The sequence below is a fragment of the Variovorax sp. EL159 genome, from assembly GCF_900100965.1.
Taxonomy (GTDB): Bacteria; Pseudomonadota; Gammaproteobacteria; order Burkholderiales; family Burkholderiaceae_C; genus Variovorax.
Window position 1 is genome coordinate 110,729 of the sequence record NZ_FMUJ01000004.1, and the last position, 53,808, is coordinate 164,536.

The window sequence follows — 53,808 nt, forward strand, 5'->3', positions numbered from 1 at the left end:
CGTGTCGCCGCGCCGGCACAGCGCGGCGCCGGCGGCTACCTCGACCTCGCGCATCTCGTCGAGCACGCGCTCGCCCGCGCTCACGTCGAGCAACGGGAACCAGGCCGATCCCCGCAGCAGTTGCGGGATCGTGAGGGGGGCCGCCTGAACGACGGGCTTGGCCGCTGGCATCTTCTTGCTTGCGTGTGTGCTTGCTTGTTTATCTATTTGCTCGTCGACTACTGCACGCCCTTGAGCTGCTGCAGCGCCGACTGGGCCGCGCGCAGTTTTTCTTCGCGGTCGGCGATCTTGTCGGCGCGCCCCTTGCGCTGGGCTTCGCGCAGGTCGCGCTCGCGTTCCACCACCTTGCGCTCCTGGTTGCGGATGCGCCGTTGGTGTTCCGCCGCCAGCTTTGCGTCGCTGCAATTGCGGCGCACCTCGGCCAGCGCGGTTTCGAGGCCGCGCACGCGGTATTCCTGGCCCTGCGCCTTGGCCGCCTCGATGTCGCGGCCGATGGCCTCGCGCTTGGCTTCGCAGGTGGTGGCGGCGCTCGCCGGTTGCGCGAGCGTCCAGGTCGAGGTCAGCGCGGCCGCGACGGCCAACAAAAGGGGCATTGGTTTCATCGGTTTTCCTTCGGATGCGCGACGGCGCACCGCCGACTTTAGCGGCTGGCGCAGCGTAAACCCTGCCCCCAAATGTCGTCGCGATGACTGAGTGCGAACGCCCTTCAAAAAAATAATGGCACGCCCCTACGAAAGACACCAGGAGTCCCCGAGCATGTCGAAGCGCAAAGTGATCGTGACCATCGCCCCCACCGGCGGCATGGCGCACAAGTCGCAGAACCCCCACCTGCCCACGCAGCCCGCCGAAATCGCCGCCGACGTGCTGCGCTGCTGGAACGCCGGCGCCAGCGTGGCGGCGATCCACGCACGCCGCCCCGACGACGGCGCCACCTGCAACGCCGACGTGTACCGCGACATCAACAGCCGCATCCGCGCAGGTGGCAGCGACATCGTCATCAACAACTCCACCGGCGGCGGCGTGCACGGCGACATGGTCAAGCCGCTGGCGGGCGATCGCTGGGAGATCGCGTGGGAAGAGCGCATCAAGGGCATGGACGCCGGCGCCGAGATGTGCACGCTGGACGCGACCACGCTCAACCTGAGCTTCGAAGGCAAGCAGATCCTGATGGACACGCCTCTCACGCGCGGGCGCGAGCTGGCCGCCGGCATGAAGGCGCGCGGCATCAAGCCCGAGTGGGAGGTGTTCAGCCCCACCCACATCCTGCAGGACACCACCACGCTGATCGAAGAAGGGCATGACGACGAGCCCTACTTCATCAACCTCGTGATGAACGTGCACCGCAACTTCCAGAACGCGATGCCCTACTCGCCGCGCAACCTGCAGATGATGGTCGACACGCTGCCCAAGGGGGCCATCTTCGGCGTGAGCGGCATCGGCATGTCGCAGCTCGAAGCCAACGTGGCCGCGTTGCTGCTGGGCGGCCATGCGCGCGTGGGGCTGGAAGACAACCTGTACTTTCGCCACGGCGAGCTGGCCACCAACGTGCAGCTCACCGAGCGCATCGTGCGCGTGATCCGCGAGCTGGACATGGAAGTGGCCACGCCCGCCGAGGCGCGGCAGATGATGGGCCTGCCGCGCGCGGGCTTGCCGCACCCTGAGTTCGCGCTGGGCTGACAGCCGACAAGAACAACGAACGGAGACAAGAGCACATGAACATTTCCCGCACCGCACTGGCCATGGCGCTGGGTGCCGCCTTCACCGCGAGCGCCTCGGCCCAGGTGTCGGACGACGTGATCCGCATCGGCTTGATCAGCGACATGTCGGGCCTGTACCGCGACTACGACGGCCCGGCCGGCGCCGAGGCCATCCGCATGGCCATCGCCGACATGGGCGGTGCCATCGACGGCAAGAAGATCGAGCTGGTCACGGCCGACCACCAGAACAAGCCCGACATCGCGGCCGCCAAGGCGCGCGAATGGTTCGACGTGCAAAAGGTCGACATGCTGATCGGTGGCGTCAACTCGGGCGCGGCCATTGCCATGGCAGGCGTGGCGGCCGACAAGAAGAAGCCGTACTTCGTGGTGGGCTCGGGCGCATCGAGCCTGACCAACGAATACTGCTCGCCCTACACCGTGCACTACGCCTACGACACGGTGGCGATGGCGCGCGGCACCGCGAGCGCGGTGGTCAAGGCCGGTGGCAAGAGCTGGTACTTCGTGGCGGCCGACTACGCCTTCGGCGCCGCGCTGCAGAGCGATGCGGTCAAGGTCATCCAGGCCAACGGCGGCACGGTGGCGGGCTCGATCAAGCATCCGCTGGGCGCGAGCGATTTCTCGTCGTTCATGCTGCAGGCGCAGAACTCGAAGGCGCAGGTGCTGGCGCTCGCGAATGCAGGCGGCGACACGGTGAACGCCATCAAGTCGGCGGCCGAGTTCGGCATCAGCAAGAACATGAAGCTCGCGGGCATGATCATCACGATCAACGACGTGCACGCGCTGGGCCTGAAGGCCTCGCAGGGCATGTACCTCACCGACAGCTGGTACTGGAACCAGAGCCCCGAATCGCGCACCTGGGCGCGCCGCTTCTTCGACAAGCACAAGCGCATGCCCTCGTCCTTCCACGCCGGCGACTACTCGGCCGCGCTGCAGTACCTGCAGGCGGTCAAGGGCGCGGGCAGCGACGATGCCGACAAGGTGATGGCGCAGCTGCGCAAGACGAAGTTCAACGACATGTTCGTCAAGGGCGGCTGGCTGCGCGACGACGGGCTGATGGTGCACGACATGCACCTGATGCAGGTGAAGACGCCGGCCGAATCGAAGGAACCGTGGGACTACTACAAGGTCGTCGAGCCGATCCCCGGCGAGGCCGCGTGGACCACCCGGGCCGAAAGCCGCTGCACACGATGGAAGTCGTCATGAACCCCACCTCCACGCCCATCATCACCACCGAAGTGAAGCGCGTCGCCGTCGTCGGCACCGGCGTGATCGGCGCGAGCTGGGCTGCGTACTTCCTGGCGCATGGGCTCGACGTGAATGCGACCGACCCGTCGCCGGGCGCGGAAGATCGCCTGCGCGAAGCGGTGGCGCAGCATTGGCCGACGCTGGAGCGTTTCGGCCTGGCCGACGGTGCATCGGTCGATCGCCTGCGCTTTCACGACAGCCTGGAAGATGCCGTGTCTGTCGCCGACTTCGTGCAAGAGAACGGCCCCGAGCGCATGGATTTCAAGATCGACCTGTTCCGCCGCATGGATGCGGCCGCGCCACCCGACACCATCCTCGCATCGAGCTCGTCGGGGCTGGCGATCAGCGGCGTGCAGTCGGGCTGCGCGCATCCGCAGCGCGTGGTGCTGGGGCATCCGTTCAATCCGCCGCACCTGATTCCGCTGGTGGAAGTGATCGGCGGAGAGAAGACTTCCACCGAAGCCATCGAACGCACGATGGCGTTCTATGCGGCCATCGGCAAGCGGCCGATCCACGTGAAGCGCGAGGTCAAGGGCCACATCGCGAACCGGCTGCAGGCCGCGTTGTGGCGCGAGGCTTTTCACCTCGTCAACGAGGGCGTGGCAAGCGTGGCCGACATTGACACGGCCATCGCGCACGGTCCGGGTTTGCGATGGGCGGTGATGGGGCCGTTCATGAACCTGCATCTCTCGGGCGGTGCGGGTGGCATCGCGCATGTGCTTGCGCATCTGGGCGGCCCGATCGAGGACTGGTGGAAAGACCTTGGCGCGCCTTCGATGACGGACGAACTCAAGCAGAAGGTGGCACAAGGCGTGGCTGAGGAATTGGGGCAACGCAAGACGGCAGACCTCGAAGCCGCACGCGACACCCTGCTGTTAGACCTGATTCGCGCCAAGGCTGACACGGGCAAGCTTGACTAGATGCAAGCTGGCTCTTCGATTCGTTGCGCTGTCCGTTCAGGGTGTGCTCACGCCGATGGTGTGCTCTGCTCCGCGAATGTCCCCCGGGGCTGCGCCCCTCCTCCTTTATTTCGCTGCGCAGAACACACCATCGACGTGATCGATGGACGTGGCCGTTGATCGGCCCGCACAACCGCAGCGCTCATGTGCGAATGGCATCGGGTGCTCCCCGCAGCGAAATAAAGGAGGAGCGAAGCGGGGGACATTCGCGGAGGGGAGTACCCGGTGTCATTCGCACGCACCCCGAACAAAAGCGTCGCAGGAACAGCAACGCCCCCATGGAACATTGAAATGACCGACTTCCTCCTCGATGAAAACCTGATCGCCCCACCCCGCACGGTGCGCATCGATTTCGACGACGGCTCCTTCGCGCTGCGCTCGCCGATGGCGCTCAAGCCTTATGCACGTTGCATCGGCGAATGGCTGGAACGCTGGGCACGCGAAACCCCCGATGCGCTGGCCTTCGCGGAACGCGACGACAACGGTGAAGGCTGGCGCAAGCTCGACTACCGCGCCCTGCGCCAGGCCGTCGGCGCGGTCGCGCAAGGCCTGCTCGACCTGAATCTGCCAACGGGCAAGCCGGTCGTGATCCTCTCGGACAACGCCATCGACCACGCGGTGCTGATGCTGGCAACGATGCACATCGGCCGCACCGCCTGCTCGCTGTCGAGCGCGTACTCGCGCATGGCCAAGGACCCGTCGCGGCTGCACGGCATGCTGAAGGCGCTCGGGCCTTCGCTGGTCTACGCATCGGACGCGAAGGTCTACGGCGGTGCACTCGCCGGTTGTGGTGTCGAGGCGGTCACGGTGTTCAGCCGCAATGCACAAACGCACCCCGGTGCGATGGCCTTCGAGCAGCTTCTCGCCACGCACGAAACGCCAGCGGTGATGGAAGCCTTCGCCGCCGTCCTGCCCGACACCCACGCCAAGTACCTGCTGACCTCCGGCTCCACCGGCAAGCCCAAGGTCGTCATCAACACGCACCGCATGCTGTGCGCCAACCAGCAGATGATGGCGCAGACCTGGCGCTTCCTGTCGCACGAAAAGCCGGTGCTGGTCGACTGGCTGCCCTGGAGCCACACCTTCGGCGCCAACCACAACCTGCACATGGTGCTGTGCCACGGCGGTGCGCTCTACATCGACGAAGGACGGCCCGCGCCGGGCCTCATCGAGAAGACGGTGCGCAACCTGCGCGAGGTGAAGCCCACGCTGCTGTTCAACGTGCCGCGCGGCTTCGACATGCTGCTGCCTTTTCTCGAAGCCGACGACGCGCTGGCCACCGAGGTGTTCGCGCGGCTGCGGCTGGCCTTCTACGCGGCGGCGGCGCTCGCGCCTTCCACGTGGCAACGGCTCGAAGCGGTGGCGCAGCGCGTGCGGCCCAGGCGGCCGCTGTGGCTCACCACCTCGTGGGGTGCGACCGAGACCTCGCCCGCCATCACCTCCGCGCACTGGAAGCTCGACGGTGCCGGCTGCATCGGTGCGCCGCTGCCGGGGCTCGAACTCAAGTTCGTGCCCAACGGCGAGAAGCTGGAGATGCGCGTGAAGGGCGTCTCGGTGTTCCCCGGCTACCGCGATGCACCACGTGAAACCGCCGAGGCTTTCGACGAGGAAGGCTACTACCGCATCGGCGATGCCGGCTTTCTGGCGAATCCGGCGCAGCCTGCACATGGCGTGATCTTCAACGGCCGCGTGGCGGAAGACTTCAAGCTCTCGACCGGCACCTGGGTGTCGGTGGGTACGCTGCGCGTGAAGCTGGTGTCATTGCTCGCGCCGCATGTGCAAGACGTCGTGCTGACCGGCCACGACCGCGACGAGATCGGCATACTGGTGTTCGCCAGCCCGCAAGGCGCCGCGCTGTCGCCCGAGGCGATGGGCACGCGCATCGCCGAGGTGCTGCGCGCGCTGCAGGACGAAGGCGCGGGCTCGTCGCAATGCCCGGCCTGCGCGCTGGTGCTGGCCGAGCCGCCGAGCCTGGACGCGGGCGAGATCACCGACAAGGGCTACATCAACCAGCGCGCGGTGCTGACCCGGCGCGCGGCCGAGGTGACGCGGCTGCATGCGCGCACGCCCGGCGATGCGCAGGTGGTGCGATTGCGCTGAAGCCGGTTGCCGCGCGCTTCAGGCGGAGGGCTGTGCCAGCCACTGGCGCCACAGCTGCAGCGCCTTGGCCTGGTAGCGCCGCGTCGCCACCAGCAGCGCGGCCCGCGGCTCGGGGGACATGAGTTCGGCCGGCAGCAGCGGATCGCGGATCAGGTGCGCGATGACGGCGCGCCCCAGCAACAGCGATTCGCGCACCGCCACTTCGAGCGGCTGGGTGCGCAGGCGCTTCTCGCTGCGTTCGAGCCCCGTCTGCAGGCGCCGGTAGTTGGTGGCCAGCGTGCGCACGTCCCACAGCTTGCGCGAGGCGGCCTGCGCCGCGTCGTCGAGATCGGCCAGCCGGAACACCAGCGCCTGCGACGACAGGCCCAGCGCCTGCAGATGCACGCGTTCGGCCGCGAGCCCGCCCGCAAGGTTGTCGGGCCGGATGTGCAGGCGCTCGCGCAGCGGGGCAAAGCCGCGCAAGGTGAGCGCCAGGCTGTGGTGGCGCCAGGCCGTCTTTTCGGTGCGCGGCACGCTGGCGTCGTGCACCGCGAGCCAGTCGCCCTGCCATGCGATGGCCTGCGCCTGCTTGTGCTGCCAGTCGTCGACCGCGCGCGACAAGGCCGGCCCCGCGCGGTTGAGGCTGTAGCTGCCGCGCTCGCCGCGCCCGATCTTGCCGTCGCTCGCCAGGCGCGTCAGTCCCACGCGCAGCGTCGTCTCGCCGATGCCCATGAGCGCCCCGGCCCGGCACAGGGCCTGCGAAGTCAGCGTGTCGCCGTGGGCCACCAGCAGGTCGAGAATCAGGTCGGACGCGCTCGGAACATCGACCGGAACATTACATATCTTGTCCATGTTTGCGTAATTTTGAAATATTTCCTACGATGGCCACGAACGATTGAGCATGTAATTTTGCCCCGAAAGGAAACCCTCATGGTCTCCCCTTATGTGAACTACGACGTGAACGGCACGGTCTGCACCATCACGCTGAACCGCCCCGACAAGCGCAATGCGGTCGACGGCACCGTGGCCGCCGGGCTGCGCGAGGCCTTCGAGCGCTTCGAGGCCGATGACGCCTTGCGCGTGGCGGTGCTGACCGGCGCGGGCGGCAACTTCTGCGCGGGCGCCGACCTCACCGCCGTGGGCGACCCCGCACGCCGCAACGAGCTCGATCCCGATGGCGGCGGCAGCGGGCCGATGGGGCCGACGCGCATGGCGCTGTCGAAGCCGCTGATCGCGGCGCTGAACGGCTATGCGGTGGCGGGCGGGCTCGAGCTTGCGCTGCTCGCCGACCTGCGCGTGGCCGACGACGACGCCGTGCTCGGCGTGTTCTGCCGCCGCTGGGGCGTGCCGCTGATCGACGGCGGCACGGTGCGCCTGCCGCGCATCGTGGGCATGGGCCGCGCGCTCGACATGATCCTCACGGGCCGCCCGGTCGGTGCCGCCGAGGCGCTGGCGATGGGCCTGGTCAACCGCGTCACGCCGCCGGGTGGCGCGCTCGCGGCCGCGCAGGAACTGGCGCGCCAGATCGCCGCCTTCCCGCAGCAATGCATGCTGACCGACCGCGACTCCGCCTACGGCCAGTGGGACCTGTCGCTGGCCGAGGCCCTGCGGCGCGAAGGCGCGCAGGGCGTGCCGATCGTCTTTGCCGAAGGCCAGGCCGGTGCCGCGCGCTTCGCCGGCGGCGCCGGGCGCCATGGCGAGTTCAAGCGCTGAGCCGCACCGCCCTCCCCCTCCAAGAAACGACAGGAGACTCCACTTGCATTCCACGCCGTCCGCCACCCCACCCGCCCGTGGCCCGACCTACCTCGACCTGATCCGGCGCGGTGCGCTGCAGCACGGCCCGCGCACGGCCATCGTGTTCGGCGACAAGACGCTGAGCTTCACCGAGGTCGATCGCCTCAGCAGCCAGCTCGCGCATGCACTGCACGCGGCCGGTGCGGCGCCGCACACGCGCGTGGCGCTGCTGCTGAACAACGGCCTGCACAGCGTGCCGCTGGACTTCGCCTGCGTGAAGGCCGGCATCAACCGCGTGCCGCTCAATTCACGGCTGTCGCTGGCAGAGCACGCGCGCATGCTCGCGGAAACAGGCAGCACGCACCTGGTGTTCGGCCCCGACCTCGCCGAGCGCGCGGCCGCCCTGCGCGAGGCCGTGCCCACGCTGGTGTGCATGGGCATGGGCACGGCCCTGCCCGGCGCCACCGACCTGCTCGCGCAGGCTGCGTCGTGCCCTGCTGAAGCGCCCGCCTTCACGCCTTCGCACGACGACGTGGTGCTCACGCTCTTCACCTCGGGCACCACCGGCACGCTGAAAGCGGCGCAGCACACGCAGGCTTCTTACGCCGCGATCTGCCGCAACGTGCTGCTGAACCTGTTGCCGGCCACGCCCGGCGACGCGATGCTGCACGCGGCCTCGCTGATTCACGCCAGCGGCGTGTTCGTGCTGCCCTTCTGGCTGCGCGGCGGGCGCACGGTCATCCTGCCGGGCTTCGAGCCGGGCCTGTTCCTGCGCACGCTGCAGGCCGAGCGCATCACCGCCATCAACCTCGTGCCGACGATGCTGCAGATGCTGTTCGAGCACGCCGACATCGCCACCACCGACGTCGAGGCCCTGCGCTACGTGATCTACGGCGCCTCGCCGATGCCGCGCACGGTAATCCAGCGCGCCATGGCGGCGTGGGGCCGGCACCGCTTCTGGCAGTACTACGGCCAGACCGAAGCGCCGCTGTGCCTGGCGGTGCTGCGGCCCGAAGACCACACCGACGAACTGCTCGACGCCTGCGGCCAGCCGGCGCTCGACATCGAGATGCGGCTGATCGACGAAGCGGGCAACGACGTGCCACCGGGCACACCCGGCGAGATCGCGGTGCGCGCGCCCTCCGCCGTGGCCGGCTACTACAACGCGGCCGCGCTCAATGCCGAGACCTTCGTCGAAGGCGGCTGGGTGCGCACGCGCGATGTGGGCGTGTTCGACGAACGCGGCTTCCTGCACCTGAAGGACCGCACCTCGGACATGATCATCAGCGGTGGCTACAACGTCTATCCGCGCGAGGTCGAGAACGCCCTGATGACGCACCCCGCCGTGCGCGAATGCGCGGTGATCGGCCTGCCGCACGAGAAGTGGGTCGAGATCGTCACCGCCGTGGTGGTGCTGCGCGCGGGGCAACAGGCGAGCGAAGCCGAGCTGATCGCGCATGTGGCCGACCAGCTCGCCTCGTACAAGAAGCCGCAGCGCGTGCTGTTCGCCGACGAGATTCCGAAGACGGCCGTGGGCAAGCTCAATCGCAAGCAGTTGCGCGAGCGCTTCCGGGGTTGATTGGGGTCGATCAGCCGCCGCGCCGCCGCAACGCGGTGCGCAGTGCCTTCGCGAAACGCGGGTCGGCCATGGCGCCCACGTTGAAGCGCGACCAGCGCGACACCTGCGTCGAATCGACACTGAAGATGCGGCCCGGCGCCATGACGATCTTGCGCGGCAGCAGCGCCTTGGCGAAGGCCAGCGAGTCGTCCACGCCGGGCAGCGCGGCCCAGACGTAGAGCGACTGCGGGCTGCGCGCAAAGACTTCGGCATCCACCGCGTCGAACAGCTTGAGCGCATTGCGCGTGGCTTCGCCGAGCCGGTTCTGCAAACGGTTCAGGTGCCGCTGGTAGTGGCCCTCGCGGAGGATCACGTCGACCGTGCGCTCGCTGTACTCCGAGCTGCTCACGTGGATCAGCGCCTTCAGGTCCGCAAGGTCGCTCGCCAGGTCGGCGCCGCAGGCGATGAAGCCCACGCGCAGCGCGGCCGAGAACGACTTCGAGAAGCTGCCGATGTAGATGGTGCGTTCGAGCTGGTCCAGCGCCGAGAGCCGTGGCAAGGCGGTCGGCTTGAAGTCCGCCAGCGGATCGTTCTCGACGATCAGCAGGTCGTACTTCTGCGCCAGCTGCAGCACGCGAAACGCCTTGGCCGGCGAGATGTCGGAGCCCGTGGGGTTGTGCGCCAGCGACTGCGTGAAGAAGAGGCGCGGCCGCTCGGCGATCAGCAGCTGCTCGAGCACATCGAGGTCGGGGCCATCGGCCAGCCGTGGCACGGCGAGCATCTGCGCACCCGCGAGCTTGAGCTTGCCGAACAGCGGGTAGTAGCCGGGGTCGTCCACCAGCACCTTGCCGCCCGGCGGCACGAAGTAGCGGATGACGATGTCCATCGCCTCGTTGGCGCCATGCGTCAGCACGATCTGCCTCGGCTCGGCGCCGATGCCGAAGTCGGCGAGCTTGCGCACGAGGTGATCGCGCAGCGGCCCGTAGCCGAAGCGGCTGCCATAGCGGAACAAGGCGCCGAGCCCGGTGCGCACCACCTTCGGGTGGTACTTGTCCAGGCGCACGTCGGCCAGCCATTCGACCGGCGGAAAACCGTCGCCCACGGCGATGGCGTCGGGCTGCGTCTTCAGCTGCTCGCGCATGAGCCACACGATGTCCATGGCGCGGCCGAGGCTGCCCGCGTCTTCTTCCACCGGCCTGGCCGCCTGCTTCTGCGGCAGCACGAAGTAGCCCGAGCCACGGCGCGGCTCGACCAGCCCGCGCGACACCAGCAGCTCGAAGGCGGCCACGACGGTGTTCTTGGCGTAGCGGTGCAGCTGCGCGAGTTCACGCAGCGAGGGCAGCTTGTCGCCGGCCTTGTAGGCGCCGCTGGCGATCTGGCGCGCGAGGGTGTCGGCGAGCGAATCGGCGATGGAAGTCATGGGCGCCGACTGTGACACAGCGCCCTGCCCTCGCGCACCACTGTCCGCACTGTCCCGCCAAACTGTGCCTTCCGCCGGCGGTACAGCCGCCCTAAATTGCCTGCTCCCGAATTCATCTTCCGAAGAGAAAAGCAACGATGGTCGCCGACTCCCGCATTCCCAACTTCCGCGCACTCACACCCGCGCAGCGCTTCGCCCATATCGCAGAGGCCGCGTCGCTCACCGACGACGAGGTGGCGCTGCTCGCACAACCCGGCGCATTGAGCGTGGACCGCGCCAACGGCATGGTCGAGAACGTGATCGGCACCTTCGAGCTGCCGCTGGGCGTGGCCGGCAACTTCACCATCAATGGGCGCGACTACCTCGTGCCTATGGCGGTGGAAGAACCGTCGGTGGTGGCGGCCGCATCGTTCATGGCCAAGCTGGCGCGCGAAGGCGGCGGCTTCGAGGCCTCGAGCACCGGGCCGCTGATGCGCGCGCAGGTGCAGGTGATCGGCATCACCGACCCGTACGGTGCGCGGCTCGCCTTGCTGCGTGCGCGCGACGAGATCCTGGCCGTGGCGAACAGCCGCGACAAGGTGCTGATCGGCCTGGGCGGCGGTTGCCGCGACATCGAGGTGCACGTGTTCGGCGACACGCCGCGCGGCGCGATGGTGGTGATGCACCTTGTGGTCGACGTGCGCGACGCGATGGGCGCGAACACCGTCAACACGATGGCCGAGGCGGTGTCGCCGCTGGTCGAGAAGCTCACGGGCGGCACGGTGCGCCTGCGCATCCTGTCGAACCTGGCCGACCTGCGGCTGGCGCGTGCGCGCGTGCGGCTTGCGCCGTCCGTGCTGGCCACGCGCGAGCGCAGCGGCGAAGAAGTGGTCGAAGGCGTGATCGACGCGTACACCTTCGCTGCCATCGACCCGTACCGCGCAGCGACGCACAACAAGGGCATCATGAACGGCGTCGATCCGGTGATCGTCGCGACCGGCAACGACTGGCGCGCGGTGGAAGCCGGCGCGCATGCGTACGCCTGCCGCAGCGGGCGCTACACCTCGCTGACCACGTGGGAGAAGGACACGAGCGGCGCGCTGGTCGGCACCATCGAGATGCCGATGCCGGTGGGGCTGGTCGGCGGGGCCACCAAGACGCACCCACTCGCACGGCTCGCGCTGAAGATCCTCGACGTGAAGTCGGCGCAGGAGCTGGGCGAAGTCGCCGTGGCCGTGGGCCTCGCGCAGAACCTGGGCGCGTTGCGCGCGCTCGCCACCGAAGGCATCCAGCGCGGCCACATGGCCCTGCATGCCCGCAACATCGCACTGGTCGCGGGCGCCACGGGCGACGAGATCGACAGCATCGCCAAACAGATGGCGGCCGAGCACGACGTGCGCACCGACCGCGCCGTGGCGCTGCTCGAAGCACTGCGCAAGAAGAAGTAGGCACACCGGAAACCCAGCGGGAGAGCCCCGCGCAACGGACCGCGGCCGATACCGCGGCGGCCGCACACACGGCCGTCGGATAACCACAGACGGAGACATCGAAAAATGAGCGCAGACAGTGCAACGCCCGCCCGCTGGCGGCTGGTGGAGATATGGGGCGACACGGCCGACCTGGGCCATCTCGCGTGGTCGATCGTCATCGGCGTCGTGGTGAGCCTGGCGGGCTATCTCGCGGCGAGCCGCGTGCTCATGAGCACCGTGAGCACGCCCGAGCTGGCGCGCGCCTACGCGATGCTCGCCGGCCTGGGCGGCTGCGTGGTGTCGGGCCTGCTCTGCGCGAAGCTCTTCACGCCGAAGCGCGAGGTGGTCGAAGGCGCCGAGGCCGATCCGCGCTGGCGCGAAGAGGTGCTGGCCGAACTGGCCGGCGAGCACGGCGACCTGGGCTCGGTGGACGACCTGCCGCCGTCGGTGGTGCGCGAGATGAAGGAGCTGGAGATCTACGACCTGTTCGCGTCGTACAAGCCCCGCGCTCGCAATACCGAAGGGGCCGCACCGTGATCGAAGCCGCGCTCCTCAACCAGATCCTCGTCGCCACGGGCATGGGCCTCGTGGGCGCCGTCGTGTTCGCGGCCATCGGCCTCGTCTCGGGCACCGACGAAACCACCACGCTCGCACCGCTCACACTGCTGGTGGTGCTGCTCGGCGTGCCGCCCGAAGGCGTGTTCACCTTCTTCCTGGCGGCCGCCGTGGCCAAGCACATGACGCACGCGGTGCCCACCGCGCTGCTCGGCATTCCGGGCGACACCATGGCCACGCCGCTGCTGCAGGACGCGAACGTACTGCGCAACCTGGGCGTGCCGCACATCGCGCTGCGCAAGATGGTGTCGGGCGCGATCATCGCGGCCTTCATCGCCGTGCCGCTGGCCGTGCTGTTCGCGGTGCTGCTGGCGCCCTACGGCGCGGCCATCACCAAGGCGGCGCCGTGGATCTTCGTGGTGGCGGCCGTGGCCATTGCCTACTTCTCGAGTGGGCGCTGGGCCTCGGTGGCCACGCTGGTGCCGTTCGTGATGGTGATCGTGGCGCTGCAGGCGCTCACCGGCAAGTACGGCGTGAAGCTCAGCATCAGCTACTTTTTGGGCATTGCGATCGGGCCGCTGGTGGCCGACCTGTTCTCGGTGATCTCGCCGGCCGCGCGTGCGCGCATGAAACGCGACAAGGTCCGCACCTTTTCGCTCGCGCCGGACGTGAAGGGCTGGTCGGGCTACTTTCCCAATCCGTTCAAGGTGCTCGACCGGGGCCAGGTGAAGTGGACCTTTGCGACCGCCGCGATCTCCAGCGCCACCTTCGTGTTCAGCCCGGTCGCGATGACGGTGGTGCTCGGCGAACTGGTGGGCTCGCGCATCAAGCATGCGTACCACCGCCTCACGACCACGCTGGCCGCGCGCAACGGCGTGACCGAGGCGACCTACATCGCCGAGGCACTGATCCCGCTGATCGCCATCGGCCTGCCGCTGAGCCCGGTGGCAGCCGGCCCGGCGGCGCCGCTCTTCAATGCGCCGCCGGTGTTCACCATCGACTCGGCCACGGGCCAGACGCACAACCTGCACAACCTGCTGAACCACTGGGAGTTTCTGGGCTACGGCATGCTGGCGGTGGTGCTCGCGGCATTGGTGGCGTATCCGTTCACGATGAACTTCGCGCGCCGCGCGGCGCTGTTCGTCTCGCGCAAAGTGAGCCACGAGGCGATCATCGCGACCTTCGTCGGGTTGATCGTGGTGATCAGCGTGTGGGAAGGCCAGTTGCTCGGCCTCTTGGTGATCTTGACGATGGGCCTGCTCGGCGGGCTGCTGTCGCGTGCCATCGGCTTCAACACCGGCGTGCAGTTCATGGGCTACTACACGGCGGTGCTGACAGTGCCGGCGGTGCTCAAGGCTTTCGGCTAGGTCTGGCCGGCGGTTTGGCAGGTGCCGGCTTGCCGCCGCCGAACAGCTTTTCGACCTGCTGCCCCACGCGCGCGCCGATGGCGGTGCCCACGCCCGGCAGCACCGCGCTGCCGATGGCCGCGCCCGTGAGCGCGGCGCCGGTCAGCGACAGCTCGGGGTCGCTCACCGTGCCGCCGATCTTGAGCGGCACGCCGACCACGCCGTCGACAAGATCGACCGCCACTTCGCCATCGATCTTGCGGTTGAACAGGCGCAGCTTGCCGCTCGCGCTGAGCACGCCCGAGCGCGCCTGGAGGTTGCTGTACTGCATCACCACGCCGTCGTCGGTGGACTGGGTGTCGAGCGTGCCGGTGAGTTCGTCCAGCGCCGTGCGGCCGCCGCGGCTGATGCCGGCGGTGCTCACGGCCTTGGCGATGTCCAGCTTGGTGAGCGTGGCGGGCTGGACCGAAAAGGTGGTGCGGGTGTGCAGGCTGCGCATCAGCGCGCCCAGGTCCTGCGCCTTGTCGGTCTGCGCCTCCAGCGTGGAATGGCCCGAGACCTTGCCCGCCACCGGGGTGCTGCGGCCGAAGGCCTGCACCAGGCTTTCGATGTCGATCTGGTGCGGATCGAGCTCGGCCGACGCGCGCAGCTTGCCGTCGGCCAGCGTCTCGAAGCGCGCGACGCCGTTCCAGGTGCCGCCGCCCGCGTCGATGCGGGTGCGCCAGCGGTCCTGCCCGGCCTCGCGGTCCAGCCGCAGGCGCACCGGCGGCGACACGCCGGCCCGCTCGATGCGGGCCTGGCGCGGACGCCATTCGGGGTCGAAGGCGATCTCGCCGTCGTAGGCCAGCGCGATGTCGCGCCGGTCGATCCAGACCACGTCGCGCCACCGCAGCAGTTCCACGGGGACGGGCGCCAGCGTCCAGGGCGTGGGCAGCGCGACGAGGTCGCCGCCGCCCTCCGCCGGCTTGGGGCCCTTGCCGCGAAAGGCCTGCACGGAGGTGCGCGGCAGCACGAGGCTGTCGATCTCGACGTCGTCGACGGCAATGACGCGGTGCAGCAGCGGCGCGAGCCTCAGCTGCAGCGCGATGCGGCGCAGGGTGATGGGGCGCGGCTGCTCGGTGGCGATGTCGGTCAGCACCAGCACGGGCGCCGGCAGCAGCGACCAGTGGGCACCGCCGACCTTGAGCGCGACGCCGAAGCGCTTTTCGAAGCTGGTGGCAACCTGCGCGGCCACTTCGGCGCCGGTGGGCAACTTGGCGCGCACCACGAGCACCAGCACCCCGACGCCCAGCACCAACACGGCGGCGATGCCGATGAGCCAAGGTCGGGCCGGGTGCTTCATCGGCCCAAGGTAGCACGCAAAGGCGACTGCCGTTGTCAGCCGCCATCGCTATAGTTTCCCGACACCCTGTACCGGAGAGAACCGAATGCGTATCTGGAAAAAAGAAATCACCGTCGAAGAACTGACCCGCAACCATGTCGGCACCGCCGTCGCCACGCTGGGCATGGAGTTCCTGGAGGTGGGCGACGACTTCATCCGCGCCCGCGTGCCGGTCGACGAACGCACCCGCCAGCCCTACGGCATCCTGCACGGCGGCGTGTCGGTGGTGCTGGCCGAAACGCTGGGCTCCTGCGGCGCCCACTACTCGGCCCCGGAAGGCGACCGCGCCGTGGGCCTGGACATCAACGCCAACCACATCCGCTCGGTCACCAGCGGCTGGGTCATCGGCACCGCCCGGCCGGTGCACCGGGGCCGTACCACGCAGGTCTGGCAGATCGACCTGACGAACGAGGCGGGCGAGCTGACCTGCGTGTCGCGCATCACGATGGCGGTGCTGCAGCCGCGTTGAGGCGGCGGCCGCGCTTTCGCTCGCCCGATTTCCGCGCTACTTCCGCGGGCAGCTGTCCAGGCGCTGCGCCTGCCTGACCAGGCGCCCCGTGTCCTCCGCGAGGCAGGCACTCCGTGCAGTGGGCTCCATGGAGCCGCCGCCCCACGCCCTGGCGGCGCGCTTTGCGCATGCCCTGTCGCGGGCAGCCTTCCACCGCTCGACCCTGGCTTCGATCGCCCCTTTGCACGCGGGACGCCCACGCACCTTGCCCGCGACCACGCGATCGAGCGTCAGCTCGGCCGCCACCACATCGCGGTAAGCGCAGAAGTACATGCTCTGCTGGTCGGCCGCGCAATCTGCGGTCAGGCGGCTCAGTTCTTCCTCGGACAGCTGGCTGCGCCGGGACAGTGCGGACAGGACTTCTTGGGCGGAAGGCGTTTCGACGGACTTTGCGGAGGGCTGCGCAAACGCCGACGCGCAAAAGCTCATGGCGATGAGCCACAAGCACGCAGCAAGACGTCCTGTGTTCATCGGGACGGCGCGACGGGTTGGAACGGCGTCACCTCTTCGCGGCGCCGGTTCACGAGCCCTGAGGACCTGACCGCCCGTCCCCTGCGGCCGCTGGCATCTCTGGGATGAATGAAAACGTGATTGGTCATGTTCGCCGCCACGTCCGCGTTGCTGCCGCGATCCGCGGCGTCGAGGGTTCTGCGCGCGCCGGTCGGGCCTGCGTTGAAAGTAAAACTCACCAGTGCGTCGAACTGTTCCTGTGTGAGCGCCTGACGGGTCACGCGGCGGCGCACCGTCTCTTCGGCCGAGGCGACCCTGGAGGCCAGTGCAGCATCCACTTGAGCGACCGTGACGGTGCGTCCCAGTTCTTCGGCGGTGCATCCGCCCAGGTGAGCCAGCGTGCCGGCGCCGAAGGTGCAGTTGTTTGCCACGTCGTTGTAGTACCGCAGAACGGCGCGCTCCCGGCGGCGAAGCTCGGACATGCCCGCGGCACTCATCCTCATGGTTTCGTTGGCCATCTTTCCTCCCGTTGTTGATGTTCTGACGCCGCGAGGCTAGAGACATACGCCGGGACGTCATACCCAATCCGTCACGGTCGGGCCGCAAATTGCCGGTTCACATTCTTCTCGCGCGCACGCCGCCCCTGCTGTGCTCCCGGATGTTCAGCACGAGACGCTTCGACCACAATCACGCCCCGGGAGAGCCAGGGCGCGCTGGGACAAGCGCAGGCGATTCGACGACCACCACCAACCGACACCCCCTCAAGAGGAGCAAAGAAGACATGTTCAACTGGACTGAAAGACCGGCGTCCGCGCTGGCCAACGGCGCGGTCATCGCGCCGGACGAGCGGCTGCCCTGGCTGCAGACCGGCGCGATGGGCGTGCAGCACGTCATCGCGATGTTCGGCGCCACGGTGCTGGCGCCGATCCTGATGGGCTTCAGCCCCAACATCGCGATCCTGATGAGCGGCATCGGCACGCTGATCTTCTACTTCGTGACCGGCGGCAAGGTGCCCAGCTACCTGGGTTCGAGCTTCGCCTTCATCGGCGTGGTGATCGCGGCCAGCGGCTACGCGGGCAAGGGGCCCAACGCCAACATCGCGGTGGCGCTCGGCGGGATCATCGCCTGCGGGGTGGTCTACATCCTGATCGGCGCCCTGGTGCAGGCCATCGGCACGGGGTGGATCGAGCGCTTCATGCCGCCGGTGGTGACGGGCGCGGTGGTGGCGGTGATCGGGCTCAACCTGGCGAGCGTGCCGATCAAGAACATGGCGGCCAGCAATTTCGAGTCGTGGATGCAGGCCGTGACCTTCCTGTGCGTGGGCCTGGTGGCGGTGTTCGCGCGCGGCATGCTGCAGCGCCTGCTGATCCTGGCCGGGTTGATCCTGGCCACGGTGGTCTACGCGGTGCTGACCAATGGTCTGGGCTGGGGCAAGCCGGTGGACCTGAGCGGCATCGCCAACGCGGCCTGGGTCGGCATGCCGACCTTCACCACGCCGGTGTTCACGGCCAATGCGATGCTGCTGATCGCACCCGTGGCGATCATCCTGGTGGCGGAAAACCTCGGCCACCTGAAGGCGGTGACGGCCATGACCGGCCGCAACCTCGACCCCTACATGGGCCGCGCCTTCATCGGCGACGGCATTGCCACGGTGGTGAGCGGCGCCGCGGGCGGCACGGGCGTGACGACCTACGCCGAGAACATCGGCGTGATGGCGGCCACGCGCATCTACTCCACCGCGGTGTTCGTGGTGGCGGCGCTGATCGCGCTGGTGCTGGGCTTCAGCCCCAAGTTCGGCGCGCTGATCCAGGCCATTCCGCTGCCGGTGATGGGCGGCGTGAGCATCGTGGTGTTCGGCCTGATCGCCATTGCCGGCGCCAAGATCTGGGTCGACAACAAGGTCGACTTCTCGCAGAACAAGAACCTGATCGTGGCGGCGATCACGCTGATCATCGGCACCGGCGACTTCACGCTGAAGTTCGGCGACTTCGCGCTGGGTGGCATCGGAACCGCCACTTTCGGGGCGATCCTCCTCTACGCGCTGCTGGGCAAATCGCGCAACGCCTGACCCTTGGGAAAGTGAAACGTCGTGCAAGAAGTGTTGTGCCGGGTACTTGAAAGAGGGGCCGGTCACCGGCCGGAAGCCCGCGCCCGTTAGACTCCAACGCTTTTCGCACCGACGTTTTCCCAATGGCCGATGTCTCCGCCGCGCGCACCAAGGCGGTTTTCGAATTCAAGAGCGCCACGCTGCCGCTGATTGCAGTGATCCTCAAGACGTCCGACCTGGACGTGCTGGCCGAGGCACTCGACGCCCAGCTGGCCGACTCCCCCGACTTCTTCGAGCAGGAGCCGGTGGTGATCGACCTCTCGCTGCTGCAAGGGCAGGACGAGGACGGCGGCGACGCCGACGCCACCGCCGAGATCGACTTCGCCGCCCTGCGCAGCCTGCTGGCGCGCCACCAGACCCAGCCGATCGCGGTGCGCGGCGGCAACGCCGCCCAGAACGCCGCGGCCCGCGCCGCCGGCCTGTCGCTGGCGGCCATGCCCTCGGCGCCCGCACCCCGCCCCCCTGCCCCGCCCGCCGAGGCCCCGGCCGCGTCGGAAGCCCCGCAGATCGTGCGCGAAGTGCCGGTGCCGGCCAACGGCACGCTGCTGATCGACAAACCGCTGCGCTCGGGCCAGCAGGTCTACGCCCGTGGCGGCGACGTGGTGGTGACGGCAGTGGTGAGCTTCGGCGCCGAGGTCATTGCCGACGGCAACGTGCATGTGTATGCACCGCTGCGCGGCAAGGCGATTGCCGGCGCGCGCGGCAACACCGAGGCGCGGATCTTCTCGACCTGCATGGAAGCGCAGCTGGTGGCCATCGCCGGGATCTACCGGACGAATGAGGTGCCGCTGCCCGACACGGTGCTGGGCAAGTCGGCCCAGGTGCGCCTGGACGGCAAGAAAATCGCGATCGACGCGATTCCATGACCCGGATCACCGGCTCACGGAACGCGACGACCCTGACAACCAACAACTGAATCGAAACAAGAAGGAATGGCCATGGCCAAAATTGTGGTGGTGACTTCGGGCAAGGGCGGCGTCGGCAAGACGACCACGAGCGCCAGCTTTGCATCGGGCCTGGCGCTCGCGGGCAAGAAGACGGCCGTGATCGACTTCGACGTGGGCCTGCGCAACCTCGACCTGATCATGGGATGCGAACGCCGCGTGGTGTACGACCTGATCAACGTCATCCAGGGCGAAGCCAACCTGAGCCAGGCGCTCATCAAGGACAAGCAGTGCGAGAACCTCTTCGTGCTGGCTGCCTCGCAGACGCGCGACAAGGAAGCCCTGACGCAGGAAGGCGTCGAGAAGATCCTGGCCGACCTGGCCGCGATGGACTTCGAATACATCGTCTGCGACTCGCCCGCCGGCATCGAGACGGGCGCCATGATGGCGATGTACTTCGCCGATGAGGCGCTGATCGTGACCAACCCCGAAGTCTCTTCGGTGCGCGACTCGGACCGCATCCTGGGCATGCTCAGCAGCAAGACCAAGCGCGCCAAGGACGGCGGCGACCCCATCAAGGAGCACCTGCTGATCACCCGCTACAACCCGAACCGGGTGGCGGGCGGACAGATGCTCTCGCTGGAAGACATCCAGGACATCCTGCGCATCAAGCTGATCGGCGTGATCCCCGAGTCGGAAAGCGTGCTGCATGCCTCCAACCAGGGCGTGCCGGCGATCCACGACAAGGACACCGACGTGGCGCAGGCCTACAGCGACGTGGTGGCGCGCTTTCTCGGCGAAGAGAAACCGATGCGCTTCGTCGACGCCGAGAAGCCGGGCTTCTTCAAGCGGATTTTCGGGAGTAAGTAGGCATGTCGTTTCTCTCGTTCCTGCTCGGCGAGAAGAAGAAGACTGCAAGCGTCGCGAAAGAGCGCCTGCAGATCATCCTCGCGCACGAGCGCTCCAGCCTCAGCGGCAAGAAGCGCCCCGACTATCTGCCCGAACTCCAGCGCGAGCTGGTGGCGGTGATTTCCAAGTACGTGTCGATCAACGCGGACGACATCAAGGTGCACCTGGAAACCCAGGACAACCTCGAAGTGCTCGACATCAAGATCGAGCTGCCCGATCCGACGCCTGCGCCTGCGCGCTGAGCGGCGGCCAGGGAAAGAAGCGAAAGCGCACCGACGGGTCTTGCACGACCCGCTCGGACAGCGCGCGCTCCCACGCCAGGTAGTCGGCCCAGGCCGCATCGCGGCGCGGACCGAACACACGCATCACCGAGCCCCAGTCGTCGTCGAACGGGGTCAGGAGCTGGGCCGGCACGAAAGCGGTCGTCAGCGGCCGCCCTGAGGCCTTCCAGCCCTGCGTTCCGCCCTGGAGCCAGGTGAACACCGCCCCCGAACCCGGCCAGCGCCGGTGCGCATCGCGCGCCACGCGGGCCGCCACCGCGCCATCGGGCGAGGTGAAGACCAGCGTGCGGCCAGGCGCGGCATGCGCAGCCAGGGGCGCGAGCGAGGCCGGCAGCATGTAGAGCGCGCCGGGCAGGTGGCCGCGTTCGAAGTCCAGGCTGGGGCCGACATCGATCACCGTGACCGCGCCGTTCCTGCGCAGCTGGGCAAGGCCGGCATGGTCGAGTGCCTGGGGTGCTTCCTTGACGGTGACCGAGGCTGCGGGCGGGGCCTGTTCCGGCAGGAACGCATCGCCGCCGTAGATGTGCACCTCGGCCTGGTTGAGCTGCGTGAGCCAGAAGCTGGTGACGGCCGCGCGCAGGCGATGGGCCGGGTCGTCGAGCAGCACGATGCGCGCGCCGCGGGTGCCGATGAGGTTCTCGAAATGCATCAACAGCTGGCCACCTGGCACGTGCTGCACGGCCGTGCCCGCCAGGGCTGGATCGGCGGCGGGCCGCACGTCGAAGATGTAGAGCGTGCGCGAGTCGTCGGTGCGCCAGCGCGCGAGCTCTTCCGCGTCGGCCAGAGGCAGGGCGAGGCGTTCGATGAGTTCGTCGGCGATGCGGCGCAGCACCTGGGGCAACTCGGGCGGAAGCTCGTCCTCGGGCGCGGCGTTCTGGACGGTCGGCGCGCCCTGCAGGCCCCAGGCCATGACGCCGTCTTCGACGAACACCGCGTCGGGCGCATGGCCGAGCAGCCGCAGCGTGGTCGCGCCGATGATGCCGCGCGTACGGCTGAAGCAGTTGATGGCCCACACGTGAGCCGTGTCGTGCGCCTCGAAGTGGCGCAGTGCCAGTTCGGTGCCGACATGGTTGCGTGCACCGGGCAGCGACAGGAACTCGAACTCCGCACGCGGGCGGGCGTCGATCAGCGTGGTCGGCAGGCCGTCGCGCTGGCGTGCCCGCAGCGCCTCGGTGGACAGGGCCGGCGTGCTGTAGTGCAGGCGGGCGCGATCACCGAAGGCCTTGACCAGCGTGCCGTAGCCGTCGATGGCGGGCAGGCCTTCGGTCACCCAGCGTTGCAGGCCGCCGTCTAGCGTGCGCACGTCGGTGTAGCCGATGCGCGTGAGCAGTGCTTCTGCTGCGTGCGCGGCGCCGTCGGGCGCGTTGTAGTCGTCGTAGAGAACCACGGGTGTGGTGCGACGCGGCACCAATGTGCCGATCTGCAGTTCGAGGCCGCTGAATGGCGCATTGCGGGCGAGGTTGGGGTGGCGCTGCACGAACCATCGGGTTTCGCGCACGTCGAGCAGGGCCAGTTCTTCTGCGGGCTCGGCCAGCAGCAAGGTCTGCAGTTCGGCGGGGGTGATGGCCTTCTTCGGGGTCCAGCTCATTTCGGTTTTCTACTACGTTGGCACTTGGTGTGTTTTTCGATCTTGTGTCGGGCTTTCGGGGTGGGTGCACAGGACACCGGGTACTCCCCTCCGCGAATGTCCCCCGGGGCTTCGCCCCTCCTCCTTTATTTCGCTGCGGGGAGCACCCGATGCCCTGTGCACGATGAACGGTGTGCTTGTGCAGGCGGATCAACAGTCGCTCTGACCGGACGACGAACAGCTAGCAAGATCTCATCCAGGCATCAGTTGGGCTGGATGCCCGCCTGCTTCACAACGGCGGTCCACTTGACCGTCTCGGTCTGGATGAAGCGACCGAACTCCTCGGGCGTGTTGCCCACGGTGAACGCACCGATGTCGTCGTAGCGCTTCCTGAAATCGGCCGACTGCACGATGTCACGCAGCTCGCGCGACAGGCGCTGCACCAGCGGCGCCGGCGTGCCGCTGCGCACCACCACGCCGTACCACGAGGTGACTTCGAAACCGGGCAGGCCGGCTTCGGCGGTCGTGGGAACGTCGGGCAGCCACGGCGCGCGGGTCTTGTAGGCCACGGCCAGCGGCTTGAGCGTGCCGGCCTTTACGAAGGGAATGGCGGTGATCACCTCGTTGAAGATGAACTGCGTCTGGCCGCCCAGCAGGTCGTTGATGGCCGGTGCGCTGCCCTGGTACGGGATGGCGGTGAAGTTGGCACCGGTCTGCGTCTTCAGCAGCTCGCCCGCCAAGTGCGAGTACGCGCCGACGCTGATGCCGTAGTTGACCTTGCCGGGGTGCTTCTTCGAATAGTCGATCAGCTCGCGCGGCGTGCCGACGGGCAGCTTCGGGTTGACCAGCAGCACCTGCGGCGTCTGCACCAGCAGCGAGACGGGTGTGAAGTCGCGCGCCAGGTCGTAGCTCAGTTGCTTGAAAAGCGCGGGCTGCACGGTGAGGTTGGACGCGGGCGCGAGCAGCAAGGTGTAGCCGTCGGCCGGCTGGCGCGCCACGTAGTCGAAGCCGATGTTGCCGGCCGCGCCGCTGCGGTTTTCGACCACCACCGTCTGCTTGAGCCGCTGCTGCAGCTGTTCGGCGACCTCGCGCGCGAGCTTGTCGGCGATGCCGCCCGCAGGATAGGGAACGACGACGCGGATGGTCTTGGTCGGGTAGTCGTCCACGGTGGCGGCGTGGGCCGGCGCGAGAACCAAGAGCGCGGACGACAACGCGCCCAGCAGGGCGGCAAGACGGAACAGGGTGGGTTTCATGGGGCGAACGCGATGACGGGCGAAAGCGGCGGCAAGAGCGCGGCAAAGCCATGAAGCCTAGGTCGCGAGGCCCTCTGGCAGGAACGAAGTTTCACGATCTTGTTTATGCGAAATGCGCGCATGCAAGCGGGTTCTTCTTACCTAGGATCGCAGTCCTTCGCACCATGACCTCGACCGCCGAACCGTCACCCGCGCCCGTGCGCGCACCTGTCACCAATGCCACCGCCGCGCGCCAGCATTGGTGGTGGCGCTACGAAGTGCCCACGCTGCTGCTGGCGGCCGCGCTGTACGCCGCATGGGCCGCATTGCTGTGGTGGCACAGGGCGCTGCCGGGCTGGGCGCTGTTCGTGCTCGGCGGTTTTCTCGCACAGCTGCACTTCTCGCTGCAGCACGAGAGCATCCATGCGATGCGCCATCTGCCGACCTGGCTGCGCCACGCCGTGGTGTGGCCGCCGCTCAACCTGTGGCTGCCCTACCCGTTCTACAACCGCGGCCACAGCTCGCACCACGTCAACTTCCACCTGACGCATCCCGAACGCGACACCGAGAGCGCCTACCACTCAGCCCCCGCGTGGGCCGGCTACGGACCGGTGTGGCGATGGATCTACATGGCGAACCAGACGATCGCGTTCCGCGTGGTGCTGGGGCCGTTCCTGCGCCTGTGGAAGCTGGTGCGCTTCGAAGTCGGGCAGGTGCTCTCGGGCAACTTCTCGCGCCTGCCGACCTGGGGCTGGCATGCGCTGAGCGTGGCGCCGGTGCTGTACTACGCGATCGGTGTCTGCGGTATGAGCCTGGGCGAGTACCTGCTGTACTTCGTCTACCCCGGGATGATGCTGGGCTCGCTGCGCACCTTCACCGAGCACCGCTGGGCCGACACGCCGCACGAGCGGGTGGCTATCGTCGAATCGAACGTCGTCTTCGGCCTGCTCTATCTCTTCAACAACCTGCACCACGTGCATCACCGTGCACCGACGATGCCCTGGTACGAGATCCCGGTGTACTTCCGGCGCCACCGCGCGGCGGTGCTGGAAGCGAACGGCCATTTCTACTACCGGGGGTACGGGCAGATCGTGTGGCGGCACCTGTTCAAGCCGGTGTTCACGCCGGTGCATCCGACGTGGTAGCCGCCGGCGGGCTCGAAGTTGCCTACGCCAGCGTCATGAGGAAGCGCGTCACTTCGTCGAGCACATCCGCCTCCTTGAGGATGCGGCGATGGCCCCAGCCCCGCGTGGCCACGAGCCGTGCGCTGGCGATGGCATCGCGGTAGGCCTCGGCATCGGCGAAACGGTTCACGCGGTCATCGCGGTCGTGCACGATCAGCGTGGGCTGCGCGATGCGCGGCCCGGCGAATGCGGGTTCGAACTGCGGCATGAGCACGCCTTCGCGCGCCTCGAACATCCGCTGCATCGCGGCCCGCGTGGATTCGCTGAGGCCGAACGCGTGCGCGAAGTAGCGTGTGTATTCGCGCGGCGACGCGGGCGGCGCGAGCAGCACGATGCGCTCGGCGGGCAGCCCGCGCCCGGCGGCATAGGCCAGTGCGTTGGCGCCGAGCGAATGCGCCACCACCGCGCGTAGCGCGTGGCCGTCGTTCGCGAGCCGCGCGGTCACGTAGTCGATGGCGCGCGCGAACTGCGCGCCGTTGGTGGCTGTGCCCGCGCTGCGGCCGTGGGCCGGCAGTTCGAGCAACACGGGCCGAAGGCCTGCAGCAGCCAATGCGTGGGCCAGCGGCAGCATCTGGCCGGCGTGGCCGCCCCAGCCGTGCACCAGCAGCACGATGGGTGCCGATTCCGCGGCCGAGTCCTGTGCGGCGAGGTGGTAGATGCCCACGCTCGCGTCCTCGAAGGACCAGGCCTCGTGCCGCCAGTCGGCGCCGGGATGCTGGCCGCGATAGAGCCACTTGGGTGGCAGCGGCGTGCCGAACACGCGGTAGGCGGCGCGCACACCCAGCGCAGGCCAGAGGCGTTGCGAGGCGCCCAGGCCGAAGCGCATGGCGCGCATCAGCCGGCTGGCGCCGTAGTAGTTGACGGGTGCGGTCTTCGAGGCTGCGGAAGTGCTTGTCATGAGGTGGTCCCCGGGGGTCGATTCAACGGATGTGTGTTGTTCGTGCACGAGGCATTGCGCGCCCTGAACAACAAGGCTTGCCTAGTACCAGACCCAGTCGCGATTGCTGCGAGGCAGGCTGCGCAGGGTGTCGCACATCGTCCGGACGCCGAGGACGGCCGCGTAGGCGGCGAGAAAAAGGGCAATGATCAGCATGGTGCTTCTCCTATTTATCGCACGACTGTGCGAAATATTGGCAAATGGAAACGCGGGGAATCAGCCTGCTTCTTCCCGAGTCAGGCGAGGTAGCTGGAAAGAAGCCGCTGCCAGGTCTGCGTGGCGCGGTCGGCGGCCTGCGGATCGCGCAGGAAGCGCGCGTCGTGCAGCTGGGTCATCATCACGCCGTTCATTTCGCTGACGACTTGCGCGGGGTCGGTATCGGCCTTGAGCTCGCCGGTTTCCACCGCGAGCATCACCGTGCGGCGCAGCGCCGCGCGCCAGCGCGTGATCTCGTCGAACAGCACGTCGCGCAGCTCGCCTTCACGGTCGTCGAACTCGAAGGCACCGGCCATATAGAGGCACCCGGTGTGCATCTCGACATCGCGCGTGCGGGCGATCCAGCGCGCCACGATGTCGTTGAGGCGGGGCAGGCCCTTGGGCTTTTGCATGGCGGGCACGAACACGTCGGCCAGGAAGCCACGGCCGTACTCCTCGATGACGGCCTTCTGCAGCGCCTCGCGCGAACCCACGCGCGAGAACACGCCGCTCTTGGACAGCCCGAGCCGGCTCGCGACGGCCTGCAGCGTGATCGCCTCCAGCCCTTCGGCCAGCGCAAGGTTCATCGCCGCACCGACGATGGCGGTGCGGGTGAGTTCGCTTTTCTGGGTCTTGGCGTCCATGCGACGAACTTTAGCACGGACGTGCGAAATTACAAGCCACCCATCGGCAGAGGCTCTAAAGATGTTTTGCTCATGTGAAACCAACAAACGCATCGTTCCCCGAATAAGCACTTGTGCCGAGAATCGCCGGTCGGCTCCGCTCCGGAGCCCCGACCCTTCCGCGCCAGATGAACTTTCAACAACTGCGCTCGGTACGCGAGGCCGTTCGTTGCGGCTTCAACCTGACCGAAGTCGCGCACACCCTTCACACCTCCCAGCCCGGCGTGAGCCGGCAGATCCGCGAGCTCGAAGAAGAACTCGGCATCGAGCTTTTCGTACGCGCCGGCAAGCGGCTCACCGGCCTTACCGAGCCGGGCGGCCATGTGTTGCCGATCATTGAGCGCATGCTCATGGAGAGCAGCAACCTGCGGCACGCCGGACAGGAGTTCGTCGCGCAGCAGAGCGGCCTGCTCTCGGTGGCAGCCACGCACTCGCAGGCGCGCTATGCGATGCCGGTGGCGGTGCAGGAATTCCGCGTGCAGTTCCCGAACGTGAAACTGCACCTGCACCAGGGCTCACCCAAGCAGATCGCGCAGATGCTGCTCGACGGCGAGGCCGACGTGGGCATCGCCACCGAGGCGCTGGGCGACTATCCGCAACTGGTCGCCCTGCCCTGCTACCGCTGGACGCATTCGGTGATCGTGCCGCCGGGCCATCCGCTGCTCGACGCGCCGCTCACGCTGGATGCGCTCACACGTTATCCGCTCATCACCTACGACACCGGCTTCACCGGCCGTTCGCGCATCGACGAGGCCTTCGAGCAACGTGGGCTGCAACCGAACATCGTGCTGGCCGCCATGGATGCCGACGTGATCAAGACCTACGTGCAGCTGGGCCTGGGCGTGGGCATCGTGGCCGGCGTGGCCTACGAAGCCGAGCGCGACACGCAGCTGCGCGCGCTCGACGCGGGGCGCCTGTTCGGCATCAACCTCACCAAGCTCGCGGTGCGGCGCGGCACCTACCTGCGCAAGTACGTCTATGCCTTCATCGAGTCGTTTGCGCCCACGCTGACGCGCGCGGTTGTGGAGAAGGCTTTGGGCGATGAGGCAAGGGCATCGCACTACGAAATCTAGGGACTGTCCAGCAGCTGTTGCGTGGCGTGTACTACGGACGACAGAGAGGTTAAAAAAGAAGAATGCGCCTTCACACAAGGGGCGTACATTCGGGTTAATTCCCTGGCTTCCTGGAAACGGATCAGCAATGGCATCGACCCCGCAGCAGCAGCAACAGCAAACAAGGGCCGCCCTCAAGGCGGCCGATGCAGCCGAGCGGCGCGAGCGATTGAGACGGGCGTTGCCTGCCACGGTGGAGCTTCTGCAGAGCCGCCAGGCCGACCGCATCGACGACAGCGACATCGACGCGTATGTGAGCCTTAACTGGCTCGAATGGCACGGTGGCGGCCTTCGGCTGACCATCACCGGGCGCAACGTGTGCGCCCAGTCCGTGCCCACCGCACTGGCCTGAGGGCCCGCCTCCCCCCAAAGAAAAGCCGCCACAGTGGCCTGTGGCGGCTTCGGGTCGTCGGTCGCGGCCGCGCGGTTGCGTGGCCACATGCGACGCAGGCCTCTGTTTACTGGCCTGCGATGATGTTCGCGATCACGCCGGTGGCAATGGCCGCGAGCACGAAGTCGCCGCCCACGCCGACCCACTGATACCCACGGGGCGGCGGCTGCAGGCGATAGCCGCGCCAGTCGTTCACCACGTAGTTGCGGCCCAGGTACTCGGGCGGCACGCGGCCACCGCGGCGCCATTCGACGTGCGGCTGCGGGAAGCCACGGCGATCGAACTGGCGACCATCGCGGAAGTCCTGGTTGCCGCGATAGCCCGGAGGGCCGCGGTGATCGACGTTGGGGCCGCGCTGTTCATAGCGACCGTCGCCGGGGCGGCCGTCGAAGCGGCGGTCTTGCGCAAAGGCGCTCCCTGCGGCCATGCACATCGCGAGCGCCGCAGCAGCGACGGCCATGCTCCTTGAATTGCTGATCATCTGGAACTCCTTCATGCGTTGATGACGAGTCCATTGTGTGCCGCGCATGTGTCGCGATCGAACACTTCAGGTCAGGGTCAGGTGAAATCAGGTAAGCGCTGGTATCTGCACGAGGCCTTGTCCTTCAAATCGGGGCGTAGCGGTTGACCACCACACCGCATTCGTAGGCCGTGGACTGCAGCAAGCGCAGTTTGTGGCCCTTGTGCGGGTCGTGGAACACCGAGCGGCCACCGCCCACGGCCGTGGGATTGACGAAGAACTGGAACTCGTCGACCAGCCCGTGCGCCACCAGCGACGACGCGAAGCCCACGCCGCCAATGCAGAGGATGTTCTTGCCGCCCTGCTGCTTGAGCGCGTTCACCTCATCGGCCATGCTGCCGCGCGCAATGACGGTGCGCTCCCAGCGCGATGCCTTCAGCTTGTCGGTGAGCACGACCTTCCGCGCATCGACCACCTTTCGTGCAAAGTCGTAGTGCGGATCGGCCGGATGGTTCTTCGCCGCGCGGCCCCAATGGTCGAGATAGCCCTCTTCCGCGATCTTGCGGCTCAGCAGGATGGTGTCGACGCCGCTGAAGACGGCGTTGAAGTCTTCCTTCAGCCGGTCGTCCCAGGCCCAGCGGTCGCCCCAGCCCCACACCTGCCAGTCGAGATTGCCGTTGGCAGGCGAGACGTATCCATCGACGGACATCTGCATCTGGAGTATGAGTTTTCGCATGCGGCTTCTCCTTCGTTTCCTTCAATGCAACTGCTCTTGAAATGCAATCGGTTGGAGTATTGGTTAACTGGTGCGAAACTGCAATCAGTTTTTTCAACCCGCACGAGCCCCATGGCCACCCAACAGAAATCGCTGTGCCCGATCAACCTCGCGCTCGAAGTCCTCGGCGACCGCTGGAGCCTGCTGATCGTTCGCGACATGATGTTTGCCGGCAAGCGGCACTTCCGGGAGTTCCTGCAGTCCGAGGAAGGCATCTCCTCGAACATCCTGACCGAGCGGCTCAACACGCTCGTCGAACAGGGCGTGCTCACCAAGACCGACGACCCGAGCCACAAGCAGAAGGCCATCTACAGCCTCACGCCGAAGGGCATCGACCTTCTGCCGGTGGTAACGCAGCTCGGTATCTGGGGGCGCAAGCACACGTCCGCGACGAAGCAGAGCGCAGCGCCCGCCGCGGCGCTCGAAAAAGGCGGCCTGCCGCTGCAGAAGAAGATGCAGGCCGAGTTGCGCAAGGCGCACGCCGCCGGCCGCGCGGCCTGACCGGCGTCGGATCGATCAGTACAGGCCGATCGCGAGTGCGAAGATCGCAAGGCCATGCGCCAGCGTGGCACCCAACAGCCCCGCGCGCCGGTACACGAAACCGGCGACCAGCCCTTCGATCAGCGTGAAGACCAGCACCGGCAGGCCCACGCGCGTGACGATCAACGCCAGCCACGCATGGCACAGGCTGAACATCACGGCGCCCACCAGCAGAGCGCGTGTCGCCGACATATGCCGCGCCAGGCGCTCCTGCAGCATGCCGCGAAACAGCAGCTCCTCATAAGCATTGCCCAGCAGCGTGAAGGCCAGGATCGGCGCGTACATGGAAGGGCTCGGCGCCGGCAGCGACGGCAGCCCCAACGCCGCCTTCAGCGCGGCGGCGATGGCCGTGACCACGACCGCACCCGCCACACCCCAGAGCACCGATGCCACCACCTGCCCCTTGCGCCACCACGGCATGCCCTCGCGCGCCGCACGCTCCAGCCAGGCCACGCCGACGACCAGCGCGGCCGACATGCCGGCCAACGCCAGCAGCACCGGCGCCGGTCCGCTCAGTCGCATCGAGCCCGCGTTCAGTTGCCAGAACCCCGCAGGGCTCATGGCATCGCGCGCCAGGATGAAGAACAGGATGTGCACGGCCAGCCGCGCGCCGACGAGTGCGCGCGGAATCAGCAGCAGCAAGGCCAGCGCGAGCACACCCGCAGGCAGAATCGAAACGAAGTAGCCGAACAACAAGGAAGCCATCGAGGAGGTACGTATGCCAGATCAAACCGTTGCAGCCGCCGTCATCTATGCCAAGGACGTGGCCCGCGTGGGCGCGTTCTACGCGAAGGTCGCGCAGCTGACACTCTTGCCACCGGAGCCCGACCATGCGAGCCTGGAATCACCGGCGCTGCAGCTCTTCATTGTCGCGATGAATCCGGGCGTCGCCGCGAAGGTGCAGATCGCACAACCGCCGGTGCCGCGCGAGAACACCGCGCTGAAATTCATCTTCCCGGTCGACAGCCTCGCACGCGCGCGGTCCCTCGCGGCCGAAGGCGGCGGCGCGTTGAAGCCGGCCACGGCCGAATGGGAATTCAATGGCCATCGCCATTGCGACGGGCACGACCCCGAGGGCAATGTGTTCCAGCTGCGCGAACGCGTGGCCTGAACGCGCGCTCTTCGCCGCTGGTCGGGCCCGGGCCTGCGACCTATCCGCCCACCAGGCTGCTGCCCTGGTAGCCGTGCGGGACGCCATGCCTGTCGGCACGGTCCAGCGGCGGCAGGTCGAGTTCGATCAGCGCGCCATGCGTGCGTGCCAGGTCAAACACGCCCGTCGATTGCGGCCGGTCGGTGTGCAGCACCAGCGCGTACGGGCCTTCGCCACGGGCAGCGATCCGCTGCGCGAGCGTGTTGCTGCCGCCCTCTTGCGCGGCCGACGCGTTGTTGTCGCGCGGCGATGAAAGCACGAGCACGCTGCGCCCCAGCGCGATGACCGCCACGCGCACATTGCTGCCGGGCACCGCCACCGGCTCGCCGATGTGGGTGTCGGCATCGTCGGGCACGATGCCGAGCAAGGCGCGGTAGCGCGCCAGCGTGGCGTCGAGGTCGCGCACCGCGATCGCAAGGCTCGCCACACCGAGCGCGCCGTTGGCATGCACGCGCACATCGCCCTCGGGCACGCGCAAGACGCGCGGCGTGAGGTCGCCACACAAAAAGGGCAAGTCGGCCGTCGATGGGCGCGCGGTCTGCCAGCGCAGGCGTTCGCCGTCGGGGCGCACGCGGCCACCGTCGAGCGGGCCTTCGAGCGTGAGGCTGCGCGCCTTGGCATCGGCCACGGTGATCGCGGTGTCGCGCGGCAGCAGCGCGAAGTCGACGATGCCTTCGCCATGCCGCTGCAGCAGTTGCCACCAGCGCTCGTTGGGGGACGGCTGGCGCCATGCGATCAGTTCGAAGTAGCTGCCGTCGCCGAACACCACCAGCGCGTTGTGCGTGGCACGCCCCGGATGGTCGCCGCCGCGCAGCACGTGAAACCCGAGCGCGCCGTAGTCGGCGATGGTGCGTTCGAGGTCGTGCACCGCAATCACGATGTGGTCGAGTGTCAATGGCATGGTGTTCGGTCTCCCCGTGTCCGTTTAGTCGTCTTCAAGAGGCGGTGCGGGCAGCGCCCTCGCCGCCAAGGTAGGCATCGCGGATGCGCGCGTCGGCCAGCAACTCGCGCGCCGGGCCCGACAGCACGATGCGCCCGGTCTGCAGCACATAGCCGTGGTGCGCGATCTGCAGTGCAAGGCTGGCGTTCTGCTCGACCATGAAGACCGAAACGCCCTGCGCGTTGATGCGCGCGATGAGTTCGAGCACCTTGTCGACATACAGCGGCGACAGGCCCATGGTCGGCTCGTCCATGCAGATGAGCTGCGGACGGCCCATGAGCGCGCGCGCCATCGCCACCATCTGCTGCTCGCCGCCCGAGAGCGTGCCGGCCTGGAACTCGATGCGCTCGGCCACGCGCGGGAACAGCTCGAGCATGCGCTCCAAGTCTTCGGCCACGGCCTTGCGGTCGCTGCGCGCATAGGCGCCCATCAGCAGGTTCTCGCGCACGGTCATCGCGGGGAACAGGCGGCGCGCCTCGGGCACCGAGCCGATGCCTTTGCGGATGATCTGCGGCGTGCTCAGGCCGAGCGTGGATGCGCCGTTGAAGTTGACTTCGCCCGAGCGCGGCTTGAGCAGCCCCAGCACGATCTTCATCGTGGTCGACTTGCCGCTGGCGTTGCCGCCGAGCAGGCTGACGATCTGGCCCTTGCGTACTTCGATGTCGAGGTCGAAGTGGGCTTGTACGGGGCCGTAGAAGCTGTTGATCTTCCTGAGTTGCAGAAGGGGCTGCGTGGCGCTGCTGGAAGCGATCGCCGTCGTGCGTTCGGGCAGCCCCTCACCCCAACCCTCTCCCCACAGAGGAGAGGGAGCGAGACCGGAGCGGGCGACGGTGGCGATCATGCGGGCACCGCTTCTTCACTGACCTGGCGTAACTCATGAGCCTCACCCACATGGCGATGCCCGAGGTAGGCCTCGATCACCGCCGGATCGTTGCGCACTTCATCGGGCAGGCCTTCGGCGATCTTGCGGCCATCGTCGAGCACCACCACGCGGTCCGACAGCTGCATCACGAGGTCGAGCTTGTGTTCGATCAGCAGGATGGTCTGGCCGCGCGACTTGAGGCCGCGAATGATCTCCAGCATCTCTGCGGTCTCGCTTTCGTTCATGCCCGCGGTGGGCTCGTCGAGCAGCAACAGGCGCGGCCTGAGGGCGAGCGCGCGTGCGATCTCCACGCGGCGGCGGTTCGCGTACGAGAGGCTGTATGCCGGATGCGCGGTGCGTGGCGTGAGCCGTTCGCCGAAGAGCGCGATGATGGCGTGTGCCTCGTCGCGCAGCGCCTGCTCTTCGCGACGCACGGCGGCGGGCTGCACCAGCGCGAGCGCCAGCTCGGCCAGCGCACCCAGCCCCGGCACGCCGCCCACGCGCGGTTTCACGGCGCGCAGCCGCGTGTGCGCACCGACCAGCACGTTGTCGAGCACCGAGAGGTTCGCGAACACCCGGCCATGCTGGAAGGTGCGCGCCAGGCCGCGCTGCGCGAGCTGCTGCGCCGGCAGGCCGGTGATGTCCTGCCCGTCGAACAGCACCTGCCCGGCATCGGGCCGGTCGAGGCCGGTCACGAGGTTGAAGAGCGTGGTCTTGCCCGCGCCGTTGGGGCCGATCACGCTGAGCAGTTCGCCCTCGCCCACCTGCAGGTCGACCGCGTTCACCGCCGTCAGCCCGCCGAAGCGGCGCGTGAGCCCGCGGATCTCAAGCAGCGATGGCATCGCCCGCCTTCGACGGCGCGTTGGCCGCCTCTGCCTTCGAGTTGACGAGCTTCACTTCGGCGCGGATGGTCTGCGGATTGCGCAGCAGGTTGAGGATGGGGCAGTTGCGCTCCACGGCCTCGAACAATGCGTCGATGTCTTCGCGGCTTGCGGGCGAATCGATGTGCACCGTGTAGCCGATCTGGTGCGGCCAGATCGGCGTCTGCTCGTGGCCCGGCTTGCCGCCGCGCGGATCGATGATGCCGGTCACTTCCACTTCGAGGCTTTCGAGCGGCACCTGGCGCTCGGCCGCCTGGATCAGGAAGATGTGCGTGACGCAGGTGCCGAGCACGCCGAGCTGCAGCTCGGGCGAACTCGGGCCGAGGTTGTAGCCTGCGAAATCGGGTGGGCTGTCGCTGATGACCTGGTGGTCGCGAATGCGCAGGCGCCGCACGCCGCTGCGGCCTTCGGCCTTCACGCTGGCCTTGAGCTGCAGGGGCTGCGCGGTGCCGGCCTCGACGGCGGCATTGCGTGCCAGCACGGCAGCGCGTTTCTCGGCGAGGTAGTCGTTGAGGTGGCTCATGGTGTGTGTGGTTCTTTCAGACAGTGCCCAGCAGGCCTTGCGGGCGGAAGCGGATCAACAGAAGCAATGCGACGCCGTAGATCAGCATCCGGTACTCGGCCGTCACGCGGAACAGCTCTGGCAGGCTCACGAGCGCGACCGCGCCGAGCAAGGCGCCGCTGATGTTGCCGAGCCCGCCGAGGATCACCATCGTCAGCGCGAGGATCGAGATCTGCGAGCCGAAGGTCTCATGGTTGATGTACGAGTACATGTGCGCGGTGAAGGCACCGCTCACGCCCGCCGCGAAACCGCCGAAGCCGAAGGCCAGCGCCTTGTAGCGGTCGGGGCTCACGCCGTAGGCACGCGCGGCCACTTCGTCTTCGCGCACCGCGCGGAAGGTGCGGCCCAGGTGCGAGCGCAGCAAGCGCCACTGCAGCAGGGCCAGCAACACCATCGCACCGAAGGAGGCCCAGTAGATGGCCTCGTTCGACGAGGCATCGCGCCCGAACAGCGAGAGCGGCGGAATGCCCGACACACCGATGGGCCCGCGCGTCAAGCTCTCCCAGTTGAGGATGGTGAGCGCCACGATCTCGCCGATGCCCAGCGTAGCGATCGACACGTAGTGGCCGCGCAGCCTGAACGCCGGGAAGATCAGCGCGGTGCCGATCAGCGACGTGAGGATGCCCGCGAGCACGATGCCCGTGCCCACCGGCAGGTGCAGGTCGAGCACCAGCAGCGACGACGCATACGCGCCGATGGCCAGCAGCCCCGCATGGCCGAGCGAGATCTGCCCGATGGTGCCCGCCACCAGCGTGAGGCTCAATGCCAGCGCGCCATAGAGCCATGCGTTGGTGAGCGTCTGCAGCAGGTACGGCGATGGATCGAAGAACGGCAATGCCACCGCCGCCGCGAACAACGCGGCAAGCACACGGCGCGGTATGTGCCACGGCTTGCTCGGCGCGATGAAGGTACCGGTCAGCGGCTCGGGCGGCAGCGCGCGCTTGCGGCCGAACAGTCCGTTGGGCTTCCACACGAGGATGACCAGCAGCAACGCGAAGGCAAAGAGGTTGCGATACGGCGTGCCGAGAATCGCCACGCCATAGCTCTCGATCAGCCCCAGCAGCAGGCTGCCGACGATGGCACCCGGCACGTTGCCCACGCCGCCGACCACGGTGGCCACCACGCCCTTGAGCGTGGCCTGGAAGCTCATCGCCGGGCTGATGTTGTTGTAGTACATGCCCACCAGCAGGCCCGAGAGGCCGCCCAGTGCGGCGGCGATGGCAAACACCGTCTGGTTGACGCGGTCGACGTCCACGCCCATCTGCTGCGCCGCGTCGCGGTCTTGCGCGGTGGCGCGCACGGCCCAGCCCAGCTTCGTGAAACGCAAGAAGAGAAACAGCACCGCCGCGCTGGTGATGCCGATGCCCGCGATCAGCAGGTCGAGCGCGCCGATGGTGCCGGTGCCGATCTTCAGCCGCCAGTCGGGCAGCTGCGTGGGCAGCGAGCGCGGGTCGGGGCTAAAGACCAGCTGCACAAGGATGTCGAGCACGAAGCTGATGCCGATGGTGGCCAGCAGCGGCGCGATGCGCGCGGCGCCCTGCAGCGGCCGCAGGCCCACGCGCTCGATCAGCATGCCGAGCGCGCCAGAGCCGAGCACCACGAGCAGGATGGTCACGGGCAGCGGCGTGTGCAGGTAGGTGATGCTGGCCCAGCCGATGTACGCGCCGACGGTGTAGACCGAGCCGTGCGCGAAGTTGATCAGGTGCGAGACACCGAAGATCAGCGCGAGCCCGACTGCCAGCAACGCATAGATGTTGCCGATGATCAGGCCGTTGACCGTGTAGTCGAAGAAGGAGGTGAAGCTCATCGGGCAGCCTTGATGAGGGCCGCGCCCCCTCTCCCCGTCTTTCTCCCTCTCCCTCTGGGAGAGGGTTGGGGTGAGGGCACGCGGCAATCAAGGCCGCGCGATGTTGTGATGCCGACTGCCCTCACCTTGGCCCTCTCCCAGAGGGAGAGGGAAAAAGACAAAAGACCGCTCATTTCGACAAGGCCAGCGTCGCCTTCTCATCGACCTGCGCCCACTTGCCATCCTTCACCACCAGATTCACGCTCTTCACGCCCACCACCCGGCGCGTCTGCGCATCGAAGCTCGCCTTGCCGAAGATCACGCTGGGCACGTCCTTGATCTTGTAGAACGCATCGCGCACCGCCTTGCGATCGGCCTTCGGGCCGGCCTGGCGCAGCGCTGCCGCGGCGTACACCACGGCGTCATACGCGTAGGCGTTGAAGGCATCCGGCTCCTTGTTGTACTTCGCACGGAAGCTCTTCACGAAGTCCTGCACCTCGGCGCGCGGCTCTTCGGGATAGAAGGCCGTGTTGGTGTAGATGCCGTTCACCGCAGCGCCGCCAAGCTCGATGAACTTCGGCGAATACACCGAGCCCACCGCGGCGATCGGCTGCTTGAGCCCCACGCTGCGCACCTGCCCCGCGATGAGCGCGCCATCGGGGTAGTAAGAGATGAGCACGAGCCCATCGGGGTTGGCGTCGCGCACGCGCACCAGCGTCGAGCGGAAGTCTTTCTCGTCGGGCTGGTAGCCCTCGGCAATCGCGAGCTGCGCGCCACGTTCCTGCGCGGCCTTCACCAGCACGTCCTTGCTGGTGCGGCCCCAGTCGGTGTTGAGGTACAGCACCGCGATGCGCTTGAAGCCCAGCGTCTTCACCGCGAGTTCGGCCAGCAGCGGCTGCGCGTCGGCCTGGCTGATCGACGGGCTCCAGATGAAATCGCCGCCCTTGGTGAAGTCGGGGTGCGAGTTGGTGAAGCCCAGCTGCACGAGGCCCGCGCGCTGGTAGATGGGCGACGCGGCCATCGAAGCCGGGCTCGAGAAGTCGCCCAGCTCGATGAGCACGCGCTTGTCGTTCACCAGCTTCTGTGCAATGGCCACCGACTGGCGCGGATCGCTCTGGCTGTCTTCGAAGTTGTAGGCCAGTGGGCGGCCGTGGATGCCGCCCTGCGCATTGATGTGTTCGAGCGCGAGGTCGAAGCCGGCCTTCCATTGCGCGCCGTACTGCGCGTTCTGCCCGGTGAGCGGCCCGCTCACGCCGAACCACACGGGTTCACCCGTGGCGGGCGCGGCCCAGGCCACGATCGGTGCGGCCAGCAGCGCGGCGGAAAGTGCGACCACATGGCGCAGGAAACGATGGCGATTGAACAGCGACATGGTGTCGGACCCCGGTAATGAATGAGCGTGCAGGGCCGCGATTCTTCGCGCCTGTGCCTTGCGCGAGAACGAACAAAAACGGAGAGGCTTATGCGCTTTCCGAGCAAAGGCCCGCATGCCCGTGGGCCTTGCATCGGCTCGATGCGGGCCAGCAATTAAGCTGCGCGCAGCATGAAGCGACGACACCTTCTCCAACTGCTGGCCGGCGTGCCAACTGCCACTGCGCTCGCGGCCTGCGGCAAGCGCAAGGCCTCGGCCACCGCGCTGAAACCGGATGCCCGCGTGCTGGCGCTGGGCGACAGCCTCACCTTCGGCTACGGCGCATCGCCCAACGCTGCGTGGCCCGTGAAACTGGGCGAGCTGACGGGCTGGCAGGTCGAGAACGCAGGCATCAACGGCGACACCTCGGCCGGTGCGCTGGAGCGCCTGCCGTCACTGTTGGCCGCGAACAGCTACGACGCGATCCTGATCGGCATCGGCGGCAACGACATGCTGCGCGGCGTGTCGCCCGCAGCCACGCGAAGCAACCTCGCGGCGCTGGTCGCGCAGGCGCGGGCGCACACGTCACATGTCGCGCTGTTGGCCACGCCCGCGCCCGATGCCATGCGCGCTGCCATCGGTTCGCTCAGCGATGCGCCGGTCTACGAAGAAGTCGCGAAGTCGGCACAGGCGCTGCTGGTGGCCAATGTGTATTCAAGCGTGCTGTCGGATGCGTCGCTGCGCTCCGACCGCATCCATGCCAATGCACGAGGCTATGAAAAGGTCGCGCAGCAGTTGGCGGACCAGCTCAAGGCCGCGGGCTGGCGCTGACCGGCCCCTGCCGATCAGGCATTCAGCAGATCGACGTAGGCGCCCTGCACCAGCTGGTCGGCACCGATGCCGAGTTGCGCCATCAGCGCATGCGCCTCGGCAACGCCGGCCTCGGGCGCCTCGCCTTCCTTCAGCACCACTTCGAGTTCGAGGAACTCGCCAAGGCCTTCGACGCGGTCCAGGTGCACGCGCGTGCGGCCGACGATGAACAGGCGGCGCTGCTTGCGCACGCGGCCCACCTGCCCCCAGGCGAGCGTGAGCGATTCGCGCAGCACGTCGGGCTTGTCGGTGGGCGTGATCAGGTAGAACGATTCCTTCGGGCCGCTGCTGTTCGCACGGCGATAGAAGATCAGCTCGGCATGGTCGGGCGCGAAGGTGCGCAGCTTGAGGCGGTCGGCGCTGTCGTTGCAGCGGAAGAAGGTGTCGTCCTGCGCGATCTCGATGGGGCCTTGGTCGGCGAGCTTCGCTGCAATGAGTGCCACGCGTTCCACGCTGTCGATGCGGGCCTTGATCTCTATGTTTCTTGCCATCTCTCTGTCTCGTGTTGAGCTGTGTGCTCGTTTCTTGTTTAGGGTGCTGCCGTTCTTCAGGGCGCGTGCGAATGACACCGGGTACTCCCCTCCGCGAATGTCCCCCGGGGCTGCGCCCCTCCTCCTTTATTTCGCTGCGGGGAGCACCCGATGCCATTCGCACGTGGACACGCTGTGCGTTTGCGGTCGATCAACCAGTGCTCTGAAAACGCTCGCGCTGGCGGTGTGCTCTGCGCAGCGAAATAAAGGAGGAGGCCGCAGGCCGGGAGACATTCGCGGAGCAGAGCACACCGTCGGCGTGAGCGCGCCCTGAACAGCAGCGCAAAAACTCAAGCGCCGCTCACGCTCACTCACACATCAATCAGGGCGCGTTGCCCTGCGGCCCCACTGGCGGCGGCGCGGCACGCCCGCTCGAACCCGGCGCGAGCTTGCGGCCGAAGGCCTCGCCCACATTGCGCACCGGCCGGCTGGCCTTCTCCGACACGCTGCTGATACCGCGACGCGTGGCCGCGTCCGCACGGTTGACGCCACGGCCCGCCGCATTGGTGCCGCGCTGCACGCTGCCCACCACCTTGCCGCTGCGCGACGGCGACTTGATGGTGTGGGCGCGCTGCGCCTGGGGCGGGTTGTCGGCGCTCTGCGCCTGCGCGGTGGCCGGCAGCACGAGCGCTGCGGCCATCGCCACCGTGGCAGCCAGCGAGGCGGTGTGATGAGAAATCTTCATGGCGTCTCCTTGGTGTTGTCTTCGGCTTCGGCCGCTGCCACTGCTGCCGCGCGCGCCATGCGCTCGCTCTTCCAGTAGACGTCGTCGCCGCCGTTCATGCGGTTGAGCACGCGCGCCAGCACGAAAAGCAGGTCGCTGAGCCGGTTGAGGTACTGGCGCAGTGCGTCGTTGAGCTCGGCCGTGGCACCGAGCGCGACCACCGCACGTTCGGCTCGTCGCGCCACCGTGCGGCACACGTGCGCGAGCGAGGCCGCACGCGTGCCCGCCGGCAGGATGAATTCAGCGAGGCGCGGCAAGGCGGCGTTGTGCTCGGCCAGCGCGTTGTCGAGCTGCAGCAGCGCGTCGGCCTTCAGCAGCGTGAAGCCCGGCATCGACAGCTCGCCGCCCAGGTTGAAAAGCTGGTGCTGCACGTCGACCAGCAGCTCGCGCACGGCCTCGGGCATGGGCTCGCACAGCAGCACGCCGATCTGCGAGTTGAGCTCGTCCACATCGCCCATCGCGTGCACGCGCAGGTGGTCTTTGGGCACGCGGGTGTTGTCGCCCAGGCCGGTGGTGCCGTCGTCGCCGGTGCGGGTGGCAATCTGGGAAAGTCGGTTGCCCATGGGCGCTCCTGTTGGCTGCGTGACTGCGGTATGGCGTTACAGCGCGACGGTCGACGCGTCGATCTTGCCGGCCAGCCATTGCAGACCTGCAAGATGCTGCTGGTCGTGGCTGCAGAGGTAGTGAATGAGGCTGCGCATGGTGAGCGGGCCATAGCCCTCGAACACGGCCGTGCGCGCCAGTTGGGCGTCGCTCAGGCTGGAGATGATCTCCATGGTCTGCACGCGCGCAAGGCGGAACTCGGCCAGCACCTTCGCGGCATCGGCCGCGCCGTAGTTTCGCTCGATGGCCAGCGGCTCGCTGTCGATCGAAGCCAGCGTGGGATGCACCTCCGCGAGCGTGCGGCGAAAGCGCACGTGGTAGCCCTCGATCTCGATGTCGCGTACATGGCACAGCTGCTCGATGGCGGTGAAGGCTTCGCTGGGCACACCCTCCCACGAGGGCGGCGCCCAATGCCGGAAGGCGGCGGGAATGGCCGCGTAGTGGGCCTCCAGTTGCGACGGGAAGGCCGCGAGTGCACTGAGTGTGGTGGGGTTCATGTTTTTTCCGAAGCGCATTATGGTGCTCGCTCCGTAAAATGACCGCGCACCCCCGCCCCCATTTCCCTTCAGGAGACACCCCGATGAACGCCCCGACCCAAACCTCGCACCTGATGCCGGCGCTTCATCTGCGCGACGTGCCCGCCAGCCTGATCGACGGGCTGAAGGCGCGCTTCGGCGACAACTGTTCCACGGCGATGGCGGTGCGCACGCAGCACGGGCGCGACGAGTCTTCGTTCGATGCGCCGCCGCCCTCGGCCGTGGTGTTCGCCGAAAACACGCAGGATGTGGCCGATGCAGTGAAGCTTGCGAGCGAGCACAGCGTGCCGGTCATTCCCTTCGGCGTGGGCTCCTCGCTCGAAGGCCATCTGCTGGCGGTGCAAGGCGGCATCAGCATCGACGTGTCGCGCATGAACCGCGTGCTGTCGATCAACGCCGACGACCTCACGGTGACGGTGCAGCCGGGCGTCACGCGCAAGCAGCTCAATGAAGAGATCAAGAGCACGGGCCTGTTCTTCCCCATCGACCCCGGTGCCGACGCGTCCATCGGCGGCATGACGGCCACGCGCGCCAGCGGCACGAACGCGGTGCGCTACGGCACCATGCGCGAGAACGTGCTGGCGCTCGAAGTGGTCACCGCCGCCGGTGAGGTCATTCGCACCGGCACGCGGGCCAAGAAGTCTTCCGCCGGCTATGACCTCACGCGCCTCATGGTGGGCAGCGAAGGCACGCTGGGCGTGGTGACCGAGATCACGCTACGCATCTACCCGTTGCCCGAGGCGGTGTCGGCGGCGATCTGCTCGTTCCCGAGCATCGAGGCGGCCGTGCGCACCACCATCGAAACCATCCAGCTCGGCGTGCCGATCGCGCGCGTCGAACTAATCGACGTGAACACGGTGCGCATGGTGAACGCCTACGCCAAGCTGGGCCTGCGCGAAGAGCCGATGCTGCTGATGGAATTCCACGGCTCGCCCGCCGGCGTGAAGGAGCAGGCCGAGACGGTACAGGAGCTTGCGAGCGGCCATGGCGGCAAGGCCTTCGAGTGGGCCAGCACGCCCGAAGAACGCACGCGCCTGTGGACCGCGCGGCACAACAGCTACTTTGCGGCGGTGCAGTCGCGGCCCGGCTGCCGCGTGATCTCGACCGACACCTGCGTGCCGATCTCGCGCCTGGCCGATTGCCTGCTCGACTCGGTGGCCGAGGCCGATGCCAGCGGCATCCCCTACTTCCTCGTCGGCCACGTGGGCGACGGCAACTTCCACTTCGGCTACCTGCTCGATCCGAACATCCCCGAAGAGCGCGTGAAGGCCGAAGAGCTGAACCATGCGCTGGTGAGCCGCGCGCTGGCGCTCGAAGGCACCTGCACCGGCGAGCACGGCGTGGGCCTGCACAAGATGGACTTCCTGGTGACCGAAGCGGGCGTGGGCGCGATCGACATGATGCGCACGATCAAGCGCGCGCTCGACCCGAAGAACATCATGAACCCCGGCAAGATCTTCAACCTCTGACCGGCGCAAGACCCGCGCCCATCGAAAAAAAGCCCGGCGGCTCGCAAGAGCCCCGGGCTTTTTTGCGGCCTGCCTTCCGGCTGGCCGCGATGTGTGCGGTCGATCAGTTGTTGTTGCTGCGGCGACGCGTCGGTGCCTTCTCTGCCGGCACATAGGTTTGCGACGGTGCCGCGCCGCCGTCCACGCCCAGGCGGCCGCCGCCGCCGAGGCCCTGGCCGCGCACGGTCTGCGCCTTGTAGTTGCGCAGCGAACGAACCATCTGGTTGAAGGCGTCCATGAAGGCCGCGGCAATCACCTTGCCCTGCGCCGTGTTGGTGTAGCCGCCCAGGCCGCCGCCCGCGCTGCGGCCGGCCAGCGCACCGAAGGCGCCGAAGTCGGTCTTGGAGGCGCTGCCTTCCGAAGCCGCGACCTGCACGCCCGAGCGGTTGTCGATCAGCGTCAGGAGCGCGCTGGCTTCCTTGGTCTGCATGCTGCCGCCGAGCTGGGCGAGTGCGCGGCCACGGCCACCACCCACCAGGCCGCCCAGCGCGCCGCCGATGCCGCCGGCATCGCTGTTGCTGAACACGATCTCGGGCGACAGGCCGTAGTCGGAAGCCACCATCTGGCCGCGGCCGAAGTTGCTGCCGCCGCGCATTTCGCCGGACTGCTGCAGCGCGCGTTCGCGCGTCATGGCGTTCATGCCGGCCGCGCCGCGCTCGACCACGATGAAGCAGTTGGATTGCTGCACCAGCAAACGCAACAGATTTGCAGTAGGCGGCAGGCGGTATTCACCGGTGAGGATGGTGTACCAACCCGCGCTCTGGTTCTCGATCAGCGAGACCGTGCCGAGCGGCGATTCGCAACGCTCCAGCTGGCTGCTGGCGTTGTCGGTCGACCCGCCTGCCGCGCTGCCCGTGGCCATGGTCTTGGCCGACTGGCTGCCCATCTGCATGTCGGTGGCTGCACAGCCAGTGAGAAGAAGCGCGCCTGCAGCGATGGCTGCAAGCGGGAACCTTGTGAACTGCATGGGGGACTCCCTCTGTTGTCAAAGATCTGAGGTGAAAAAACCAGCGGTCGAGGATACGCGCAAAGGATTGCAGGAATCAATCAAACGAATGCTCGACGCCGAGTTCGCAACACTAGGCCGTTCGACGGATGCGTTCGATCAGCCCGTTGAGTGCTTCGATGGAGCCGAAGTGAATGGCCAGCTCGCCGCTTTCGCCGCGCTTGGTGCGCTTCTTGATGCGCACCTCGACCTCGGCGGTGAGCAGGTCGGCCAGTTCTTCTTCGACGCGTTGCAGGTCGCGCGACTTCTCGCCGGCGTTGCCGCGGCGCGATGGCGTGAGCGTGAATTCGGCGGCCAGCTTCTTCACCAGCGCCTCGGCCTCGCGCACCGACATCTTCCTGGCGGCGATCTGGTTGGCGGCCGTGATCTGCGTGCCCCGGTCGAGCGACAGCAGCGCGCGGGCGTGGCCCATGTCGATGTCGCCGGCCATCAGCATCATCTGCGCGGGCTCGGCCAGGTTCAACAGGCGCAGCAGGTTGCTGGCCGCGCTGCGCGAGCGGCCCACGGCCTGCGCCGCCATTTCGTGAGTGAGCCCAAACTCGGTGACCAGGCGTTGCAGGCCTTGGGCTTCTTCGAGTGGATTGAGGTCTTCGCGCTGGATGTTCTCGATCAGCGACATGGCCGCCGCGGCCTCGTTGGGCACGTCGCGCACCAGCACCGGCACGCTGTCGAGGCCCGCGATCTTGGCGGCACGGAAGCGCCGTTCGCCCGCGATGATTTCGTATTCGGCGTTCTTGGCGGCGGCCGATTCGGCGTCGAGCCGGCGCACCAGGATCGGCTGCATGATGCCCTGCACCTTGATGCTCTCGGCCAGCTCGTAGAGCGCACCTTCGTCCATGCGCGTGCGCGGCTGGTAGACGCCGGCGACCATCTGGTCGAGCTTCAGCGTGTTCGGGTTCTGCCGCGCACCGCCCTCTTCCGGGCCCGCATTGCCGCCGCCGCCGACGTTGTTGTCGGCGGAAGGTGCGGCCGTCGGGCCGAGCAGCGCTTCGAGGCCGCGGCCCAGGCCCTTGGGTTTCTTGGTCGCCATCAGTTCTTGTCTTTCGAGATTTCGTTCAATAGTTGCCGGCCTTCGGGCCAGTCGCCCAGGCCGGATTCGGCGTTCAGGTGGCCGCCCGCGCCGGCATCGACGAAGCGCGCGCCCCAATCGCTGGCCAGCTGGCGCGAGCGCGAGGCCTCGCAATAAGGGTCGTCGTTGGCGGCGATCAGCACCGCCGGAAACGGCAGCGGCTGGCGCACGATGGGCGCCCAGCCGGGGATCAGCTGGCGCAGGTCGTCGCGCTCCACATCGCCCGGCGCCACCAGCAGCGCGCCGCGCACCTTGTGGGTATTGCGCGAGTGCGCGGCCCAGGCGGCGACGAGGATGCAGCCGAGGCTGTGCGCCGCAAAGACCACCGGGCCGGGCGCGGCCAGCACTTCTTCTTCGAGCCGCGCGGACCAGTCGCCGCGCAGCGGACGCATCCACTCATGCTGCTCGACGCGATGGTCGCCATGGACCGACTCCCAGCGGGTTTGCCAATGGCCGGGGCCGCTGTTCTGCCAACCGGGCAGCAGCAGGATGCGGGGGACTGTCATTCGCTACAAACTTGATAGCACGTTGCCAGCATCGGGCGAACGTCAGGCATTGTTTTCACTGGTCGAATCGGCGGCTGGCGCGGCAGCCACGGCCGGCGCCATCACGTCATCGGGAATCGGCAGGTCTGGCGTGATGCGCTCGACGGGCGCAATCGGCGGCGCCACTGCACCCGAGGCGAAGGCGCTCGCCGGCGGCATCTTCTCGATCAGCTCCTGCGCAAAGGCAATGAAGGCCTGGCTGCCGCGCGCGGCCGGATCGAACACCACGCCCGGCAAGCCGTAGCTGGGCGCTTCGGCCAGGCGCACATTGCGCGGGATCACGGTGTCGAACACCTTGTCGCCGAAGTGGGACTTGAGCTGCTCGCTCACCTGCTGCTGCAGCGTGATGCGCGGATCGAACATCACGCGCAGCAGGCCGATGATCTGCAGGTTCTTGTTGAGGTTGGCGTGCACCTGCTTGATGGTGTTGACCAGATCGGTCAGCCCTTCGAGCGCAAAGTACTCGCACTGCATCGGCACGATCACGCCATGGGCAGCGCACAGGCCGTTGAGCGTGAGCATGCTCAGGGACGGCGGGCAGTCGATCAGGATGAAGTCGTACTCGGCACCGACGGCGGCCAGCGCGGTGCGCAGGCGCTTTTCGCGGCGGTCGATGGCCACCATTTCGACTTCGGCACCGGCCAGTTCACGGTTGGCGCCCAGCACGTCATAGCCACAACCACCCTCCACCAACTTGTCGGCCTTCACCCGTGCTTCGGCCACAGAGGCCGATTCGAGCAGCACGTCGTACACCGTCAGCTCCAGCTGGCGCTTGTCGATGCCCGAACCCATGGTCGCATTGCCCTGCGGGTCGAGGTCAATCATCAGCACACGCTGGCCGACCTTGGCCAGACCGGCGGCGAGATTGACGGTGGTGGTGGTCTTGCCAACGCCGCCTTTTTGGTTGGCGATGCAGAAAATCTTGGCCATGTCAGGTCTCCCGCCGGGCCGCCCCAAGGGAGACCTCGCCCCCTTGGGGGGCAGCGAATACACGAAGTGATGAGTGTGGGGGCATCAGTGTCTTGGAGGGTGTTCAGCGAGTGATCGCGAGCTTGATGCCGAAGGCGACCAGGAAGGTGCCGGCCAGCTTTTCTAGCGTGGTGGAAATGCGCGGATTGGCACGAATGCGCTCGGCCAGGAAGTGCGTGAGCAGCGTCGAGGTCAGGCCGTACAGGAAGGTGAGCGTCGCGATCGTGAGTGCCATCACGCCAAAGGTGACCACGCCCTGGTGACGGGCCGGGTCGACGAACAGCGGAAAGAAGGCCATGTAGAACACGATCGCCTTGGGGTTCAGCAAGGTGATCGTGAACGCCTGGCGCATGAAGTGGCCCGGCTTGATGTTGAGAATGGGCGCCGCGCCCGGCTTGGCCAGCAGCATCTTGATGCCCAGCCAACCCAGATATGCCGCGCCCAGCCACTGGACCGCCTTGAATGCTGCCGGGTAAGCGACCATCACGGCCGACACGCCGGCCACTGCTGCCCACAGAAGGCACTGGTCGCCAATGATCAACCCTGCCGTCGCTGCCAGTCCACCTCGGATTCCGCCTTTGCTGGTCGATGTGATCAGCGCGAGATTGCCCGGACCGGGAATCAGGAGAAACAGAACGATGGCGGCGACGAAAGCGCCGTAGTCAGCGATGCCGAACATGGATTTGCCTCGAAAAAGAGAGCCAAGGGGGAGCTGTCGAGTCTAAGCGAGGCCAACGCCGCGAGGGCTGTTCCGGGGCGCGCTTTTGCCGACGTGCCCCGTTCTTTTGCAGATTCAGGCTGCTTCTTTGCGTGCCCAGACGATGCAGCGCTCGGCGTCCAGGCCCGGAACCGTCAGTTGTTCCACGTGAAACACAGCCACGCCCTTGGGCAAGACAGCGAGTTCATCGGTCGGTACCTTGCCCTTCATCGCGAGCCACACGCCGCCGGGCGCGAGCAGATGAACCGAGCCATTGAAGAAATCGGGCAGCGAAGCAAAGGCGCGGGAGCTGATGACTTCGTAGCTGCCCGCCAGGGATTCGACCCGAGCGTGCAAGCCCCGAAGGTTCGGCAACTCCAGTTCGGCCGCCACTTGCTGGACGAACGCAGCCTTCTTCGCGACCGCATCCAGGCAGCTCACTTCGATGCCGGGCCGCATGATCGCAATGACCACGCCGGGCAGGCCACCGCCCGAACCCACATCGAGCAGCTTCCCCTTCCCTGCCCACTCGCGCTGCAACGGCGCCACGGCCGCAAGGCTGTCGAGCAAGTGGTGCGTCATCACGCCGGCCGGATCGCGCACCGCTGTGAGGTTGTAGACCTTGTTCCACTTGAGCATCAACGTGCCGTAGGCCAGCAATTGCTCGGCCTGCCGATCGGACAAGGCCACGCCCAGGGCGACTGCGCCTGCGCGCAGCGTGTCGATGGGCGTGGTCATTCTGCGGATTGCGGCTCGGCAGCAGCTTCGGTAGCGGTGTCGCGGGCGAAGGCTTTGTGCCCGCCCTTGCGCAAATGGATCATCAAGAGAGAGATGGCGGCGGGCGTCACGCCCGAAATGCGAGAAGCCAGGCCCAGGGTTTCGGGGCGATGCTTGTCCAGTTTCTGGCGAACTTCGAAGCTCAGCGCCTTGACCTGGCCGTAGTCGAAGTCGGCGGGCAGGCGCAGGTTTTCGAAGTGCGCGGCGCGCTCCACTTCGTCGTGCTGGCGTTCGATGTAGCCGGAGTACTTGGCCGAAATCTCGATCTGCTCGATCTCGGTTTCGCTCAGCGCCGCCGGGGCGCCGTACTTGCCGCCGTCCATGGACATCAGCGTCTGGTAGTTCACATCGGGCCGACGCAGCAGGTCGGCCAGGTTGTATTCATGCTCGATGACCTTGCCCAGCACCCGCTCCGACTCGGCCGCCGGCAGGTTGCGGGGGTTCACCCAAATCGACTTGAGGCGCTCTGTTTCACGTGAAACAGCATCGCGCTTTCGACTGAAAGCATCCCAGCGCGCATCGTCCACCAAGCCCAGCTTGCGTCCTGCTTCGGTCAAACGCATGTCGGCGTTGTCTTCGCGCAGTTGCAGCCGGAACTCGGCCCGGCTGGTGAACATGCGGTACGGCTCGGTCACGCCCTTGGTGATGAGGTCGTCGACCAGCACGCCCAGGTAGGCCTCATCGCGGCGCGGCAGCCAGGCGTCTTCGCCGCGGCATTGCAGCGCGGCGTTGATGCCGGCGAACAAGCCTTGGGCCGCCGCCTCTTCGTAGCCGGTCGTGCCGTTGATCTGCCCAGCAAAGAACAGGCCCTTGACCGAACGGGTCTCGAAGCTGCTCTTGAGCTCGCGCGGATCGAAGTAGTCGTACTCGATCGCGTAGCCCGGCCGCAGGATGTGCGCGTTTTCCAGCCCGGGCATCGAACGCACCAGCTGGTACTGGATGTCGAACGGCAGGCTGGTCGAGATGCCGTTGGGGTAGTACTCGTTGGTCGTCAGGCCTTCGGGCTCCAGGAAGATCTGGTGGCTTTCCTTGTCGGCAAAGCGGTTGATCTTGTCTTCCACGCTCGGGCAATAGCGCGGCCCGACGCCGTCGATCTTGCCGGTGAACATCGGGCTGCGGTCGAAGCCGGAACGGATGATGTCGTGCGTGCGCGCGTTGGTGTGCGTGATCCAGCACGGCATCTGTTGCGGATGCATGTCGGCCCGGCCCATGAAGCTGAACACGGGCATCGGCCCTGCCCCACCCGGCATGCCGTCGCCGGGCTGCTCCGTGCACTTCGAAAAATCGATGCTGCGACCGTCGAGTCGCGGCGGCGTGCCGGTCTTGAGGCGGCCTTGCGGCAGCTTCAGTTCCTTGAGGCGCGCCGACAGGCTGATCGCCGGCGGGTCGCCCGCGCGGCCGGCCTGGTAGTTGTCCAGGCCGACATGGATGCGGCCATCGAGGAAAGTGCCCGCGGTCAGCACCACTGTACGCGCACGAAAGGCGATGCCCACTTGCGTGATGGCGCCGACCACGCGGTCGCCTTCGACCATCAGGTCATCGACGGCCTGCTGGAACAGACTCAGGTTTGGCTGGTTTTCCAGGCGATGCCGGATCGCCGCCTTGTACAGAACCCGGTCCGCCTGCGCGCGGGTCGCGCGCACGGCCGGGCCCTTGCTCGAATTGAGAATGCGGAACTGGATGCCGGCTTCGTCGGTGGCAATTGCCATCGCGCCGCCCAACGCATCAACTTCTTTCACCAGATGGCCCTTGCCGATGCCGCCGATCGACGGGTTGCAGCTCATCTGCCCCAGCGTCTCGATGTTGTGGGAGAGCAGCAGCGTCTTGGCGCCCATGCGCGCAGCAGCGAGCGCGGCTTCGGTGCCGGCATGGCCACCGCCGACGACGATCACGTCGAATTCTTCGGGGTACAGCATTTGAAATGGGAGCGCACAACTGACGCGTGCGCGGCGCAAAAGGGGGCGCCAATTTTAATCGTCGATGCCGCTTTGCGCCGCCTGTGTGGACAAGCTAGAGGGGTTTGCCAAATAGGGGCCATACGCCCGTCTTCATTGAATAGCTTGCTATATATTTAATAGCAAACAACCCGCATCGGCTCGTCACCTGAGCCACTTGCGCCATTAGCGCGGGGTTCTTCTGCCCACCAGCGCCTTGCCCATCCCGCGCGCACTGCCAGCGATCCACGCCCCTCCGCGTGAAACAGACGAACCCGATCTTTCAGCCCCGGCGTCGACGCGAGCGATGCTCCGGCAACTGCCAGTGAGTCTGCGTGACCAGCAGCACCCGCACCACGCGGTGCGCGGGGCTTTGCAGCAGCAGCCCGAGCGAGCGCGCCTTCGGCCACTTCAGAGGAACGCGCAACATCAATCCAGCGCCTTCTTCACCGCGCCCACGCCAAGCGCGGCAAGCACCACGAACAGCACCGCAAGCACCAGGAACAGGCCGAACAGCAACTTCGCAATGCCTGCGGCACCGGCAGCCACGCCGCCAAAACCAAGCAGGCCGGCCACCAACGAAATCACCGCAAAAATGATGGCGTACTTCAGCATTCCACAACTCCTTCGGCAGGCCTCGCCCACCGTGCCGGCAGCTTAGAAAGCCGTCGGCGCCGCACCGATAGTCAGCACGCGCATGCAGCCGTAGGACAAAAACGCGATGCGGCCAAACCCGCTAGCATCCGGTTCGGTTCCAAAAATCCAACCTCGATATCCATTGGAGTTTTTCGCATGAAGCTGTACTACTCGCCTGGCGCCTGCTCGCTCTCGCCCCACATCGCCCTGCATGAGGCAGGCATTGCCGCCGAGCCCGTGCTGGCCAGCACCAAGAGCCACAAGCTGCAAGACGGCACCGACTACTACGGCATCAACCCGCTGGGCTACGTGCCCATGCTCGAGCTGGATGACGGCACCCGCCTGCGCGAAGGCCCGGCCATCCTGCAATACATCGCCGACCTCGCCCCCACCAAGAACCTGGCGCCCGCCGCCGGCACGCTGCAGCGCTACCGCCTGCAGGAATGGCTGACCTTCATCGGCACCGAAGTGCACAAGGGTTTCAGCCCGCTGTTCAACCCGGCCATGCCCGAAGAAGCCAAGACCATCTTCAAGGACAAGCTGGCCTCGCGCTTCAAGTGGCTCGACAACGAACTGGCCGACAAGCAGTACCTGATGGGCGACAGCTTCAGTGTGGCCGACGGCTACCTGTTCACCGTGACCAACTGGACCAAGCCCACCGGCGTGGACATTTCGGGCTACCCCAACCTCCTGGCCTGGCACGCACGCGTGGGCGCCCGCCCTGCCGTTCAGGAAGCAATGAAGGCAGAAGGCCTGCTGAAGTAAGCCAAAGCGCTCCGATCCGGGGGAAAACCCGGATCGATTCAGCCACAAGCCGCCTTGCGCGGCTTTTCTTTCGCCTCATAAACTCTATAAATAGAACTTTAGAGATTGAGGCCGATGTCTTCTTCTTCCAACTCCCCGCGCCCGGGCGGCGACGAACCCGGCGCACGCGGCCCGCTTACCGGCGTTCGGGTCATCGACATCACGACCATCTTCATGGGCCCCTCGGCCACGCAGATGCTCGGCGACCTCGGCGCCGACGTGATCAAGGTCGAATCGCCCGAAGGCGACGTGGTGCGCGGCATCGGCGCGCAGGGCCACCAGAAGATGGGCCCGCTGTTCCTGGGCATGAACCGCAACAAGCGCAGCATCGCACTCGACCTGAAATCGCCCGATGGCCGCGCCGCGCTGATCGACCTCGTGCGCGACGCCGACGTGCTGACCTACAACGTGCGCCCGCAGGCCATGGAGCGCCTGGGCCTGGGCTACGAGACCCTTGCGGCCATCAACCCGCGCCTGCTCTACGTCGGCATGTTCGGCTTCTCGCAGCGCGGACGCCACGCCGCCAGCGCCGCCTTCGATGATCTCATCCAGGCCGCCTGCGCCCTGCCCCAGGCCATGGCCATGGGCAGCGCCGACGGCACGCCGCGCTACATGCCCATCACCATCGCCGACCGCTCGGTGGGCCTCTATGCCTTCGGCGTGATCAGCGCCGCGCTCTACGGCCGCGAACGCACCGGGCGCGGCCAACGCATCGACGTACCGATGTTCGAGACCATGGTGCCGCAGGTGCTGGGCGATCACCTCTACAACCAGACCTTCGTGCCGCCGCAGGGCGACTTCGGCTACCCGCGCCTGCTCTCGCCCGAGCGCCGGCCCTACAAGACGCTCGACGGTCACGTCTGCTGCCTCATCTACACCGACCTGCAGTGGCGCGCCTTCCTCGCGGCCATCGGCCAGCCGGCGCTGTTCGACACCGATCCGCGCTTTGCCGACATCCGCGTGCGCACGCGGCACATCGACGCGCTCTACGCGATGGTCGGCGAAGCACTCGCCACGCGCACCACCGCCGAGTGCCAGGCACTGCTCGGTGGCACCGACATCCCCGTCTTTCCGATGCACACCTTCGACACGCTGCTGGACGATGCCCATCTGCAGGACATCGGCTTCTTCAGCGAGATGGAGCACCCCGACGTCGGCCGCATCCGCCAGATGGCCGTGCCCAGCGAATGGTCCAGCACGCCGCCGGGCCCAGCCACGCCGCCCCCGCGCGTGGGCCAGCACAGCCGCGAAGTGCTGCGCGAAGCCGGCTACGACGACGTGCGCATCGACGCCCTCATCCACAACGGCGCCGTGCGCGCATCCTGATGACCACTTCCTCTTCTCCCTCCTCTTTCATCGCTTGCGACGTCGACGGCCACGTCGACACCATCGCACTCGACCGGACCGAACGCCGCAACGCCTTCGACCTCGAAATGCGCGCGCAGATGTTCGATGCGATCCGTGGCGCGGTCGACAACCCGCAGGTGCGTGCCATCGTCCTCACCGGACGCGGTGGCCACTTCTGCGCGGGCGGCGACGTCAAGGGCATGCGCGAGATCGAACGCCTCGAAGCCGCTGCAGGCCGCCTTCGCATGAAGGATGCGCAGGCCGGCATGCGCCTGCTGATGCAGAGCGACAAGCCCGTCATCGCGGCCGTCGAAGGCTGTGCCTACGGCGGCGGCTTCGGCCTTGCGCTGGCGGCCGACATCGTGCTCGCCGCACCGAGCGCGCGCTTCTGCATGTCGTTCATGAAGGTCGGCCTTGTGCCCGACTGCGGCTCGCTCTTCACGCTCGCGCGCAGCATGGGCCTGAACCGCGCCAAGGCACTGATGCTGTCCGCACGCGAACTCGATGCGCAGACCGCGATGGACTGGGGCATCGTCCACGAAGTGATCGCCGCCGACGCTCTGCTGCCGCACGCACAGGCCATTGCCGCCGCCCTGGCAAACGGCCCCGCCACCGCCATCGCACTCACCAAGCAGGGCCTGCAACGCACGCACGACAGCGACATGGACGCGATGTTCGAGTTCGAGGCCATGGCGCAAGGCCTCGCCTTCGCAACCGACGACCACCGCCAGGCCATCGACGACTTCACGCAGCGCCGGCCAGCACGCTTCCAGTGGCCCGCCGCGCCCACGCTTTCTTCCTCTTCTTCCACTTCTTGAACCAAGGACCCGACGCATGACCGACACCGCTCCTGCCACCACCGAACTGCGCGAGGAAATGCGCGGGTCCGTGTTGTGGCTCACCATCGACCGCGAAGAGCGCCGCAATGCCATCAGCCCCGGCGTGCTCGCGGGCCTGTCCGCCGCGCTCGCACGGGCCAACAGCGACACCGCCGTGCGCGCCGTCGTCATCACCGGCGCCGGCACGAAGGCCTTCTGCGCGGGCGCCGACCTGCAAAGCGGCAGCGCCTTCAAGTTCGATTATTCGCAGCCCTACCAGGGCTTCGCCAACCTCTTCCGGCAAGCGAAGCAATCGACAGTGCCGCTCATCGCGCGCGTCAACGGCGCCTGCATGGCCGGTGGCATGGGGATCATGGGCATGTGCGACATGGCGGTGGCCAGCAGCCAGGCCGTGTTCGGTTTGCCCGAGGTCAAGGTCGGCCTCTTTCCCGCGCAAGTGCTCAGCGTGCTCGGCGGCCTGCTGCCGCGCCGCGTGCTGTCCGAGATGTGCATCACCGGCGAGCCGATCACCGCCGCGCAGGCGCTCGAACACGGGCTCGTCAACCGCGTGAGCGACAATGTCGATGAAAGCGTCGACTGGCTGCTCGGCCGCATGCTCGACAAATCGCCCGCCGCCATCCGCCGCGGTCTCTACACGATGAAGAAGATCGAGGCCATGGCCTTCGAAGAGTCGATGGCCTTCACCGAAAGCCAGATCGCCCTCTTCGCCCTCACCGAAGACGCCACCGAAGGCCAGCTCGCCTTCCGCGAAAAGCGCAAGCCGCAATGGAGTGGCCGATGAACAGCAGCAACACAAGCAACAACGACAAGGACCGCATCGTCCGCATCGGCGGCGCCTCGGGCTTCTGGGGCGACAGCAGCGTCGGTGCGCCGCAGCTCGTGGCCAGTGGGCAGATCGACTACCTCGTGTTCGACTATCTCGCCGAACTCACCATGTCGATCCTTGCGGGTGCGCGGCTCAAGAAGCCCGAGCTGGGCTATGCCACCGACTTCGTGTCGGTCGCGATGAAGGCCGTGCTCAAGGACGTGGTGAAGCAAGGCATCCGCGTCGTGAGCAATGCAGGCGGCGTCAATCCACAAGGCTGCGCCGATGCATTGGCCGCGCTCGCGGCAGAGCAAGGCATCGCACTGAAGATCGCCGTGGTGAGCGGCGACGACGTGTCGCCCCTGCTGCCCGAACTGCGTCAATCGCAACCGCCGGTGCGCGAACTGCAAAGCGGCGTC

Annotated in this window: 59 protein-coding genes (2 of these 59 only partly in view); 26 read left to right on the forward strand and 33 right to left on the reverse strand. The window is 67.3% G+C overall.

What is annotated here, in order from left to right; genetic code table 11:
• Both BLQ28_RS17590 and BLQ28_RS17595 read right to left on the reverse strand, forming a co-directional pair.
• Positions 1-171: the beginning of a Crp/Fnr family transcriptional regulator gene (locus BLQ28_RS17590; RefSeq protein WP_093242056.1), read on the reverse strand. The gene continues 537 nt to the left of window position 1, outside the view; the window shows 171 of its 708 coding nt (coding positions 1-171); the start codon lies at positions 169-171; its stop codon lies beyond the left edge, outside the window.
• 47 nt (positions 172-218) lie between these two features.
• Positions 219-602, reverse strand: a complete 384-nt coding sequence (locus tag BLQ28_RS17595) for a DUF1090 domain-containing protein (RefSeq protein ID WP_093242058.1) — start codon at positions 600-602, stop codon at positions 219-221.
• A gap of 154 nt (positions 603-756) precedes the next feature.
• On the opposite strand from BLQ28_RS17595, the gene BLQ28_RS17600 reads away from it, so the two are divergent.
• The 4 genes from BLQ28_RS17600 to BLQ28_RS17615 all read left to right on the forward strand — a co-directional run bounded on the left by BLQ28_RS17600 (position 757) and on the right by BLQ28_RS17615 (position 6,022).
• Positions 757-1,677 (forward strand): beta-keto acid cleavage family enzyme, encoded by a 921-nt coding sequence (locus BLQ28_RS17600; protein WP_093242061.1) that lies wholly within the window; start codon positions 757-759, stop codon positions 1,675-1,677.
• Positions 1,678-1,712: 35 nt separating this feature from the next.
• Positions 1,713-2,921, forward strand: coding sequence for an ABC transporter substrate-binding protein (locus tag BLQ28_RS17605; protein ID WP_093242063.1), 1,209 nt, complete (start codon positions 1,713-1,715; stop codon positions 2,919-2,921).
• Entirely contained in the window at positions 2,918-3,883 is a 966-nt protein-coding gene (locus BLQ28_RS17610) for a 3-hydroxyacyl-CoA dehydrogenase NAD-binding domain-containing protein (RefSeq protein ID WP_093242067.1), read from the forward strand. Before BLQ28_RS17605 ends, BLQ28_RS17610 begins: the two co-directional genes overlap by 4 nt.
• A 330-nt stretch (positions 3,884-4,213) precedes the next feature.
• Positions 4,214-6,022, forward strand: a complete 1,809-nt coding sequence (locus BLQ28_RS17615) for a feruloyl-CoA synthase (protein ID WP_093242070.1) — start codon at positions 4,214-4,216, stop codon at positions 6,020-6,022.
• Positions 6,023-6,040: 18 nt separating this feature from the next.
• Here BLQ28_RS17615 and BLQ28_RS17620 read toward each other — a convergent pair whose 3' ends face one another.
• Positions 6,041-6,853, reverse strand: a complete 813-nt coding sequence (locus BLQ28_RS17620; RefSeq protein ID WP_093242072.1) for a PaaX family transcriptional regulator — start codon at positions 6,851-6,853, stop codon at positions 6,041-6,043.
• Positions 6,854-6,931: 78 nt separating this feature from the next.
• Between BLQ28_RS17620 and BLQ28_RS17625 the strand changes: the two genes are divergently transcribed.
• Entirely contained in the window at positions 6,932-7,714 is a 783-nt protein-coding gene (locus BLQ28_RS17625) for a crotonase/enoyl-CoA hydratase family protein (protein WP_093242075.1), read from the forward strand.
• A 43-nt stretch (positions 7,715-7,757) separates the two neighbouring features.
• Positions 7,758-9,314, forward strand: coding sequence for a class I adenylate-forming enzyme family protein (locus BLQ28_RS17630; protein WP_256327346.1), 1,557 nt, complete (start codon positions 7,758-7,760; stop codon positions 9,312-9,314).
• Between the two features lie 10 nt (positions 9,315-9,324).
• On the opposite strand, the gene BLQ28_RS17635 is transcribed toward BLQ28_RS17630, so the two are convergent.
• Positions 9,325-10,713, reverse strand: a complete 1,389-nt coding sequence (locus BLQ28_RS17635) for an aminotransferase-like domain-containing protein (RefSeq protein WP_093242077.1) — start codon at positions 10,711-10,713, stop codon at positions 9,325-9,327.
• Positions 10,714-10,823: 110 nt separating this feature from the next.
• On the opposite strand from BLQ28_RS17635, the gene BLQ28_RS17640 reads away from it, so the two are divergent.
• The 3 genes from BLQ28_RS17640 to BLQ28_RS17650 all read left to right on the forward strand — a co-directional run bounded on the left by BLQ28_RS17640 (position 10,824) and on the right by BLQ28_RS17650 (position 14,083).
• Positions 10,824-12,140: a hydroxymethylglutaryl-CoA reductase, degradative gene (locus BLQ28_RS17640; RefSeq protein WP_256327392.1), complete on the forward strand. Its 1,317-nt coding sequence runs from the start codon at positions 10,824-10,826 to the stop codon at positions 12,138-12,140.
• A gap of 105 nt (positions 12,141-12,245) precedes the next feature.
• Positions 12,246-12,698, forward strand: coding sequence for a hypothetical protein (locus tag BLQ28_RS17645; protein ID WP_093242083.1), 453 nt, complete (start codon positions 12,246-12,248; stop codon positions 12,696-12,698).
• On the forward strand, positions 12,698-14,083 hold the full coding sequence (locus BLQ28_RS17650) for a tripartite tricarboxylate transporter permease (RefSeq protein WP_371126695.1): 1,386 nt from the start codon (positions 12,698-12,700) through the stop codon (positions 14,081-14,083). Before BLQ28_RS17645 ends, BLQ28_RS17650 begins: the two co-directional genes overlap by 1 nt.
• On the opposite strand, the gene BLQ28_RS17655 is transcribed toward BLQ28_RS17650, so the two are convergent.
• Positions 14,067-15,404 carry a hypothetical protein gene (locus BLQ28_RS17655; RefSeq protein WP_093242085.1) on the reverse strand — a complete coding sequence of 446 codons (1,338 nt, stop codon included), beginning with the start codon at positions 15,402-15,404 and terminating at the stop codon, positions 14,067-14,069. The two genes, BLQ28_RS17650 and BLQ28_RS17655, sit on opposite strands and share 17 nt — an antisense overlap.
• Before the next feature lie 85 nt (positions 15,405-15,489).
• Between BLQ28_RS17655 and BLQ28_RS17660 the strand changes: the two genes are divergently transcribed.
• Positions 15,490-15,912 carry a hotdog fold thioesterase gene (locus tag BLQ28_RS17660; RefSeq protein ID WP_093242088.1) on the forward strand — a complete coding sequence of 141 codons (423 nt, stop codon included), beginning with the start codon at positions 15,490-15,492 and terminating at the stop codon, positions 15,910-15,912.
• A 36-nt stretch (positions 15,913-15,948) separates the two neighbouring features.
• Here BLQ28_RS17660 and BLQ28_RS17665 read toward each other — a convergent pair whose 3' ends face one another.
• Together BLQ28_RS17665 and BLQ28_RS17670 are read right to left on the reverse strand one after the other, a co-directional pair.
• Positions 15,949-16,422: a lysozyme inhibitor LprI family protein gene (locus BLQ28_RS17665; RefSeq protein WP_256327348.1), complete on the reverse strand. Its 474-nt coding sequence runs from the start codon at positions 16,420-16,422 to the stop codon at positions 15,949-15,951.
• The gene (locus tag BLQ28_RS17670; protein ID WP_093242090.1) at positions 16,419-16,919 is read right to left on the reverse strand and encodes a glycoside hydrolase family protein; all 501 of its coding nucleotides are present in this window, start codon (positions 16,917-16,919) and stop codon (positions 16,419-16,421) included. Before BLQ28_RS17670 ends, BLQ28_RS17665 begins: the two co-directional genes overlap by 4 nt.
• A gap of 263 nt (positions 16,920-17,182) precedes the next feature.
• On the opposite strand from BLQ28_RS17670, the gene BLQ28_RS17675 reads away from it, so the two are divergent.
• From BLQ28_RS17675 to minE, 4 genes are all read left to right on the forward strand, one after another.
• On the forward strand, positions 17,183-18,469 hold the full coding sequence (locus BLQ28_RS17675) for a solute carrier family 23 protein (protein ID WP_093242093.1): 1,287 nt from the start codon (positions 17,183-17,185) through the stop codon (positions 18,467-18,469).
• A 122-nt stretch (positions 18,470-18,591) separates the two neighbouring features.
• Complete coding sequence (minC, locus tag BLQ28_RS17680; protein ID WP_093242095.1) at positions 18,592-19,374, forward strand: septum site-determining protein MinC; 783 nt, start codon at positions 18,592-18,594, stop codon at positions 19,372-19,374.
• A gap of 72 nt (positions 19,375-19,446) precedes the next feature.
• Entirely contained in the window at positions 19,447-20,262 is an 816-nt protein-coding gene (minD, locus tag BLQ28_RS17685) for a septum site-determining protein MinD (RefSeq protein ID WP_093243393.1), read from the forward strand.
• Positions 20,263-20,264: 2 nt separating this feature from the next.
• A complete protein-coding gene (gene minE, locus BLQ28_RS17690; RefSeq protein WP_093242098.1) occupies positions 20,265-20,543 on the forward strand; it encodes a cell division topological specificity factor MinE in 279 nt (92 codons plus the stop codon).
• Here minE and BLQ28_RS17695 read toward each other — a convergent pair.
• Both BLQ28_RS17695 and BLQ28_RS17700 read right to left on the reverse strand, forming a co-directional pair.
• Positions 20,500-22,170, reverse strand: coding sequence for a rhodanese-like domain-containing protein (locus tag BLQ28_RS17695; RefSeq protein ID WP_093242101.1), 1,671 nt, complete (start codon positions 22,168-22,170; stop codon positions 20,500-20,502). The genes minE and BLQ28_RS17695 overlap by 44 nt on opposite strands.
• A 242-nt stretch (positions 22,171-22,412) precedes the next feature.
• Complete coding sequence (locus tag BLQ28_RS17700) at positions 22,413-23,402, reverse strand: Bug family tripartite tricarboxylate transporter substrate binding protein (protein WP_093242103.1); 990 nt, start codon at positions 23,400-23,402, stop codon at positions 22,413-22,415.
• A 164-nt stretch (positions 23,403-23,566) separates the two neighbouring features.
• Here BLQ28_RS17700 and BLQ28_RS17705 point away from each other — a divergent pair, with 164 nt between their 5' ends.
• Entirely contained in the window at positions 23,567-24,526 is a 960-nt protein-coding gene (locus BLQ28_RS17705; protein WP_093242106.1) for a fatty acid desaturase, read from the forward strand.
• A 22-nt stretch (positions 24,527-24,548) separates the two neighbouring features.
• Here the strand turns inward: BLQ28_RS17705 and BLQ28_RS17710 are convergent, their stop codons facing one another.
• Both BLQ28_RS17710 and BLQ28_RS17715 read right to left on the reverse strand, forming a co-directional pair.
• Entirely contained in the window at positions 24,549-25,463 is a 915-nt protein-coding gene (locus BLQ28_RS17710) for an alpha/beta fold hydrolase (protein ID WP_093242107.1), read from the reverse strand.
• 275 nt (positions 25,464-25,738) lie between these two features.
• Positions 25,739-26,341, reverse strand: a complete 603-nt coding sequence (locus BLQ28_RS17715) for a TetR/AcrR family transcriptional regulator (RefSeq protein ID WP_093242110.1) — start codon at positions 26,339-26,341, stop codon at positions 25,739-25,741.
• 167 nt (positions 26,342-26,508) lie between these two features.
• On the opposite strand from BLQ28_RS17715, the gene BLQ28_RS17720 reads away from it, so the two are divergent.
• Together BLQ28_RS17720 and BLQ28_RS17725 are read left to right on the forward strand one after the other, a co-directional pair.
• A complete protein-coding gene (locus BLQ28_RS17720) occupies positions 26,509-27,453 on the forward strand; it encodes a CysB family HTH-type transcriptional regulator (protein WP_093242112.1) in 945 nt (314 codons plus the stop codon).
• Between the two features lie 127 nt (positions 27,454-27,580).
• Entirely contained in the window at positions 27,581-27,844 is a 264-nt protein-coding gene (locus BLQ28_RS17725; RefSeq protein ID WP_093242115.1) for a hypothetical protein, read from the forward strand.
• Positions 27,845-27,950: 106 nt separating this feature from the next.
• Here the strand turns inward: BLQ28_RS17725 and BLQ28_RS17730 are convergent, their stop codons facing one another.
• Both BLQ28_RS17730 and BLQ28_RS17735 read right to left on the reverse strand, forming a co-directional pair.
• Complete coding sequence (locus BLQ28_RS17730) at positions 27,951-28,364, reverse strand: RcnB family protein (RefSeq protein WP_093243395.1); 414 nt, start codon at positions 28,362-28,364, stop codon at positions 27,951-27,953.
• A gap of 124 nt (positions 28,365-28,488) precedes the next feature.
• Positions 28,489-29,079: a dihydrofolate reductase family protein gene (locus BLQ28_RS17735; RefSeq protein ID WP_093242117.1), complete on the reverse strand. Its 591-nt coding sequence runs from the start codon at positions 29,077-29,079 to the stop codon at positions 28,489-28,491.
• 111 nt (positions 29,080-29,190) lie between these two features.
• Here BLQ28_RS17735 and BLQ28_RS17740 point away from each other — a divergent pair, with 111 nt between their 5' ends.
• Entirely contained in the window at positions 29,191-29,619 is a 429-nt protein-coding gene (locus BLQ28_RS17740) for a winged helix-turn-helix transcriptional regulator (RefSeq protein ID WP_093242120.1), read from the forward strand.
• A 15-nt stretch (positions 29,620-29,634) separates the two neighbouring features.
• Here BLQ28_RS17740 and BLQ28_RS17745 read toward each other — a convergent pair whose 3' ends face one another.
• Complete coding sequence (locus BLQ28_RS17745; protein WP_093242122.1) at positions 29,635-30,363, reverse strand: CPBP family intramembrane glutamic endopeptidase; 729 nt, start codon at positions 30,361-30,363, stop codon at positions 29,635-29,637.
• A 13-nt stretch (positions 30,364-30,376) separates the two neighbouring features.
• On the opposite strand from BLQ28_RS17745, the gene BLQ28_RS17750 reads away from it, so the two are divergent.
• Positions 30,377-30,769 carry a VOC family protein gene (locus BLQ28_RS17750; protein WP_093242125.1) on the forward strand — a complete coding sequence of 131 codons (393 nt, stop codon included), beginning with the start codon at positions 30,377-30,379 and terminating at the stop codon, positions 30,767-30,769.
• A gap of 40 nt (positions 30,770-30,809) precedes the next feature.
• Here the strand turns inward: BLQ28_RS17750 and BLQ28_RS17755 are convergent, their stop codons facing one another.
• The 6 genes from BLQ28_RS17755 to BLQ28_RS17780 all read right to left on the reverse strand — a co-directional run bounded on the left by BLQ28_RS17755 (position 30,810) and on the right by BLQ28_RS17780 (position 37,211).
• Positions 30,810-31,709 carry a VOC family protein gene (locus tag BLQ28_RS17755; RefSeq protein ID WP_093242127.1) on the reverse strand — a complete coding sequence of 300 codons (900 nt, stop codon included), beginning with the start codon at positions 31,707-31,709 and terminating at the stop codon, positions 30,810-30,812.
• Positions 31,710-31,743: 34 nt separating this feature from the next.
• Complete coding sequence (locus tag BLQ28_RS17760; protein ID WP_256327350.1) at positions 31,744-32,589, reverse strand: ABC transporter ATP-binding protein; 846 nt, start codon at positions 32,587-32,589, stop codon at positions 31,744-31,746.
• Entirely contained in the window at positions 32,586-33,452 is an 867-nt protein-coding gene (locus tag BLQ28_RS17765; protein ID WP_093242130.1) for an ABC transporter ATP-binding protein, read from the reverse strand. The genes BLQ28_RS17760 and BLQ28_RS17765 overlap by 4 nt, the downstream gene beginning before the upstream one ends.
• Complete coding sequence (locus BLQ28_RS17770) at positions 33,436-34,014, reverse strand: OsmC family protein (RefSeq protein WP_093242133.1); 579 nt, start codon at positions 34,012-34,014, stop codon at positions 33,436-33,438. Before BLQ28_RS17770 ends, BLQ28_RS17765 begins: the two co-directional genes overlap by 17 nt.
• Before the next feature lie 16 nt (positions 34,015-34,030).
• Positions 34,031-35,860 (reverse strand): ABC transporter permease, encoded by a 1,830-nt coding sequence (locus tag BLQ28_RS17775; RefSeq protein WP_093242135.1) that lies wholly within the window; start codon positions 35,858-35,860, stop codon positions 34,031-34,033.
• A 169-nt stretch (positions 35,861-36,029) separates the two neighbouring features.
• On the reverse strand, positions 36,030-37,211 hold the full coding sequence (locus BLQ28_RS17780; protein WP_093242138.1) for an ABC transporter substrate-binding protein: 1,182 nt from the start codon (positions 37,209-37,211) through the stop codon (positions 36,030-36,032).
• Between the two features lie 171 nt (positions 37,212-37,382).
• Here BLQ28_RS17780 and BLQ28_RS17785 point away from each other — a divergent pair, with 171 nt between their 5' ends.
• Positions 37,383-38,021, forward strand: coding sequence for a GDSL-type esterase/lipase family protein (locus tag BLQ28_RS17785; protein WP_093242140.1), 639 nt, complete (start codon positions 37,383-37,385; stop codon positions 38,019-38,021).
• A 14-nt stretch (positions 38,022-38,035) separates the two neighbouring features.
• On the opposite strand, the gene BLQ28_RS17790 is transcribed toward BLQ28_RS17785, so the two are convergent.
• The 4 genes from BLQ28_RS17790 to BLQ28_RS17805 form a co-directional block, all read right to left on the reverse strand.
• Positions 38,036-38,551 carry a class IV adenylate cyclase gene (locus tag BLQ28_RS17790; protein WP_093242143.1) on the reverse strand — a complete coding sequence of 172 codons (516 nt, stop codon included), beginning with the start codon at positions 38,549-38,551 and terminating at the stop codon, positions 38,036-38,038.
• A 361-nt stretch (positions 38,552-38,912) separates the two neighbouring features.
• Positions 38,913-39,275, reverse strand: a complete 363-nt coding sequence (locus tag BLQ28_RS17795; RefSeq protein ID WP_093242145.1) for a hypothetical protein — start codon at positions 39,273-39,275, stop codon at positions 38,913-38,915.
• The gene (locus BLQ28_RS17800) at positions 39,272-39,877 is read right to left on the reverse strand and encodes a cob(I)yrinic acid a,c-diamide adenosyltransferase (protein ID WP_093242148.1); all 606 of its coding nucleotides are present in this window, start codon (positions 39,875-39,877) and stop codon (positions 39,272-39,274) included. The genes BLQ28_RS17795 and BLQ28_RS17800 overlap by 4 nt, the downstream gene beginning before the upstream one ends.
• Positions 39,878-39,913: 36 nt before the next feature.
• Complete coding sequence (locus tag BLQ28_RS17805; RefSeq protein WP_093243399.1) at positions 39,914-40,414, reverse strand: DinB family protein; 501 nt, start codon at positions 40,412-40,414, stop codon at positions 39,914-39,916.
• An 83-nt stretch (positions 40,415-40,497) separates the two neighbouring features.
• Between BLQ28_RS17805 and BLQ28_RS17810 the strand changes: the two genes are divergently transcribed.
• The gene (locus BLQ28_RS17810; protein WP_093242150.1) at positions 40,498-41,922 is read left to right on the forward strand and encodes an FAD-binding oxidoreductase; all 1,425 of its coding nucleotides are present in this window, start codon (positions 40,498-40,500) and stop codon (positions 41,920-41,922) included.
• A 103-nt stretch (positions 41,923-42,025) separates the two neighbouring features.
• Here the strand turns inward: BLQ28_RS17810 and BLQ28_RS17815 are convergent, their stop codons facing one another.
• The 9 genes from BLQ28_RS17815 to BLQ28_RS17850 form a co-directional block, all read right to left on the reverse strand.
• The gene (locus BLQ28_RS17815; protein ID WP_093242153.1) at positions 42,026-42,928 is read right to left on the reverse strand and encodes a CsgG/HfaB family protein; all 903 of its coding nucleotides are present in this window, start codon (positions 42,926-42,928) and stop codon (positions 42,026-42,028) included.
• A 112-nt stretch (positions 42,929-43,040) separates the two neighbouring features.
• The gene (locus BLQ28_RS17820; protein WP_093242155.1) at positions 43,041-43,997 is read right to left on the reverse strand and encodes a ParB/RepB/Spo0J family partition protein; all 957 of its coding nucleotides are present in this window, start codon (positions 43,995-43,997) and stop codon (positions 43,041-43,043) included.
• Positions 43,997-44,542 (reverse strand): RBBP9/YdeN family alpha/beta hydrolase, encoded by a 546-nt coding sequence (locus BLQ28_RS17825; RefSeq protein WP_093242158.1) that lies wholly within the window; start codon positions 44,540-44,542, stop codon positions 43,997-43,999. The genes BLQ28_RS17820 and BLQ28_RS17825 overlap by 1 nt, the downstream gene beginning before the upstream one ends.
• A gap of 42 nt (positions 44,543-44,584) precedes the next feature.
• Entirely contained in the window at positions 44,585-45,511 is a 927-nt protein-coding gene (locus tag BLQ28_RS17830; RefSeq protein ID WP_093242161.1) for a ParA family protein, read from the reverse strand.
• Between the two features lie 103 nt (positions 45,512-45,614).
• Positions 45,615-46,229, reverse strand: a complete 615-nt coding sequence (locus BLQ28_RS17835; protein WP_093242163.1) for a LysE family transporter — start codon at positions 46,227-46,229, stop codon at positions 45,615-45,617.
• 114 nt (positions 46,230-46,343) lie between these two features.
• A complete protein-coding gene (gene rsmG / locus BLQ28_RS17840; protein ID WP_093242166.1) occupies positions 46,344-46,985 on the reverse strand; it encodes a 16S rRNA (guanine(527)-N(7))-methyltransferase RsmG in 642 nt (213 codons plus the stop codon).
• Positions 46,982-48,940 carry a tRNA uridine-5-carboxymethylaminomethyl(34) synthesis enzyme MnmG gene (mnmG, locus tag BLQ28_RS17845; RefSeq protein WP_093242168.1) on the reverse strand — a complete coding sequence of 653 codons (1,959 nt, stop codon included), beginning with the start codon at positions 48,938-48,940 and terminating at the stop codon, positions 46,982-46,984. The genes rsmG and mnmG overlap by 4 nt, the downstream gene beginning before the upstream one ends.
• 301 nt (positions 48,941-49,241) lie before the next feature.
• Positions 49,242-49,388, reverse strand: a complete 147-nt coding sequence (locus BLQ28_RS33020; protein ID WP_176801155.1) for a hypothetical protein — start codon at positions 49,386-49,388, stop codon at positions 49,242-49,244.
• Complete coding sequence (locus BLQ28_RS17850; protein WP_013538518.1) at positions 49,388-49,573, reverse strand: DUF1328 family protein; 186 nt, start codon at positions 49,571-49,573, stop codon at positions 49,388-49,390. Before BLQ28_RS17850 ends, BLQ28_RS33020 begins: the two co-directional genes overlap by 1 nt.
• A 177-nt stretch (positions 49,574-49,750) precedes the next feature.
• Here BLQ28_RS17850 and gstA point away from each other — a divergent pair, with 177 nt between their 5' ends.
• The 5 genes from gstA to BLQ28_RS17875 form a co-directional block, all read left to right on the forward strand.
• The gene (gstA, locus tag BLQ28_RS17855; protein WP_093242171.1) at positions 49,751-50,359 is read left to right on the forward strand and encodes a glutathione transferase GstA; all 609 of its coding nucleotides are present in this window, start codon (positions 49,751-49,753) and stop codon (positions 50,357-50,359) included.
• A gap of 114 nt (positions 50,360-50,473) precedes the next feature.
• A complete protein-coding gene (locus tag BLQ28_RS17860) occupies positions 50,474-51,724 on the forward strand; it encodes a CaiB/BaiF CoA transferase family protein (protein ID WP_093242173.1) in 1,251 nt (416 codons plus the stop codon).
• Complete coding sequence (locus BLQ28_RS17865) at positions 51,724-52,563, forward strand: enoyl-CoA hydratase/isomerase family protein (RefSeq protein ID WP_093242176.1); 840 nt, start codon at positions 51,724-51,726, stop codon at positions 52,561-52,563. The genes BLQ28_RS17860 and BLQ28_RS17865 overlap by 1 nt, the downstream gene beginning before the upstream one ends.
• Positions 52,564-52,579: 16 nt before the next feature.
• Positions 52,580-53,365: an enoyl-CoA hydratase/isomerase family protein gene (locus BLQ28_RS17870; protein ID WP_093242179.1), complete on the forward strand. Its 786-nt coding sequence runs from the start codon at positions 52,580-52,582 to the stop codon at positions 53,363-53,365.
• Positions 53,362-53,808 carry the start of an acyclic terpene utilization AtuA family protein gene (locus tag BLQ28_RS17875; protein ID WP_093242181.1) on the forward strand. The gene runs 1,389 nt beyond the window's last position, so 447 of the gene's 1,836 nt are visible here — the first part of the coding sequence; the start codon lies at positions 53,362-53,364; its stop codon lies beyond the right edge, outside the window. The genes BLQ28_RS17870 and BLQ28_RS17875 overlap by 4 nt, the downstream gene beginning before the upstream one ends.

Coding starts and splice junctions, on each gene's coding strand:
- BLQ28_RS17595 (WP_093242058.1), bottom strand. CDS start 602: ATGAAACCAATGCCCCTTTTGTTGGCCGTCGCGGCCGCGCTGACCTCG.
- BLQ28_RS17600 (WP_093242061.1), top strand. CDS start 757: ATGTCGAAGCGCAAAGTGATCGTGACCATCGCCCCCACCGGCGGCATG.
- BLQ28_RS17605 (WP_093242063.1), top strand. CDS start 1,713: ATGAACATTTCCCGCACCGCACTGGCCATGGCGCTGGGTGCCGCCTTC.
- BLQ28_RS17610 (WP_093242067.1), top strand. CDS start 2,918: ATGAACCCCACCTCCACGCCCATCATCACCACCGAAGTGAAGCGCGTC.
- BLQ28_RS17615 (WP_093242070.1), top strand. CDS start 4,214: ATGACCGACTTCCTCCTCGATGAAAACCTGATCGCCCCACCCCGCACG.
- BLQ28_RS17620 (WP_093242072.1), bottom strand. CDS start 6,853: ATGGACAAGATATGTAATGTTCCGGTCGATGTTCCGAGCGCGTCCGAC.
- BLQ28_RS17625 (WP_093242075.1), top strand. CDS start 6,932: ATGGTCTCCCCTTATGTGAACTACGACGTGAACGGCACGGTCTGCACC.
- BLQ28_RS17635 (WP_093242077.1), bottom strand. CDS start 10,713: ATGACTTCCATCGCCGATTCGCTCGCCGACACCCTCGCGCGCCAGATC.
- BLQ28_RS17645 (WP_093242083.1), top strand. CDS start 12,246: ATGAGCGCAGACAGTGCAACGCCCGCCCGCTGGCGGCTGGTGGAGATA.
- BLQ28_RS17655 (WP_093242085.1), bottom strand. CDS start 15,404: ATGAAGCACCCGGCCCGACCTTGGCTCATCGGCATCGCCGCCGTGTTG.
- BLQ28_RS17660 (WP_093242088.1), top strand. CDS start 15,490: ATGCGTATCTGGAAAAAAGAAATCACCGTCGAAGAACTGACCCGCAAC.
- BLQ28_RS17665 (WP_256327348.1), bottom strand. CDS start 16,422: ATGAACACAGGACGTCTTGCTGCGTGCTTGTGGCTCATCGCCATGAGC.
- BLQ28_RS17670 (WP_093242090.1), bottom strand. CDS start 16,919: ATGGCCAACGAAACCATGAGGATGAGTGCCGCGGGCATGTCCGAGCTT.
- BLQ28_RS17675 (WP_093242093.1), top strand. CDS start 17,183: ATGTTCAACTGGACTGAAAGACCGGCGTCCGCGCTGGCCAACGGCGCG.
- minC (WP_093242095.1), top strand. CDS start 18,592: ATGGCCGATGTCTCCGCCGCGCGCACCAAGGCGGTTTTCGAATTCAAG.
- minD (WP_093243393.1), top strand. CDS start 19,447: ATGGCCAAAATTGTGGTGGTGACTTCGGGCAAGGGCGGCGTCGGCAAG.
- minE (WP_093242098.1), top strand. CDS start 20,265: ATGTCGTTTCTCTCGTTCCTGCTCGGCGAGAAGAAGAAGACTGCAAGC.
- BLQ28_RS17695 (WP_093242101.1), bottom strand. CDS start 22,170: ATGAGCTGGACCCCGAAGAAGGCCATCACCCCCGCCGAACTGCAGACC.
- BLQ28_RS17700 (WP_093242103.1), bottom strand. CDS start 23,402: ATGAAACCCACCCTGTTCCGTCTTGCCGCCCTGCTGGGCGCGTTGTCG.
- BLQ28_RS17705 (WP_093242106.1), top strand. CDS start 23,567: ATGACCTCGACCGCCGAACCGTCACCCGCGCCCGTGCGCGCACCTGTC.
- BLQ28_RS17710 (WP_093242107.1), bottom strand. CDS start 25,463: ATGACAAGCACTTCCGCAGCCTCGAAGACCGCACCCGTCAACTACTAC.
- BLQ28_RS17715 (WP_093242110.1), bottom strand. CDS start 26,341: ATGGACGCCAAGACCCAGAAAAGCGAACTCACCCGCACCGCCATCGTC.
- BLQ28_RS17720 (WP_093242112.1), top strand. CDS start 26,509: ATGAACTTTCAACAACTGCGCTCGGTACGCGAGGCCGTTCGTTGCGGC.
- BLQ28_RS17725 (WP_093242115.1), top strand. CDS start 27,581: ATGGCATCGACCCCGCAGCAGCAGCAACAGCAAACAAGGGCCGCCCTC.
- BLQ28_RS17730 (WP_093243395.1), bottom strand. CDS start 28,364: ATGATCAGCAATTCAAGGAGCATGGCCGTCGCTGCTGCGGCGCTCGCG.
- BLQ28_RS17735 (WP_093242117.1), bottom strand. CDS start 29,079: ATGCGAAAACTCATACTCCAGATGCAGATGTCCGTCGATGGATACGTC.
- BLQ28_RS17740 (WP_093242120.1), top strand. CDS start 29,191: ATGGCCACCCAACAGAAATCGCTGTGCCCGATCAACCTCGCGCTCGAA.
- BLQ28_RS17745 (WP_093242122.1), bottom strand. CDS start 30,363: ATGGCTTCCTTGTTGTTCGGCTACTTCGTTTCGATTCTGCCTGCGGGT.
- BLQ28_RS17750 (WP_093242125.1), top strand. CDS start 30,377: ATGCCAGATCAAACCGTTGCAGCCGCCGTCATCTATGCCAAGGACGTG.
- BLQ28_RS17755 (WP_093242127.1), bottom strand. CDS start 31,709: ATGCCATTGACACTCGACCACATCGTGATTGCGGTGCACGACCTCGAA.
- BLQ28_RS17760 (WP_256327350.1), bottom strand. CDS start 32,589: ATGATCGCCACCGTCGCCCGCTCCGGTCTCGCTCCCTCTCCTCTGTGG.
- BLQ28_RS17765 (WP_093242130.1), bottom strand. CDS start 33,452: ATGCCATCGCTGCTTGAGATCCGCGGGCTCACGCGCCGCTTCGGCGGG.
- BLQ28_RS17770 (WP_093242133.1), bottom strand. CDS start 34,014: ATGAGCCACCTCAACGACTACCTCGCCGAGAAACGCGCTGCCGTGCTG.
- BLQ28_RS17775 (WP_093242135.1), bottom strand. CDS start 35,860: ATGAGCTTCACCTCCTTCTTCGACTACACGGTCAACGGCCTGATCATC.
- BLQ28_RS17780 (WP_093242138.1), bottom strand. CDS start 37,211: ATGTCGCTGTTCAATCGCCATCGTTTCCTGCGCCATGTGGTCGCACTT.
- BLQ28_RS17785 (WP_093242140.1), top strand. CDS start 37,383: ATGAAGCGACGACACCTTCTCCAACTGCTGGCCGGCGTGCCAACTGCC.
- BLQ28_RS17790 (WP_093242143.1), bottom strand. CDS start 38,551: ATGGCAAGAAACATAGAGATCAAGGCCCGCATCGACAGCGTGGAACGC.
- BLQ28_RS17795 (WP_093242145.1), bottom strand. CDS start 39,275: ATGAAGATTTCTCATCACACCGCCTCGCTGGCTGCCACGGTGGCGATG.
- BLQ28_RS17800 (WP_093242148.1), bottom strand. CDS start 39,877: ATGGGCAACCGACTTTCCCAGATTGCCACCCGCACCGGCGACGACGGC.
- BLQ28_RS17805 (WP_093243399.1), bottom strand. CDS start 40,414: ATGAACCCCACCACACTCAGTGCACTCGCGGCCTTCCCGTCGCAACTG.
- BLQ28_RS17810 (WP_093242150.1), top strand. CDS start 40,498: ATGAACGCCCCGACCCAAACCTCGCACCTGATGCCGGCGCTTCATCTG.
- BLQ28_RS17815 (WP_093242153.1), bottom strand. CDS start 42,928: ATGCAGTTCACAAGGTTCCCGCTTGCAGCCATCGCTGCAGGCGCGCTT.
- BLQ28_RS17820 (WP_093242155.1), bottom strand. CDS start 43,997: ATGGCGACCAAGAAACCCAAGGGCCTGGGCCGCGGCCTCGAAGCGCTG.
- BLQ28_RS17825 (WP_093242158.1), bottom strand. CDS start 44,542: ATGACAGTCCCCCGCATCCTGCTGCTGCCCGGTTGGCAGAACAGCGGC.
- BLQ28_RS17830 (WP_093242161.1), bottom strand. CDS start 45,511: ATGGCCAAGATTTTCTGCATCGCCAACCAAAAAGGCGGCGTTGGCAAG.
- BLQ28_RS17835 (WP_093242163.1), bottom strand. CDS start 46,229: ATGTTCGGCATCGCTGACTACGGCGCTTTCGTCGCCGCCATCGTTCTG.
- rsmG (WP_093242166.1), bottom strand. CDS start 46,985: ATGACCACGCCCATCGACACGCTGCGCGCAGGCGCAGTCGCCCTGGGC.
- mnmG (WP_093242168.1), bottom strand. CDS start 48,940: ATGCTGTACCCCGAAGAATTCGACGTGATCGTCGTCGGCGGTGGCCAT.
- BLQ28_RS33020 (WP_176801155.1), bottom strand. CDS start 49,388: ATGTTGCGCGTTCCTCTGAAGTGGCCGAAGGCGCGCTCGCTCGGGCTG.
- BLQ28_RS17850 (WP_013538518.1), bottom strand. CDS start 49,573: ATGCTGAAGTACGCCATCATTTTTGCGGTGATTTCGTTGGTGGCCGGC.
- gstA (WP_093242171.1), top strand. CDS start 49,751: ATGAAGCTGTACTACTCGCCTGGCGCCTGCTCGCTCTCGCCCCACATC.
- BLQ28_RS17860 (WP_093242173.1), top strand. CDS start 50,474: ATGTCTTCTTCTTCCAACTCCCCGCGCCCGGGCGGCGACGAACCCGGC.
- BLQ28_RS17865 (WP_093242176.1), top strand. CDS start 51,724: ATGACCACTTCCTCTTCTCCCTCCTCTTTCATCGCTTGCGACGTCGAC.
- BLQ28_RS17870 (WP_093242179.1), top strand. CDS start 52,580: ATGACCGACACCGCTCCTGCCACCACCGAACTGCGCGAGGAAATGCGC.